At 48.5% G+C, this 57,671-nt stretch carries 62 protein-coding genes and 2 tRNA genes (2 of these 64 running past the window's edge); 36 read left to right on the top strand and 28 right to left on the bottom strand.

Features of this window, described 5'->3' with window-relative positions; all coding sequences use genetic code 11:
- The 15 genes from tca_RS04580 to tca_RS04510 form a co-directional block, all read left to right on the top strand.
- A protein-coding gene (locus tca_RS04580; protein ID WP_286708549.1) for a tRNA(Ile)(2)-agmatinylcytidine synthase crosses the window boundary here: on the top strand, positions 1-378 show its 3' end. The gene continues 957 nt to the left of window position 1, outside the view; 378 of the gene's 1,335 nt are visible here — the last part of the coding sequence; the start codon falls outside the window, past its left edge; it ends in the stop codon at positions 376-378.
- 41 nt (positions 379-419) lie between these two features.
- A complete protein-coding gene (locus tca_RS04575) occupies positions 420-1,721 on the top strand; it encodes an MmgE/PrpD family protein (protein ID WP_286709224.1) in 1,302 nt (433 codons plus the stop codon).
- Between the two features lie 103 nt (positions 1,722-1,824).
- Complete coding sequence (locus tag tca_RS04570) at positions 1,825-2,724, top strand: peptidase (protein WP_286709223.1); 900 nt, start codon at positions 1,825-1,827, stop codon at positions 2,722-2,724.
- Between the two features lies 1 nt (position 2,725).
- The gene (locus tca_RS04565; RefSeq protein WP_286709222.1) at positions 2,726-3,568 is read left to right on the top strand and encodes a fumarate hydratase; all 843 of its coding nucleotides are present in this window, start codon (positions 2,726-2,728) and stop codon (positions 3,566-3,568) included.
- Between the two features lie 9 nt (positions 3,569-3,577).
- Positions 3,578-4,420: a citryl-CoA lyase gene (locus tag tca_RS04560; protein ID WP_286709221.1), complete on the top strand. Its 843-nt coding sequence runs from the start codon at positions 3,578-3,580 to the stop codon at positions 4,418-4,420.
- 221 nt (positions 4,421-4,641) lie between these two features.
- Positions 4,642-4,956, top strand: a complete 315-nt coding sequence (gene ahaH / locus tca_RS04555) for an ATP synthase archaeal subunit H (protein WP_048060933.1) — start codon at positions 4,642-4,644, stop codon at positions 4,954-4,956.
- A gap of 10 nt (positions 4,957-4,966) precedes the next feature.
- On the top strand, positions 4,967-6,934 hold the full coding sequence (locus tca_RS04550; RefSeq protein WP_286709220.1) for a V-type ATP synthase subunit I: 1,968 nt from the start codon (positions 4,967-4,969) through the stop codon (positions 6,932-6,934).
- A 5-nt stretch (positions 6,935-6,939) separates the two neighbouring features.
- Positions 6,940-7,428, top strand: coding sequence for an ATP synthase subunit K (locus tca_RS04545; RefSeq protein WP_013296144.1), 489 nt, complete (start codon positions 6,940-6,942; stop codon positions 7,426-7,428).
- 4 nt (positions 7,429-7,432) lie between these two features.
- Positions 7,433-8,053 (top strand): V-type proton ATPase subunit E, encoded by a 621-nt coding sequence (locus tca_RS04540; RefSeq protein WP_010876589.1) that lies wholly within the window; start codon positions 7,433-7,435, stop codon positions 8,051-8,053.
- Positions 8,054-8,070: 17 nt separating this feature from the next.
- Positions 8,071-9,228 carry a V-type ATP synthase subunit C gene (locus tag tca_RS04535; RefSeq protein WP_286709219.1) on the top strand — a complete coding sequence of 386 codons (1,158 nt, stop codon included), beginning with the start codon at positions 8,071-8,073 and terminating at the stop codon, positions 9,226-9,228.
- The gene (locus tag tca_RS04530) at positions 9,225-9,545 is read left to right on the top strand and encodes a V-type ATP synthase subunit F (RefSeq protein ID WP_286709218.1); all 321 of its coding nucleotides are present in this window, start codon (positions 9,225-9,227) and stop codon (positions 9,543-9,545) included. The genes tca_RS04535 and tca_RS04530 overlap by 4 nt, the downstream gene beginning before the upstream one ends.
- Complete coding sequence (locus tag tca_RS04525; protein ID WP_286709217.1) at positions 9,542-11,296, top strand: ATP synthase subunit A; 1,755 nt, start codon at positions 9,542-9,544, stop codon at positions 11,294-11,296. Before tca_RS04530 ends, tca_RS04525 begins: the two co-directional genes overlap by 4 nt.
- 2 nt (positions 11,297-11,298) lie before the next feature.
- Positions 11,299-12,690, top strand: a complete 1,392-nt coding sequence (locus tca_RS04520; RefSeq protein WP_013296141.1) for an ATP synthase subunit B — start codon at positions 11,299-11,301, stop codon at positions 12,688-12,690.
- 35 nt (positions 12,691-12,725) lie between these two features.
- A complete protein-coding gene (locus tag tca_RS04515) occupies positions 12,726-13,367 on the top strand; it encodes a V-type ATP synthase subunit D (protein WP_010876584.1) in 642 nt (213 codons plus the stop codon).
- Positions 13,367-13,750 (top strand): DUF22 domain-containing protein, encoded by a 384-nt coding sequence (locus tca_RS04510; RefSeq protein WP_048060931.1) that lies wholly within the window; start codon positions 13,367-13,369, stop codon positions 13,748-13,750. The genes tca_RS04515 and tca_RS04510 overlap by 1 nt, the downstream gene beginning before the upstream one ends.
- 146 nt (positions 13,751-13,896) lie before the next feature.
- Here tca_RS04510 and tca_RS04505 read toward each other — a convergent pair whose 3' ends face one another.
- The gene (locus tca_RS04505) at positions 13,897-14,319 is read right to left on the bottom strand and encodes a hypothetical protein (protein WP_048175589.1); all 423 of its coding nucleotides are present in this window, start codon (positions 14,317-14,319) and stop codon (positions 13,897-13,899) included.
- 11 nt (positions 14,320-14,330) lie between these two features.
- On the bottom strand, positions 14,331-14,663 hold the full coding sequence (locus tca_RS04500) for a hypothetical protein (protein ID WP_048175588.1): 333 nt from the start codon (positions 14,661-14,663) through the stop codon (positions 14,331-14,333).
- A 63-nt stretch (positions 14,664-14,726) separates the two neighbouring features.
- Here tca_RS04500 and tca_RS04495 point away from each other — a divergent pair, with 63 nt between their 5' ends.
- On the top strand, positions 14,727-15,134 hold the full coding sequence (locus tag tca_RS04495) for a DUF61 family protein (RefSeq protein ID WP_048175587.1): 408 nt from the start codon (positions 14,727-14,729) through the stop codon (positions 15,132-15,134).
- 13 nt (positions 15,135-15,147) lie between these two features.
- Positions 15,148-15,297 carry a hypothetical protein gene (locus tca_RS04490; protein ID WP_170130272.1) on the top strand — a complete coding sequence of 50 codons (150 nt, stop codon included), beginning with the start codon at positions 15,148-15,150 and terminating at the stop codon, positions 15,295-15,297.
- A gap of 285 nt (positions 15,298-15,582) precedes the next feature.
- On the opposite strand, the gene tca_RS04485 is transcribed toward tca_RS04490, so the two are convergent.
- The 5 genes from tca_RS04485 to ppcA all read right to left on the bottom strand — a co-directional run bounded on the left by tca_RS04485 (position 15,583) and on the right by ppcA (position 19,570).
- Positions 15,583-16,683 carry an ATP-grasp domain-containing protein gene (locus tca_RS04485; RefSeq protein ID WP_286709216.1) on the bottom strand — a complete coding sequence of 367 codons (1,101 nt, stop codon included), beginning with the start codon at positions 16,681-16,683 and terminating at the stop codon, positions 15,583-15,585.
- 25 nt (positions 16,684-16,708) lie between these two features.
- A tRNA-Gln gene (locus tag tca_RS04480) sits at positions 16,709-16,780 on the bottom strand.
- Between the two features lie 67 nt (positions 16,781-16,847).
- Positions 16,848-16,919, bottom strand: a tRNA-Gln gene (locus tca_RS04475).
- 124 nt (positions 16,920-17,043) lie between these two features.
- Positions 17,044-17,868 (bottom strand): heliorhodopsin HeR, encoded by an 825-nt coding sequence (gene heR, locus tca_RS04470; RefSeq protein WP_013296133.1) that lies wholly within the window; start codon positions 17,866-17,868, stop codon positions 17,044-17,046.
- A 250-nt stretch (positions 17,869-18,118) separates the two neighbouring features.
- The gene (gene ppcA / locus tca_RS04465; RefSeq protein WP_048060929.1) at positions 18,119-19,570 is read right to left on the bottom strand and encodes a phosphoenolpyruvate carboxylase; all 1,452 of its coding nucleotides are present in this window, start codon (positions 19,568-19,570) and stop codon (positions 18,119-18,121) included.
- Between the two features lie 230 nt (positions 19,571-19,800).
- Between ppcA and tca_RS04460 the strand changes: the two genes are divergently transcribed.
- Genes tca_RS04460 through tca_RS04445 form a run of 4 tightly spaced genes read left to right on the top strand, consistent with a single transcriptional unit; the run spans position 19,801 to position 26,421 of the window.
- Positions 19,801-21,573 (top strand): N-6 DNA methylase, encoded by a 1,773-nt coding sequence (locus tag tca_RS04460; RefSeq protein WP_286709215.1) that lies wholly within the window; start codon positions 19,801-19,803, stop codon positions 21,571-21,573.
- Complete coding sequence (locus tca_RS04455; protein ID WP_010876574.1) at positions 21,570-22,793, top strand: restriction endonuclease subunit S; 1,224 nt, start codon at positions 21,570-21,572, stop codon at positions 22,791-22,793. The genes tca_RS04460 and tca_RS04455 overlap by 4 nt, the downstream gene beginning before the upstream one ends.
- Positions 22,794-22,808: 15 nt before the next feature.
- Positions 22,809-25,850, top strand: a complete 3,042-nt coding sequence (locus tag tca_RS04450) for an HsdR family type I site-specific deoxyribonuclease (RefSeq protein WP_010876573.1) — start codon at positions 22,809-22,811, stop codon at positions 25,848-25,850.
- Positions 25,851-25,854: 4 nt separating this feature from the next.
- Positions 25,855-26,421, top strand: a complete 567-nt coding sequence (locus tca_RS04445; protein ID WP_286709214.1) for a M48 family metallopeptidase — start codon at positions 25,855-25,857, stop codon at positions 26,419-26,421.
- Here the strand turns inward: tca_RS04445 and tca_RS04440 are convergent.
- Positions 26,418-26,753 (bottom strand): Mth938-like domain-containing protein, encoded by a 336-nt coding sequence (locus tca_RS04440; RefSeq protein WP_286709213.1) that lies wholly within the window; start codon positions 26,751-26,753, stop codon positions 26,418-26,420. The genes tca_RS04445 and tca_RS04440 overlap by 4 nt on opposite strands.
- Positions 26,754-26,768: 15 nt before the next feature.
- Positions 26,769-27,068: a TIGR04076 family protein gene (locus tca_RS04435; protein ID WP_286709212.1), complete on the bottom strand. Its 300-nt coding sequence runs from the start codon at positions 27,066-27,068 to the stop codon at positions 26,769-26,771.
- A gap of 66 nt (positions 27,069-27,134) precedes the next feature.
- Here tca_RS04435 and tca_RS04430 point away from each other — a divergent pair, with 66 nt between their 5' ends.
- Both tca_RS04430 and tca_RS04425 read left to right on the top strand, forming a co-directional pair.
- On the top strand, positions 27,135-27,530 hold the full coding sequence (locus tca_RS04430) for a metal-dependent transcriptional regulator (RefSeq protein ID WP_286709211.1): 396 nt from the start codon (positions 27,135-27,137) through the stop codon (positions 27,528-27,530).
- Positions 27,531-27,563: 33 nt separating this feature from the next.
- Entirely contained in the window at positions 27,564-27,854 is a 291-nt protein-coding gene (locus tca_RS04425) for a carboxymuconolactone decarboxylase family protein (RefSeq protein ID WP_013296127.1), read from the top strand.
- A gap of 11 nt (positions 27,855-27,865) precedes the next feature.
- Here the strand turns inward: tca_RS04425 and tca_RS04420 are convergent, their stop codons facing one another.
- The 5 genes from tca_RS04420 to tca_RS04400 all read right to left on the bottom strand — a co-directional run bounded on the left by tca_RS04420 (position 27,866) and on the right by tca_RS04400 (position 31,151).
- Complete coding sequence (locus tag tca_RS04420) at positions 27,866-28,309, bottom strand: hypothetical protein (RefSeq protein WP_286709210.1); 444 nt, start codon at positions 28,307-28,309, stop codon at positions 27,866-27,868.
- Between the two features lie 2 nt (positions 28,310-28,311).
- Complete coding sequence (locus tca_RS04415) at positions 28,312-29,043, bottom strand: nitroreductase family protein (protein ID WP_286709209.1); 732 nt, start codon at positions 29,041-29,043, stop codon at positions 28,312-28,314.
- 75 nt (positions 29,044-29,118) lie between these two features.
- Positions 29,119-29,850, bottom strand: coding sequence for a DUF6544 family protein (locus tag tca_RS04410; RefSeq protein WP_286709208.1), 732 nt, complete (start codon positions 29,848-29,850; stop codon positions 29,119-29,121).
- Between the two features lie 4 nt (positions 29,851-29,854).
- Positions 29,855-30,352, bottom strand: a complete 498-nt coding sequence (locus tca_RS04405; protein ID WP_286709207.1) for a MarR family transcriptional regulator — start codon at positions 30,350-30,352, stop codon at positions 29,855-29,857.
- Complete coding sequence (locus tca_RS04400) at positions 30,324-31,151, bottom strand: hypothetical protein (RefSeq protein ID WP_286709206.1); 828 nt, start codon at positions 31,149-31,151, stop codon at positions 30,324-30,326. Before tca_RS04400 ends, tca_RS04405 begins: the two co-directional genes overlap by 29 nt.
- A gap of 157 nt (positions 31,152-31,308) precedes the next feature.
- On the opposite strand from tca_RS04400, the gene tca_RS04395 reads away from it, so the two are divergent.
- From tca_RS04395 to tca_RS04355, 9 genes are all read left to right on the top strand, one after another.
- Positions 31,309-32,004, top strand: coding sequence for an endonuclease/exonuclease/phosphatase family protein (locus tca_RS04395; RefSeq protein ID WP_013296121.1), 696 nt, complete (start codon positions 31,309-31,311; stop codon positions 32,002-32,004).
- Positions 32,005-32,159: 155 nt separating this feature from the next.
- Entirely contained in the window at positions 32,160-32,555 is a 396-nt protein-coding gene (locus tca_RS04390; RefSeq protein ID WP_048901217.1) for a hypothetical protein, read from the top strand.
- Positions 32,556-32,723: 168 nt separating this feature from the next.
- Complete coding sequence (locus tag tca_RS04385) at positions 32,724-32,927, top strand: ATP-binding protein (RefSeq protein ID WP_048175579.1); 204 nt, start codon at positions 32,724-32,726, stop codon at positions 32,925-32,927.
- Positions 32,917-33,915, top strand: a complete 999-nt coding sequence (gene fwdF / locus tca_RS04380) for a tungsten-dependent formylmethanofuran dehydrogenase subunit FwdF (RefSeq protein ID WP_013296119.1) — start codon at positions 32,917-32,919, stop codon at positions 33,913-33,915. Before tca_RS04385 ends, fwdF begins: the two co-directional genes overlap by 11 nt.
- A 32-nt stretch (positions 33,916-33,947) precedes the next feature.
- The gene (locus tca_RS04375) at positions 33,948-34,658 is read left to right on the top strand and encodes a Rossmann-like domain-containing protein (RefSeq protein WP_010876558.1); all 711 of its coding nucleotides are present in this window, start codon (positions 33,948-33,950) and stop codon (positions 34,656-34,658) included.
- Between the two features lie 2 nt (positions 34,659-34,660).
- Entirely contained in the window at positions 34,661-35,443 is a 783-nt protein-coding gene (gene modA / locus tca_RS04370) for a molybdate ABC transporter substrate-binding protein (protein WP_286709205.1), read from the top strand.
- A 21-nt stretch (positions 35,444-35,464) separates the two neighbouring features.
- Complete coding sequence (locus tag tca_RS04365) at positions 35,465-36,172, top strand: Rossmann-like domain-containing protein (protein ID WP_286709204.1); 708 nt, start codon at positions 35,465-35,467, stop codon at positions 36,170-36,172.
- The gene (locus tca_RS04360; RefSeq protein ID WP_286709229.1) at positions 36,169-36,963 is read left to right on the top strand and encodes an ABC transporter permease; all 795 of its coding nucleotides are present in this window, start codon (positions 36,169-36,171) and stop codon (positions 36,961-36,963) included. Before tca_RS04365 ends, tca_RS04360 begins: the two co-directional genes overlap by 4 nt.
- Positions 36,941-38,014, top strand: a complete 1,074-nt coding sequence (locus tag tca_RS04355; RefSeq protein WP_269889816.1) for an ATP-binding cassette domain-containing protein — start codon at positions 36,941-36,943, stop codon at positions 38,012-38,014. The genes tca_RS04360 and tca_RS04355 overlap by 23 nt, the downstream gene beginning before the upstream one ends.
- Before the next feature lie 7 nt (positions 38,015-38,021).
- On the opposite strand, the gene tca_RS04350 is transcribed toward tca_RS04355, so the two are convergent.
- The 5 genes from tca_RS04350 to tca_RS04330 form a co-directional block, all read right to left on the bottom strand.
- A complete protein-coding gene (locus tca_RS04350; protein WP_010876552.1) occupies positions 38,022-39,332 on the bottom strand; it encodes a formylmethanofuran dehydrogenase subunit B in 1,311 nt (436 codons plus the stop codon).
- A complete protein-coding gene (locus tca_RS04345) occupies positions 39,329-40,531 on the bottom strand; it encodes a formylmethanofuran dehydrogenase subunit C (protein WP_010876551.1) in 1,203 nt (400 codons plus the stop codon). Before tca_RS04345 ends, tca_RS04350 begins: the two co-directional genes overlap by 4 nt.
- A gap of 17 nt (positions 40,532-40,548) precedes the next feature.
- Positions 40,549-41,091 (bottom strand): FmdE family protein, encoded by a 543-nt coding sequence (locus tag tca_RS04340; RefSeq protein WP_010876550.1) that lies wholly within the window; start codon positions 41,089-41,091, stop codon positions 40,549-40,551.
- Positions 41,092-41,168: 77 nt separating this feature from the next.
- Positions 41,169-41,585 carry a DNA-binding protein Tfx gene (gene tfx / locus tca_RS04335; protein ID WP_083750449.1) on the bottom strand — a complete coding sequence of 139 codons (417 nt, stop codon included), beginning with the start codon at positions 41,583-41,585 and terminating at the stop codon, positions 41,169-41,171.
- Between the two features lie 29 nt (positions 41,586-41,614).
- A complete protein-coding gene (locus tca_RS04330) occupies positions 41,615-42,238 on the bottom strand; it encodes an RIO1 family regulatory kinase/ATPase (protein ID WP_269899800.1) in 624 nt (207 codons plus the stop codon).
- A gap of 131 nt (positions 42,239-42,369) precedes the next feature.
- Between tca_RS04330 and tca_RS04325 the strand changes: the two genes are divergently transcribed.
- Together tca_RS04325 and tca_RS04320 are read left to right on the top strand one after the other, a co-directional pair.
- Entirely contained in the window at positions 42,370-44,952 is a 2,583-nt protein-coding gene (locus tag tca_RS04325; protein ID WP_048175577.1) for a hypothetical protein, read from the top strand.
- 713 nt (positions 44,953-45,665) lie between these two features.
- Positions 45,666-47,141 carry a ribonuclease J gene (locus tca_RS04320; RefSeq protein ID WP_286709203.1) on the top strand — a complete coding sequence of 492 codons (1,476 nt, stop codon included), beginning with the start codon at positions 45,666-45,668 and terminating at the stop codon, positions 47,139-47,141.
- A gap of 63 nt (positions 47,142-47,204) precedes the next feature.
- Here the strand turns inward: tca_RS04320 and tca_RS04315 are convergent, their stop codons facing one another.
- The 9 genes from tca_RS04315 to tca_RS04275 all read right to left on the bottom strand — a co-directional run bounded on the left by tca_RS04315 (position 47,205) and on the right by tca_RS04275 (position 55,702).
- A complete protein-coding gene (locus tca_RS04315; protein ID WP_286709202.1) occupies positions 47,205-49,271 on the bottom strand; it encodes a right-handed parallel beta-helix repeat-containing protein in 2,067 nt (688 codons plus the stop codon).
- Positions 49,272-49,506: 235 nt separating this feature from the next.
- Entirely contained in the window at positions 49,507-50,157 is a 651-nt protein-coding gene (locus tca_RS04310; RefSeq protein WP_010876543.1) for a chitobiase/beta-hexosaminidase C-terminal domain-containing protein, read from the bottom strand.
- Positions 50,158-50,285: 128 nt separating this feature from the next.
- Positions 50,286-50,816, bottom strand: a complete 531-nt coding sequence (locus tag tca_RS04305) for a THUMP domain-containing protein (protein WP_048060923.1) — start codon at positions 50,814-50,816, stop codon at positions 50,286-50,288.
- A gap of 90 nt (positions 50,817-50,906) precedes the next feature.
- Entirely contained in the window at positions 50,907-51,104 is a 198-nt protein-coding gene (locus tca_RS04300; RefSeq protein WP_010876541.1) for a hypothetical protein, read from the bottom strand.
- Between the two features lie 10 nt (positions 51,105-51,114).
- Positions 51,115-52,218, bottom strand: coding sequence for an aldo/keto reductase (locus tca_RS04295; protein WP_269889815.1), 1,104 nt, complete (start codon positions 52,216-52,218; stop codon positions 51,115-51,117).
- A gap of 20 nt (positions 52,219-52,238) precedes the next feature.
- On the bottom strand, positions 52,239-52,661 hold the full coding sequence (locus tag tca_RS04290) for a DUF1284 domain-containing protein (protein WP_010876539.1): 423 nt from the start codon (positions 52,659-52,661) through the stop codon (positions 52,239-52,241).
- Positions 52,615-53,277 carry a biotin transporter BioY gene (locus tag tca_RS04285; RefSeq protein WP_269889814.1) on the bottom strand — a complete coding sequence of 221 codons (663 nt, stop codon included), beginning with the start codon at positions 53,275-53,277 and terminating at the stop codon, positions 52,615-52,617. The genes tca_RS04290 and tca_RS04285 overlap by 47 nt, the downstream gene beginning before the upstream one ends.
- 142 nt (positions 53,278-53,419) lie before the next feature.
- Positions 53,420-54,757 (bottom strand): deoxyribodipyrimidine photo-lyase, encoded by a 1,338-nt coding sequence (locus tca_RS04280; protein WP_010876537.1) that lies wholly within the window; start codon positions 54,755-54,757, stop codon positions 53,420-53,422.
- Positions 54,758-54,766: 9 nt separating this feature from the next.
- Positions 54,767-55,702 (bottom strand): DUF523 and DUF1722 domain-containing protein, encoded by a 936-nt coding sequence (locus tag tca_RS04275; protein WP_269889813.1) that lies wholly within the window; start codon positions 55,700-55,702, stop codon positions 54,767-54,769.
- 126 nt (positions 55,703-55,828) lie between these two features.
- On the opposite strand from tca_RS04275, the gene tca_RS04270 reads away from it, so the two are divergent.
- Entirely contained in the window at positions 55,829-57,217 is a 1,389-nt protein-coding gene (locus tag tca_RS04270) for a sensor histidine kinase (RefSeq protein WP_286709201.1), read from the top strand.
- A protein-coding gene (locus tca_RS04265; protein WP_286709200.1) for a histidine kinase dimerization/phosphoacceptor domain -containing protein crosses the window boundary here: on the top strand, positions 57,217-57,671 show its beginning. The gene runs 601 nt beyond the window's last position; the window shows 455 of its 1,056 coding nt (coding positions 1-455); its start codon is at positions 57,217-57,219; its stop codon lies beyond the right edge, outside the window. The genes tca_RS04270 and tca_RS04265 overlap by 1 nt, the downstream gene beginning before the upstream one ends.

Raw genomic sequence — 57,671 nt, 5'->3', positions numbered from 1 at the left:
GGAGATGTGCTCACGGTCTACGGGGGTATTGGTGCCCAGGGGACCATGAACATCGAGAAGATCCACCTCGAAAGGCTTGCAGAGCTTTACGTTGAGGAAAACCCCATCTGTACCTGCGGTAAGCGCATGAAGTCTGCCGGGAGGAACAAGGGTTTCAAGTGTCCATCATGTGGAAGGAGGCTTAGAAGCTCCAGGAAGGTCAGGAGGGCCCTTGAAAGGTCAGTTGTTGAGGGATACTATGAGGTGCCAACCTGTGCCAGAAGGCACCTCTCAAAGCAGCTCGTGAGGATGGGAATCAGCTCCCCGCCCTCCGAAGCCATTGAGAGCAGCAGCACCCGGCAATCAGACCCCCTTAATAAAAAATGGGAAGATTTATAACAATCACTGTTATATTTAAAGGCAACATAGTAGGATCAATGATGACCAGAAGACTTGCGGAGTTTGTATCATCACTCTCATACAGTGACATACCCCCAGATGCCACTGAAATGGCCAGACTATGCTTCCTGGACTTCCTTGGAGTTGCACTGAGGGGCTCCTCTGAGATGAGCGGGCTGATGGCACTGGGGGCCATGGGTAAGGGCTCAGGCGGGGCCACCATCATCGGCCATGGCAGGGGCGGCACCGAAAGGGCAGCCCTCCTCAACGGCATATTCGCCCATAACCTCGACCTTGACGATGGACACCGGGGGGCCCAGATGCACCCTGGTTCATGTGTGATCCCGGCAGCCCTTGCAGCTGCCGAGGCAACCGGGGCCACCTTCAGGGACTTCATAACAGCCATGGTCGCCGGATACGAGGCAGCAATCTTCATGGGCATCCTGGCCAATCCAGGACACAGGGAGCTTGGATTCCATACGACAGGGACCTGCGGAACATTCGGAGCTGCAGCGGCAGCCTCAAGGATCATCTGTTCCGATGTGGATGTCGTCGTCAATGCCCTGGGGATTGCAGGCACCCAGGCAGCAGGGCTCCTGGAATCTGACCATGCCGGGACAATGGCAAAGCACCTCCACGCGGGCAGGGCAGCCCAGTCTGGCCTGATATCCGCCAGGCTCGCTTCCCATGGATTTACAGGTGCAGAATCAGTGATCGAGGGAGATGAGGGATTCCTGCGTGCAATGTGCCGTTCAGATGGCTACAGGGTTGAAGCACCCGAAGTCGGAGCTTTCCATATAAGGAACGTTTACCTCAAGAGGTACCCTGTCTGCAGGCACCTCCACTCCACCCTGGATGCTGCAGCCGAGATAATCAGGGAGAATGATTTCAGGGCATCGGAGATAGAGGAGGTCATAGTCTCAACCTACAGGATCGCAGCAGAGCATGACAGCTACTCCCCGGCTACCGTGGAGGCTGTGCGGCAGAGCCTCCCGGTCTCACTGGCCATACTGCTTGAGGGGGGAGGGCTGAGGGTTGAAGACCTTGAGGGTGGATTTTCCCCAGAGATGGCCTCCCGGATAAGGATTGAGGTGGACCCTGCTATGGAGGAGCTCCGGAACATGAGACCTTCAAGGGTGACGGTGAGGCTCAGAAACGGTGATGTCCTTACAGCCTACAGGGAGCTCCCCCGGGGTGAACCGGAGGAACCCTACACCTGGGATGATATTGTTGAGAAGTTCAGGGAACTGAACCCTGGATATGAAACAGAGAGGCTTGAGGTTATAAAAGAGGCGGATCAGGAACCTGTTGCTGAGGTGATGCTGGAGCTGTCTGGCAGGTGATCCGTTGCGTGGAATTGTGATGTGATGGTGGGATCTGCCCGGTGATGCTGGAGCTGATTGACCGGAAATCCCGCAATCGTAAAGTTAAACTGGAGGTGAAAAATTGGAAGAAACCCGCAGATACCTTGATAAGATTGGAATAGGGGCCCCCAGGGGCGAATCAGAGAAGAGATTCAGTGATGGAGGCCAGTACAGATTTGAGGTCCCGGGCATACAGAGGCCCGGTGCCATGGCAGCCCTCATAGATGCAATGGAGCAGCAGGATGTCAGGGTCCACAGGGTGACACAGACCCGTGGCATAATGCTCCTCACAGACACCGAGATTGAGGAGATGGCAGGGATGGCCCGGGACGCAGACATTGAACTCTTCCTCAGCGTAGGCCCACGGGCCACCTATGATACCAGTGCCTCAGCAAGGACCCCCGAGGGTGCAAGGATAGGCTACAGGCTCAGGGGATATGATAACCTTGTCTACGCAGTTGAGGACGTTAAGAGGGCAGCCGAACTCGGCGTCAGGGGTATAGTGGTCTATGATGAGGGCCTCCTATGGGTTCTTGGAAGGATGCGCGGGGACGGTGAACTTCCAGCTGACCTCCACCTTAAGGTCTCAGCCCACTGCGGTCACGGGAATCCTGCCTCAGCACGCCTGCTCCAGGATATCGGTGCAGACTCCCTGAACCCTGTGAGGGACCTCCAGATACCAATGCTGGCATCACTCAGGGAGGCCATCGACATTTCAATTGATGTTCACACAGAGAACCCCAAGTCCTCAGGTGGATTCATAAGGCACTATGAGGTCCCTGATATCATAAGGTACGCAGCACCTGTCTACCTCAAGACCGGGGGCTCCGTGGCAGGGCATCATGGCTGGGAAACCACCGAGGCCCAGGCGCGTGAGAGGATAAGGCAGGTTGTCCTTGTGAGGGACATGATAGAGCGCTACTATCCTGAGGCCATCCTGTCTGAGGGCGGTGACCTCGCTGTACCCGTGGGGGGAGGATAGCTTGGATCTCGCCGGGAGAGTCAGGGATGCCATCATTCAGGCATCCACAACCTACTCCCCCGACGTCCTCAGGGCCTACGAGAGGGCCCTTGAGGTGGAGGAGGATGAGAGATCCGCATGGATACTTGAACTTCTAATTGAAAATGCCCGCATAGCAGAAAAGGAGAGAAGACCCCTCTGCGATGATACAGGGATACCCCACCTGATAGTGGAGGTGGGGGAGGACGCCAGCCTCCCTCCAGGATTCTTCAACCATCTGAAGAGGGGTGTTGAGGAGGGCCTCAGGGAACTCCCGGGACGCCCAATGGCTGTAAGGGGTGATGAGGTGGAGAGGATAGAGCAGAGCAGGGGACTGTACAGTGACCCGGCGAAACTTCCACCGGCACCCTTCACGGTGGATTCGGCGCCCGGTGAGGGGGTCAGGATCCATGTCCTCATGCTGGGAGGGGGTCCCGAGATAAGGGCGAGGACAAGGAGGATCTTCCACAGGCACAGTTATAGAAAAGTATTTGAGGAAGTTATAACATGGATGAAAACAGAGGTCCCGATGCTGGGGTGCACACCATGCATACCGGCTATAGGTATCGGGAGAACTCATTTTGAGGCCACTGGCCTTATGCTCAGGGCCATGGCAACAGGAAATCTTGATGAACAGTCCTGGATTGAGGAGCACATCACGGAATCCCTTAACAGTACCGGGACAGGGCCCCTTGGTCTTGGGGGATCCACGACAGCCCTGGGGGCCATGATTAAGGTGGGACCCCAGAGGGCCAGCGGCGTGAGGATAGTCTCAATGAGGCTTGCATGCTGTGTGGAACCCAGAAGGGCAACAATAGATCTCTGAGGTGGATGAATGGCTATAGGAAAGGAATCACTTGAGCAGGTATTCAGGGCGGGTTCCCCCAGGTGGAGGACTTCCATTACGCGTGTTGAGCCTAACCGTATTGTTACGAGGGGTTATTCTCAGGAGGATCTTATTGGTGGTGTTTCCTTTTCTGAGATGGTTTATCTTCTGATCAGGGGTGAGCTTCCCCCTCAGAATGTTGCGCGTATGCTTGAGGCTGTCCTGGTGTCCTTCTGTGATCATGGTGTTACTCCGCCGAGTACCCAGGCTGCCCGTATGATTGCCTCGGCGGGTTCTCCGGTTCATGCCTGTATTGCCGGGGGTCTTCTTGCCTTTGGTAAGAATCATGCGGGTGCCATTGAGCGTTCCATGAAGCTCTTCCAGGAGACCGTATCATCCTGCGAGTCTGAGGATGAGATCCCTGATGCTGCCCTGAGGCTGGTGGATGATCATCTCCAGGCCAACAGGAGGATCCCCGGCTTCGGGCACCGCTACCACAACGCCGACCCCCGGGCCGTCAGGTTACTGGAACTTGCAGAGGATCACGGCTGCGTGGGACCCCACACCAGCCTTGCACTGGAGGTCCAGGAGATACTCCTGGAACGCAAGGGAGTCCGGATGAACGTTGACGGGGCCAACGCCGGCATATTATCAGACATGGGATTCGACTGGAGGACCGGAGCAGGAGTATTCATGATAGGACGCCTCCCAGGACTCATATCCCACGTCTACGAGGAAAAGGTCCGGGAACCAGCCTTCAGAAAATTCTTCGAAATCGAAGAAATACAGTACGACGGCGAAGAGGAGAGGGACCTCTCAGCTGGAGCCGACCTGGAGCCCATGCCAGAGTAGAATTCACCCATCAACATCCATATGATTGCCGATCACCCTTAAAGACTTAAATATTGTCTTAATTCAAATTAAATTTCATAAAATGACTCAATTAACATCAGGAGGGATTCAAAAGGCTTGGTTAACTGAATGGGATTAGTTGAATATCATAAACTTTTGAATAAAATAGTAAAAGATAAATATACCGCGAAATAGACCTTTGCATTAATAGGGTGATTCATATGACAACGATATCTGAAGCTATCACTACCATAAAGAAGGCTGAGAATGATGCTGACAGGTTAATACAGGAGGCCAGAGAAAAATCATCCCAGTTACTCGACGACGCCAGGAACAGATCCGCAGAGCTCCTTGAGAAGGCAGAGCGAGAGGCCAGTGAGAAGGGCGATGAGATCATAGCCGAGGCAGAGGAAAGAGCCAGGAAGGAAGCCATTGAAATCTCAGGGAAGGCAAAGCGTGAAGTGGAGACAATGAAATCAGCGGCAATGGGGAAGGTCCCGGAGGCTGCCAGTATTATTGTGAAAAGTATCTTGTAGTGTGAGTGACATGTTTCTACCGGCAAGGATGCGAAAACTTAAGATCATAACCCTGGATCAGTACTCGGATTCGGTGGTTCGTTCCTTGCATGAGGAGGGTGTAACCCAGATCGATGATATCTCAGAGCGCATCCAGCAGGATGCAGAGTGGCGCCAGATACTGAAACCATCAAGGGCAACACCATACACAGGAAGGGTGTCATCTCTCCTCATGAAAACCAGCGGTATCCTGGACTTCCTTGGCTCAGTCGCAGCCGAGGAGAAGGGTCTCAGGGATACCATAAGGGAGTTCATAAACCCCCCGATATTCGAGAAGCGGGAGGTTGAGGAACTGGACACAGAATCCCTCATCGAAAGGGCTGAGGAGACCCTGGGGATGGTCGAGTCAGAGACCAGGGTTATGGAGGAAAAATTGAATGAGCTTGATTCAGAAAGGTCCGCTGTTGAATCAAGCCTCTCTGTTGCAGAGAAACTGAAGGATTTTGATATTGATTTTTCTGATCTCCAGGATTCAGAGTACATAACAGGAATCGCAGGAAGGATAACAGCCGAGAACCTCCCTGAACTCAGGGAGAAACTCGCAGATATCACAGATGAACTGGTCATATCAGACAAAGAGGGAGAGAACAAGGCTGAGAGGGTCCTGATCATTGTAACACTGAAGAAACATGCAGACAGCATAGCTTCAGTCCTCAGAAGGATGGAATTCGAGAGATTTGAGATCAGCGAACTCCAGGGTAGACCATCAGAGATCATATCCTCCTCAAAGACACGCCTTGAGGAGATCAGCAGGGAAAGGAAGGAGATCATCTCAAAATTAAGGGATATAAACGCTGAATGGGAGGACGAACTCCTGGTCCTCAGGGAACAGCTTGAAATAGAGAAGGAGAGGAATGAGGTATTCTCACTCTTCGGCGAAACCAGGAAGACGGTGATGCTGGAGGCATGGGTCCCCCTCAAGGAAGCTGACAGGGTCATCGCCGTGGTTGAGGAGTCATCTGAGGGCCACTGCGTGACGGACCTGGAGGACCCGGATCCTGAGGAGGTACCGGTGCTCCTGGACAACCCGAGGTTTGCAAAGCCCTACGAGACCTTCGTGGAGATGTACTCTCCCCTGAAGTACAACGAGATCGACCCCACAATTTTCATGGCCTTTGTGTTCCCGTTCTTCTTCGGGTTCTGCCTGACAGATGCAGGTTACGGTATAATCGACGCCCTGATAGGCTTCATACTCTACAGGGGCCTGGGTAAGGTCAACAACTTCATGAGGAACTTCGGTATCATCATGATGTCCTGTGGTGTGTGGGCATTCATCCTCGGGATGGTCACCAACGGGTTCATAGGGGATTTCTTCCCACGGTTCTTTAACATAACCCTGCCAACGGTTATACCGGCAATAGACGCCTTTGTGAACCCCCAGAACATACTGATAATGGCACTCACCGTGGGTGTTCTCCACATAAACTTTGGTCTGATACTCGGTGCAAGGAACAACATAAGGCTCGGGAACATGAGGGAGGCCCTTGGATCCCAGATCGTCTGGCTGATCCTTGAACTGGGTATAATCCTCTACCTGGTTGGGGGCATGATTTTCGGGGCTCCTCTGATAATCCTGGCATTTGCAATGCTTCTATATTACAATGGCCTCTTCGGCCTCATGGATGTATCAGGGTTCCTCGGTACCCTCCTGTCATATGCAAGGCTGCTTGCACTCTGTCTCTCAACGGGTGGTATAGCCATGACCGTGAACATCCTCACAGGTCTCAGCTATGAGATGATACCCGTCATCGGAGTGGTACTCGCCCCGATAATATTCGTCTTCGGGCACATCGCCAACAACGCCTTCCAGAGCCTTGGTGCCTTTATAAACTCACTTCGTCTACACTATGTTGAATTCTTCGCCCAGTTCTACATGGGCGGAAAAAACAAATTCAATGCATTTCGTGCTGAAAGAAACTTTACTAAGATAAGGAGGTAAATAGAATGGTTGAAATAGCATTAGGAACTGCTTTAGCAGCAATAGGTGCTGGAGTTGCAGTAGGATTCGCAGGTCTTGGATCAGGATTAGGTCAGGGTATAGCAGCCGCAGGAAGTGTGGGTGCAGTCGCAGAGGACTCCGACATGTTCGCGAGGGGTATTATATTCTCAGCCCTCCCTGAAACACAGGCCATCTATGGTTTCCTGATCGCCATACTTCTCCTGGTGTTCTCAGGACTCCTTGGAGGAGGAAAGGGACTGGATGTTACAGCAGGACTTGTTGCCGTGGGTGCAGGTGCAGCCATAGGATTCGCAGGTCTCGGTTCAGGTATGGGTCAGGGTATAACATCAGCATCATCAGTCGGTGCAGTTGTCGAGGACCCTGACATGTTCGCGAGGGGTATTATATTCTCAGCCCTCTCAGAGACACAGGCCATCTATGGTTTCCTGATCGCCATACTTCTCATGGTCTTCGGCGGAATACTAGGAGGCTAATTAGATGAGCTCCGGAGCCGAAAAAATTGTCTCCAGTATAATGTCAGAGGCTCAGGCAAAGGCGGACGCCATAATCAGGGAAGCTGAAGATGAAGCTGCAGGTATAGTGGATGAAGGTGAAAAAAGGGCCAGGATGGCCAGTGAACGCATACTCGAATCAGCCAGAAAACAGGCTGACATGAGGTACCAGCAGATAATCTCAGAGGCCAAGATGAACGCAAGGCGTGCAGAACTGGAGGCAAGGGAAGAGGTAATACAGGAGGCCTTCAAAAAGGCGGAAGAGGAACTTAAAAACCTGGCATCCACCTCCCAGGAGGAATACGTCAGCGCCCTCAGGGGCATGATAAAGGAGGCCGCCGTTGAGATAGGCGGCGGTGACCTGGTTGTCAGCATGAGGGAGGACGACAGGTCCCTTGACCTCGGACTCGATAAAATCGCGGCTGAAGTGGAAGCAGAAACAGGCAAAAAAACAACCCTGAAGGTTGGAGACAGCATCAGAACCATTGGAGGAGCAGTGGTAAGGACAGAGGATGGTCTGATAGAGGTTAACAACACAATAGAGGCCAGGATGTCCCGTTTCAGGAAGGCTCTACGTTCAGAGGTGGCCAGGGTTCTTTTCGAATAAAAAAGGGGAGATAACAGATGGCTGACAGCATCACAACAATTGTAACAGCGCTTGGATTCCCTTCAATAGAATCTTTTATAGGCGTACTCCTCCTCGGAGGAGCCATTATAGGTGCTATTGTGGTAATAGCAACTATAAGGCCTATATTAGATTTATTCCCCTTTGCATACCCTAACGCCAGAGTCAGGGCACGAATAGGACGCCTCCTAAACGAGAAACAGCTAGCAGAGATTCTTGAAACCGAGTCCATGGAGGAGTTCAAGAACTACCTCCGTGGGCTCCCCGACTACGCCAAATACATTGACAGGTTCCCCATTGAGAAGGCCCTTGAGAGTCAGCTCGCAGAGACCTATGAGATGGTATCCCAGATAGCACCAGCATCCATAAGGGACCCCTTCAGGGCAAACCTGAAGAGATGGGATGTGAGGAACATCAAGAGCCTCATAACAGCAAAGGCCGCTGGCCTGAGTGCCGAGGAGACAGTGAACCTCCTTGTCCCGGGAGGTGAAATCTATGAGATCATCGAGGGCCTTGCAGACGCTTCAAGTGTTCAGGAGGTTGTAACAGGCCTTGAGGCTACAGAGTACGCCGGCGTACTGGAGGATGCCCTATCCGACTACGAGGAGACAGGCATGCTCCTCCCAATTGAGGCGGCCCTTGACAGGAAGTTCCTGGAGGGACTCATAAGGACAGTTGGAAGTCCATCAGACGACAACACAAAGATACTCCACACATACTTTGGGACCATGGTCGACATATCCAACCTTAAAATTATACTCCGTGCAAAGGCAGATGGTCTCAGCTACGATGACATAAGCCCCTACATAGTGCCCCAAGGTTACCAGATCAGGGAATGGAAGCTCAAGGACCTCATGGAATCAGAGGATGTCAGTGGAGTTGTAAGTGGCCTTGAGGGTACAGACTACGGTCAGATGCTATCAGAGGCCCTCTCAGAGTACACATCAACGGGTTCAGTGGCTGTATTCGAACGCGTCCTTGAGGACAATCTCAACAGGATGGCAAGGAACTTCGCACTCAAGAAGCCCTTCGGTGTCGGGCCAATGATAGGATTCCTCAGCAGAAAGGAGGTTGAGGTGAAAAACCTCAAGGTCATAGCAAGGAGCAAGAGGGAGCCAGGCTTCCCTGAAGCAATGGTTAAGGAGATGTTAGCATGAGTTCAAATATTGCAGTGGTTGGTGACAGGGACACTGTAACAGGGTTCAGACTCGGAGGCGTCAGGGAAGGCTACGTGGTTGAAACACCTGACGAGGCAGAGGAAACCATAAGGAACCTTATAAGTGATGGCTTCTCCATAATAATCGTTACAGAAAAGATTGGTGATGAACTGAGGGAATTTATAGAGGAAACCACAAGTTCAAGCGCATTGCCAATGATAATAGAGATACCAGACAAGACAGGGCCCTCAGAACGTGAAACAGATCCACTGAGGGACCTTATTAAAAGAGTTATTGGGGTTGAGATGGTAAAATGACACAGGAAGGAAGGATTATAAAAATAGCGGGTCCTGTTATCATCGCCGAGGGGATGAGAGGATCCCAGATGTATGAAATGGTTAAGGTGGGTGAAGACAAGCTCATAGGAGAGATCATTGAACTTGAGGGTGACACAGCAACAATCCAGGTCTACGAGGAAACCGCAGGCATAAAGCCTGGAGAGACCGTTGAAAGAACAGGCGGTCCACTATCAGTGGAACTGGGACCTGGAATACTGGGTTCAATCTTCGACGGTATCCAGAGACCCCTCGAGAACATCAAGGCACTCACCGGAGACTACATAGAGAGGGGAGTGGACGTACCATCCCTCCCAAAGGATAAGAAATGGAACTTCAAACCCACAGCCCGGGAGGGCCAGATGGTTAAGGGAGGGGACATAATCGGTGAGGTTGAGGAGACATCCTCAATAACCCACAGGATAATGATCCCACCAAACGTTGAAGGTAAACTCACAATGATAGCCCCCCAGGGCGAATACACCGTGCTTGATGATATAGCTGAGGTTGAAACCGAGAGTGGAACAGAAAAGATCCAGATGCTCCAGAAGTGGCCTGTCAGGAAGGGCCGACCCTACAAGAAGAAACTCGACCCTGACGTCCCCCTCATAACAGGTCAGAGGGCGCAGGACACATTCTTCTCAGTCGCCAAGGGCGGTACAGCAGCCATACCAGGACCCTTCGGTTCAGGTAAAACGGTTACCCAGCAGCAGCTCGCAAAGTGGGCCGACGCAGACATAATCGTCTATGTTGGATGCGGTGAGAGGGGTAATGAGATGACCGAGGTCCTCAAGGAATTCCCTGAACTCGAGGACCCCAAGACAGGTAACCCCCTCATGGACAGGACCGTTCTCATAGCAAACACCTCAAACATGCCTGTGGCTGCAAGGGAAGCCTGTGTGTACACAGGTATAACCATAGCCGAGTACTTCAGGGACATGGGCTACGACGTCGCCCTCATGGCAGACTCAACCTCAAGGTGGGCCGAGGCAATGAGGGAGATCTCAGGAAGGCTGGAAGAGATGCCCGGTGAAGAGGGATACCCTGCATACCTCGCATCAAGGCTCGCACAGTTCTATGAGCGTGCAGGAAGGGTCACAACCATCGGATCAGAGGATAAGATAGCCTCAGTATCAGTTGTGGGTGCGGTTTCACCACCAGGTGGGGACCTCTCAGAGCCCGTCACACAGAACACCCTCAGGATATGTAAGGTGTTCTGGGCCCTAGACGCATCACTGGCAGACAAGCGTCACTTCCCTTCCATTGACTGGCTACAGAGCTACTCACTCTACATTGACAGTGTCCAGGAATGGTGGGCCAGCAACGTGGACCCTGAATGGAGAGGATTGAGGGACGAGGCAATGGCCCTCCTCCAAAAGGAGGCAGAGCTCCAGGAGATCGTCCAGCTCGTCGGACCCGACGCACTTCCAGACAGGGAGAGGATAACACTGGAGACAACCAGGATGATAAGGGAGGACTTCCTCCAGCAGAACGCCTACCATGAGGTGGACACCTACTGCTCACCATCAAAGCAGTTCGAGATGCTCAGGACAATCATAATGTTCCACAGGAACGCAACAGCGGCCCTTGAGAAGGGCGCACCTGCAGCTGACATAATATCCCTCCCTGTTAAGGAGGATATCGGGCGTATGAAGTACATACCTGAAGAGGAATTCCCTGCAAGGATCAAGGAGATCCAGGAAAGGATCGTCAAGGAATGTAGTGAGGTGTGAAGATGAACGTCAACATCAAAACCCGTGAATACACCACCGTCACAGAGGTCTCAGGTCCTCTAATGATCGTTGAGGGTGTTGAAGGGGTTGCCTACAGTGAGATAGTGGAGATTGAAACACCCACAGGTGAGAAGAGAAGGGGACAGGTACTGGAAGTCAGGGAGGACCTTGCAGTCGTACAGGTCTTTGAGGGTACCAGTGACCTCAACACAGAGACAACAAAGATAAGGTTCACAGGCGAAACAGCGAAGATCGGCGTATCCCTGGACATGATGGGCCGAATATTCGACGGTACAGGTAAACCCATAGACGGTGGCCCTGAGATCATACCCGAGAAGGAGCTCGACATCAACGGTAGCCCCATGAACCCTGCTGCAAGGGAGTTCCCTGCCGAGTTCATACAGACCGGTATATCAACCATTGACGGGATGAACACCCTGGTGAGGGGCCAGAAGCTGCCGATATTCTCAGGGTCAGGGCTTCCACACAACGAACTGGCAGCCCAGATCGCAAGGCAGGCCAAGGTGCTTGCAGAGGAGAGTGAATTCGCGGTTATCTTCGCGGCCATGGGTATCACCCACGAAGAGGCAAACTACTTCATGAGGGACTTCGAGAGGACAGGGGCCCTCGAGCGTGTTACGGTCTTCATGAACCTGGCAGACGACCCTGCCATTGAGCGTATCATCACCCCCAGGATGGCCCTCACAACAGCAGAGTACTTTGCCTTCGAGCACGACATGCACGTCCTGGTCATACTCACCGACCTCACAAACTACTGCGAGGCCCTAAGGGAGATCTCAGCTGCAAGGGAGGAGGTCCCAGGACGAAGGGGTTACCCAGGGTACATGTACACCGACCTTGCAAGCCTCTATGAGAGGGCAGGGCGTATAGTCGGCAAGGAGGGGTCAATCACACAGATGCCCATACTGGTGATGCCACAGGACGACATCACACACCCGATACCTGACCTGACAGGTTACATAACCGAGGGCCAGATAGTGCTGAGCCGTGACCTCCACCGTAAGGGTATATACCCACCTGTGGACGTGCTCCCATCACTATCCCGGCTCATGAGTGGTGGTATCGGTGAGGGAAGGACACGTGAGGACCACAGCGGTGTCTCAGACCAGCTATACAGTGCCTACGCCGAGGGACGTGACCTCAGGGACCTCATGGCAGTTGTGGGTGAGGAGGCACTCACAGAGAGGGACCGCAAGTTCCTCAAATTCGCTGATGAATTTGAGAAACGCTTCATCACACAGGCACGTGACGAGGACCGCTCCATAGAGGAGACCCTCAACCTCGGATGGGAACTGCTATCACTCCTCCCGAGGTCCGAACTCAAGAGGGTCCGCGAGGAGCACATACCCAAGTACCTCCCGGGTGCCGAATAACCACCCCCAACATCCTTTTCCAGGAGAGTTAGGCAATGGCACAGGAAATGATCGAGGGGATCAACCCCACAAGGATGGAGCTCCTGAAACTCAAGCAGCGCGAGAAACTCGCTGTCAAGGGTTACAGTCTCCTCAAGGAGAAGAGGAACGCCCTTATCATGGAGTTCTTCAACATCCTTGAGAGGGTTAAGGGTTCCCGTGAAAAGGTGGAGGAGCACCTCAAGGAGGCCTTCTCTGACCTCACAGAGGCCCAGGTACTCATGGGCGACACTGCAGTTGAGAGGGCTGCAATGTCTGTGAGGGAGTCCGTGGAGGTCGACATAGACTCAAGGAGTATAATGGGTGTCGTTGTACCGGTGGTCGATGCCCGGGCAACCCAGAGGACCGTGGTTGAACGTGGATACGGCCTTGTGGACACATCAGTAAAACTCGATGAGGCAGCCAGAAAATTCGAGGAGTCCCTGGCACTCATAATAGAACTCGGTGAGATCGAGAAGACCATAAGGCTTCTCGCCGGTGAGATAGAATCAACCAAGCGAAGGGTTAACGCCCTCGAACACATCATAATCCCGAGGCTCAAGAACACCGTCAAGTACATTGAGATGAGGCTCGAGGAGATGGAGAGGGAGAACTTTGTCAGGTTGAAGATGATCAAAAAATCCATGGAGATGGAGTGATGGTTAGGATACTCACAAGGCTCGGCCAGGTCCGCGAGGCCGAGGAGAAATACAGGAGGGAACTCGTGGACTTCAGGATGGGTGAGGTCTACGGGAACCTCAGGGCCATCATTGCAGACGAGGACGTTGAGGTCAGGGCCGGCGAGGCAAAGCCGGTTAAGATCAAGGAGGTCAGTATACCGGCAAACCACATAGTCTTCATGTGTGCCTACGCCACGAACCCCCTGGGTCATCCGATAGCTGCAGGGGAGGAGACACCCCTACCCATAAGCATGGACCGTAAGGCAGACCATGCAACCTTCGTAGCTGCTGCAGACGGGAAAATCAGCAGGAACGACCTCCTGGGTGTCCTCATAATTCTACCGGTTGAATTAACCCACTAATATTTATTTTTAAATTTCCCGCAGCTGGTTCTGCATGGAGTTGTTGCTAGCTGGGATGATCTCATTGTATTCGATGTTTGTTTCTCCTTTGCTTTACCGGCTCTCATCGTATTCAATGTTTCTGAGGCCTTCTCTCAAGTATACCCTTATCCAAGGAAGCCTTTCATTTCTTCATAGAGTTCAATCATGAGCTCCTCAATGTAATCAATGAGTTCCTCTGTATACTCCAGGAGGTGCCGGTAGGTTTTCACCAGTGATTCACGGTTCCTCTTCAGCTGCTTCATGGCCCTGGCCTGGGCAGTGGCGGGGTTACCTGAAATGATCCTTCTGAGTCTTGATGAGCCATCCCTCAGCTCCTCAACATCATTCCTTACCTCGGCCATCCGCTCAAGGTAATATCTCTCAACGCCCCTGATATCCCTCTTCAGGTTCTTTCTGATCTCAAGGAGCTGGTCCCTTCTATCCTTCAATTCCGCCAGGGACCTCCTTGTGGAGGCTACAGTGGAGGTGTCAAGATCCTGGAAGTCTGCAAGTTTAGTGAGAATCCTGTGATACTCCTCAGGATCCATCAGTATCACCCCTACTGGAGATATATCCTTAACTCTATGAGATTATCCGTCACGCAGGTCTCCGTCCTTATCTCCTCATGCTCCTTTTCCATTTCACGTACACGGTAAAATATGTTGGTGAGGGCCCCTGTCCTGAAAACCCCTGTCCTGTTCTCAGGCTTGGAGGATATGAGGATGACTGAGACCATATCATCTTCTATCCTCACATTGTAGTTGACGCCGTTTATGTATATCCCGTCCGAGAGCCTTAAAAGGAGCTTTATATACTTTATGGGGAGTCCGCTGTCGCTTATTATCTCCTTTATCTTATCATTTTCCCTGCACTGCTCGATATCAATATCCAAGGTCCACCCTCCATTCGGTTAAGATATTAATCTTTTATAGGATATAAAACATAGCCTAATAGGATGAGGGGTGACAGATCAGACAGGCTGGTGAAGAAGGAGATCTTCAACCTCAACCGTCATCTCCCCTCAAGGAGGAAGACCCTCGAGGAGCTCCTCAGGGAGGAGAAGCCCCATGTCATAGGGGCTGATGGCACCAGGCACAGGTTCAAATGGGCTGAACTTGAGGACCTCAGGGGGATGCTGACTGAGGATGAGGCAAGGAGGCTGAGGCTCCCCATATACATTGAGATAGAATCTGAGACCTCCGGTGCAAGGATAGCCGGTGATATTGAGGTTAGGGTGGTCTCGGAGGTCCTTGATAGGGATGATGAGGGTGATGAGATCTACATCTACAGACCCGAGATGAGGGTGCTGAGGGCGAGGTTTCCAACGGTTACACAGTACATGTTCCTGGTGAGGGACCTTTAAGGAGGTTGATGGAGTGAGCAAGGATCCGCTTAAGGAGTACCTTAAGGACCCTGATAGGAGGGCCAAACTTTTCCTTTTAATGACAGGCGGCATGATTCTGAGCACGGTGCTCATAACGATAGGTACCATAATACTGATACTTCTCCTGCTTGGCATAATCTGATGCCCCCTGTCCCGGGTGATTCATGTCATGTTCTGAGGGATATCCATGCACCGGCTGGTGAAGATGAGGGACACCAGATCCAGTCCCTGAGATGATCATATCAAATGAAAAATGGGCACTGGAGAGTACATGGATACTGAAAAACAAGGAGTATAAGTAGCCCTGCAAATTTCATGGCTTACTGATCCAGAGCTGTCTTTAAATCCACTTTTTCTTAACCCCGGAGGATATGCAGTTTTGCCTTCTTAAAGGTAGGATTCTTTCTTAACATGGAGTTGAAGGTTCTCAGCGTCTGAGGTAATTGAGTTCTTTCCTGACCCTGGAGCAGATGATTGATGCAAGGTTCTCAGCGGCCTCCATGGAGTTATGGGATGCCAGGACGGTTACCAGGGGTTCACCCTCCTCAATGATGGCCCCCGGGAGCGGGAGGTCATGGACCCCCCTGGTTTTTATCTCACCCACACGGCACCTGGCCGGGGCATAGATTATCCGCTTGACAGCATACCTGCGGGGCTCCGGTTTTTCTATGAGCTCACCCCTGCACGCCCTGATATGGGCATCCACCATGTTGATCCCCAGGGATGCCTCAGCACACTCAAAGGTCCCCTGTATTCTAGGGTTAACCTCTATAACGTACAGCTCGGAGTCCCTCATGATGAGGTCGACGCCGTTGGATCCGCGGAGGGAGAGGTCAAGTATGAGGTCACTGGCAAGCTCCTCAATCTCCCCTGAGGGCCCGGGTGTAATGTTTCCGGCGTAGATGAACTGTCCCTCAAATCCAGGCACGCCCCTGTCTATGATCTGCCTGCTCGTCAGAACCGTGATGGCATCCTCTCCGGTTGAAAGAACAGAGGCACTCACAGGTACGCCCTCAATGTACTCCTGGAGGATGAACTCCCCATCCATTTCATGGTGATCTGTGACACCAAAGCCTCCAGCGCCGGAAACCGGCTTTGCGATGTATTTCTTCTCCCCTGCAGCTACAATCTCCATCGCCTCGGCCGGGTCACTGATGAGGTGTGTCTCGGGTGTGGGGTATGAGTTCCTGATCCTCCTGTAGAGGCGGTACTTGTCCTCCACGTGATCAACCCTGGAGTTACCGAGGACCTTCCTCCCTGGAATGGGGGGTGCGCCTGTGAGGGGGATTATACCATCAGCCCTTTCTATGAAATCTGAGGCTGCTTCAAGGAGCTTCTCCTGAGTGAAGTTCTCATGGAATCTCCCGCAGCTTTCACCGCTACGCTCCCTCAGTATGCACCTTCTTTCGGTGTAGTGCTTGAAGTCTGCTGTGCAGTAGTAACCTGCAGAGTAGACCCTGTACCCTAACCTGAAGGCTGATTCAACCACCGGTCGGGTGTTGACGCCTATTACAAGTATTTCCTCCATTTTGGACACAGAATCAGTGGTTTGATAGTCCCGAGCGGAGTCGAACCGCTGTCGCCGGGTCCAAAGCCCAGCAGGATTACCACTACCCCACGGGACTATAACAGTTATTAGGTGGTGATGTTCTTCATAAATAGGTTTCGATAAAAGGGGGTGTTATGGGGGGATAGTCCCGAGCGGAGTCGAACCGCTATCGATGGATCCAGAGTCCATCAGGATTGCCATTACCCCACGGGACTATGCTTAAAAAGAGCTTATATCGGCAAGATAAGGTTACATGGAACCCCTATAAATACTTTGCGGTTCTTAAAGTGTGGTGGCTGACCCCCAGATGCCTCCAGAAAAAGGGGTTAAAAAATAGAACTAGAAGGGTGAGAACACCCCTATGAACACCAGCCAGGCCAGCAGGGTCTTTGCAACCAGGCTCAGTATGATGTAGACCCTCTCACCGTAGAGGTAGTCCCTCCATTTACCGACACCCCTGTACTGCAGCAGCATGTTGACGGAGAATGTGTTGAACATCACAAAGTAGATGAGCAGTGTGAGGTAGACGAAGTCCGGTGGCTGTGTCTCGGCGGAGCCCAGGGCGGCGATGAAGTAGGCTGCAATGACCACCCATGGGGTGAAGCCGGAGATGCACCCCAGGAGGTAGGGTGACCAGTCGATCTTCTCGGTGTACTGGTTGATCTTCTCCATCAGGTAGCCGAACATTATCATCGATGCGTTGAGGACGAAGATCATCACAAGTGACCAGAGGTCCCAGACCCCCACGAAGGTGGCCAGTATCACTATCATTATTGAACTTGAGAGAGCATACTCGTACCAGCGGTAGGGGTTCATACCCCTCTTCAGGTTCTCAACGTAACTCTCATTCCTGAGGAAGGCTATTGTGAAGTGGGCCACCGCAGATATCAGGAGGAAGGATGCAAGGATCACCCCGAGGTAGCTCACGGTGAATGCCACCTCAGGGCTGGGAAGGACCTGGAATGACGGCGGATTCAGTGAGAGTATCTTGAACTTCAGGTAGAACGTGTAGATGTCCCTGTCCCAGGTGAGCAGGTAACCCAGCGCAACCATCAGAAGCCCCTGGATCAGGTGCAGGGACCCGGCCGCTATGTTCAGCTTCCTCAGCCCCTCAAAACTTATAGGGGACTTCTCAATCATTTTAATTCTTTCAATGTTGTCCATAAAACACCCCCACATTATTGTTATGTCAGTGAAGCTATTTTAATGTATCAACAGGTCAGTAAGGAAGGGTGGGGATGGTGATGCCAGAATTCTATATCAGCGGGTCCGTCAGGAACAGTGGGTAGACTGATGCCAGAACCCGTGGGAAGGCCGGGTGGTCTTACAGTGGATGTGTATGGATGCTTTCAGAATTGAAAAAATAGTTTATGGGGGGCAGCTCTCTGCTCAGCACAAAAAATGGTGGAGGGTTTCAGCCGAGGAACTTCCTCTGGCTTGCAGCCTCAAGGATGAGCTCCTGGAGGTTGGCTGTCCTGTTGATTCTGAGGGCCCTTATGATCTCCTCTGTGGTCTTCATGTGTCCCTCATCATACTCAGGTTCAAGGTACTCCTCAAAGGATGATTTAACCTCAGGGCTGAGGAATGGTGATTCAGGGTTGGCGTACCTTGCAGCGTCATGGAGGTCCCTTCCAAGACCCGGGTAGACCTCCTCAATGAATTCAAGGTCACCTGATGATAGCGCGTTGAACCCGAGCAGCTCCGGGGGAACCCCCAGCGAGTAGAGGGCCGCTGTGAAGGTTATTGCCCTTGGGAGTGAAACGTTTCCCATGCTCCTGGAGTATCCGAAGAGTCCGATGTGGAGCTTCCTCTTCCTCCTGCCGGGCACGTACCTCGCAACCCTGTTTATGATGTCCACGAGGTCCATGACCTGCCTCCTGTACTCCCTGCAGTAGGCTGAAATTATCTCCAGGACACTTTCACGCTCGATTTCAGCTGCCCTGCCCGGTTTAACAGACCTGAGTTTCTTTATGCCCCTGATGACATCTGATGGTTCATGGTCGTACTTGAAGGATGACTGGACAGTGAAGGTGTAGGCGCCACGGTACTCCCAGGTAACGTCCTCCACATTATCGGGGCGGAGGTTACCCCTGAAGGGAGCTGAGCCCATACCTATTATGGGGTAGAGTTTAACTCCTGACTCTTCCTCAAGGTCCCGGAAGTCTGAGAGGGCTATCCTGTTGAGGAGTGTGGCTGATATCATACCGTAGTTCATGGCGGGGTCTGACCTTGCAAGGAAGACCCTCTGCTCCTGGATATCCTTACCATCAAGGTACTCGCCTGTGATCTTGGCGGCGTTCAGCATCCCCTCATGGTCCTCGAAGAGGGGGATAACGTTGATCTCGTCGGGCCGGAATTCACCTATCCACTCCTTGACGGTCACACCATCTGCGAGCTGCAGCCTCTCCTTACCCTTCACAAAGTCCAGGTAGTAGCTGTGGATCCGGTTGAGGCAGCTGCTTGATGAGGTCATGGGTAGGATGACCTCGAAGACCGGGGCTGCGTCCATCCCGTAGAAGAGGCTTGCGGTGTCATAGGATCTGGGTATGCTCTCAAGGGTCTCAAGGAGTATCTTTGCCTCGGCCCTCTCAACTGTGGGGTTGGGCACCCTGAGGGTGAGCCTCAGATCCTCACCCAGGACATGGTCCCTGAAGAAGGCCTGGTACTTTGTGAGGAGTTTCTTTACAACGTAGTTGTCCACTTCCTTGCCCTCGCAGTCCCACATCTGTTCGTCACATCCCAGGTGTGAGAAGACGTAGTATGCCTCCCTTATCTCGTCTTCACCACCCAGTTCAGGTTCTTCTGCAAAGAACGGCGGGTTAACGTTGTCTGGATGCTGTGTACTCATGCATCTTGGAACCTTCATGTTTAACACTCCGGGGTGATATTTCTGTGGACTGGAATATAAGGATGATGATGAGGATAATGAACCTGGACCTTGAAATGACATGCTATGTAATGGGTTTACAGCGCCATACCGCACAAAGATATTTATATTAAAAGGTATAAATTATACAAGTGGTAAGTCAATTAGCTTGTATAATCTGGACCGGGATCATTGCAGGCAGGACTGCCACCTTAACTGAAGGTGATAATATGAAACTACCAAAATGGCTTGAAGAAAAATATGACCTCCTCTGGGATAAATTTGAGGACCGGGAATTCAGGAGCACCGAGGCCCTTGAAATACTTGGAAAGGAACATCTAATTGATGAAAAGTCCCTTTCAGCTGCAATATCCGAGATGAGGAAGAAGGGATGGATAGAGACAAGAAAGGATCCCGATGATGAGAGAAGAAGGATCTACATGCTCAGACCCAAATCAGAGATCATACAGGATTACCTCACCCTCAAGGACGATAAACTTGGCCGTGCAGACATAGAGAGGATACTCAAGGGGGCAGCAGACCTCATAAGGACAAGGGTCGACTACAAGTTCATCCTGGTCCTCCTGTTCATGAAACAGATGAGTGACAAGTGGATGATGGAATACCAGAAGGCATATGAGGATGCCATAAAGGAGTATGGCCTCAGTGAGGAGGAGGCGAGGCTTGAGGCACGTAACAGTGCATACCATGACCTTGACATAAAGGAGGAGTACCTCTGGGACAACATAAGGAAGGACGTTGAGAACCTGCCCATAAAATTTGCAGGGGCCCTCAAGAACCTCGCAGAACTCAACCCCGCCTTCAAGGACGTGGTGGACGCCTTTGACTTCGTGGAGTTCACACAGAGCCAGGAGAACCGGGAGATACTCAGGCAGCTCGTTGAACTATTCAGTGAGAAGAAACTCACAAACGTTGACCCCGACATCCTTGGAGACGCCTATGAATGGATACTGAGATACTTCGCCCCAACCAAGGCCAAGGAGGGCGAGGTCTACACACCCAGGGAGGTTATAAGGCTACTGGTCGAGATACTCGACCCAAAACCCGGCGAAAGCGTCTACGACCCGGCATCAGCGTCCAATGGCATGCTCATAATATCCCACAAGTACGTTAAGGAGACCTATGGTGAGGCCGAAAGGCTCTTCCTCTACGGACAGGAGGTCAACAGGAAGACAATGGCCTTAGGATCAATGAACATGTACATACATGACATAAAGGACCACCACATAGCCCATGGTGACACACTCCTCTACCCCAAATTCAAGGAATCAGACGGGATCATGAGGTTCGACGTAGTGATAGCCAACCCACCATGGAACCAGGATGGTTACGGTGAGGACACCCTCAAGAAGGGAGATTACTGGAGGGAGAGATTCAGGTACGGATTTGTGAACAAGCAGTCCGCTGACTGGGCATGGATACAGCACATGATAGCCTCTGCCAAGGATGACGGGAGGATAGGTGTGGTTATAGATAATGGTTGCCTCTTCAGGGGTGGCCGTGAGAAGAGTATAAGGTCAGCTGTACTGGAGGACGACCTCATAGAGGCGGTTATACTTCTCCCTGAAAAATTATTCTACAATACAGGTGCCCCGGGGGCAATAATAATCCTCAACAAGGATAAGGATGAGGAAAGGAGGGGTAAGGTCCTCTTCATCAATGCAGGTGAGGAGTATGAGAAGCACCCTGAGGTCAGGAAGCTGAACATCCTATCTGATGGGAACATTGAGAGGATACTTGAGGCCTACAGGGAGTTCCAGGATGATGATGGATTCTCAAGGGTTGTTGACCTTGATGAGATCCGTGAGAATGATTATAATCTGAACGTGCCCCTCTACGCATTCCCTGAGGAGGAGCTCGAGGATATTGATGTGGCGGGTGAGTGGATGCGCCTCTCAGAGATCGAGGAGGAACTCGCTGAAGTTGATGAGAGGATAAGGGGTTACCTGGATGAACTTGGGTATATGGGGGTGAAAATGTGAATACTGTGGAATTCAAGGATTCTCCTGTTGGCAGGATTCCTGTGGATTGGGGTGTTTCCAGAGTTTCGGAAGTTTTTGATGTTTTTACTGGAACTACACCATCAACTAAAATAGATGAGTTCTGGGATGATGGTGATGTTGTTTGGGTTACACCTGCTGATATGAGTAATCTTAACGGGATTATGATAGCAGACAGCGAAAGAAAGGTTACTGTGAAGGCGCTGAAAAGAACAAATCTTAATCTTATCCCTAAACTTTCCATTCTCATCTCAACAAGAGCACCAGTTGGATACGTTGCATTGAATACGGTTGAATGTGTGTTTAATCAAGGATGCAAAGCACTAGTCCCTAAATCACATGTTGACACGAGATATTTTGCATATTATCTATTAATAAATAAAAAACGCCTGCAAGACCTCAGCGGAGGCAGCACGTTCAAAGAACTCAATAAAAAAACTTTGGAAAAAATTTATTTACCGGTACCCCCTCTTGAGGAGCAGAAAAGGATTTCAGAGATACTCCAGGATGTTGATGGTGCGATAGAGAAGGTTAATAAGGAGATAGGGGTTACAGAGAAACTTAAGAGGGGTCTCATGCAGAGGCTTCTGATGGAGGGCATCAACCACACGGAATTCAAGGATTCTCATGTTGGCAGGATTCCTGTGGATTGGGATGTTGTTAACTTGGAGGATGTTGTTGAGATTCATGATAATAAAAGAATACCTCTTAGTGAAAAAGAAAGAATTAAGATGAAAGGTGATTATCCATATTGTGGAGCGAACGGCATAATTGATTATATCAATGATTATATTTTTAATGGGGAATTTGTACTTTTAGCTGAGGATGGAGGTGATTATTCATCCTTTGGGAGCTCTGCATATATAATGAATGGTAAGTTTTGGGTTAATAATCATGCACATGTTATCGAAGCGTTACCTTCTAAGATAACTAATAGATTTTTACTCCATATTCTTATTTATTTAGATTTAACTCATTATGTCGTTGGATCCACAAGAAAGAAGTTAAACCAGGGAATAATGAGGAAAATAAAAATTCCCCTCCCTCCTCTTGAGGAGCAGAAAAGGATTTCAGAGATACTCCAGGATGTGGACAGAAGGCTCGAGCTCCTCACGGAGAGGAAGGTTAAACTTGAAAACATAAAGAGGGGGCTCATGAACGACCTCCTGACAGGTAAAAGGAGGGTCAGAATAACATCATAGGGGGGGGGATAGAACATGAAATTAAATGAGGAGGCCCTTGAAGACTACTTCATGAAGGAACTGAGGGGAATGGGCTGGAATGATATACCGGCCGCCGAACTTGGGAGGGATGACCCTGAAAACCCCCTCATAGAATCTGAGCTGATAGACTCCATAAGAAGGATCAACCAGTATATAGAGGATGATGATATACAGCAGGTCATCCAAGAGCTCCGGGGTAAAGCAGCAAGCATTGAGGGATGCAAATCGATACTTGAATACCTTAAAAATGGCGTTTACATAAAATCTGCCACAACAGGGGAACCCAGGAAGGTCAAAATCCTTGACCACGATACCCCAAGCCACAACTCATTCACAGCATCAAGGCAGGTCGTATTCCGTCGTGGTGACCAGACCATAAGGACAGACATAATGCTCTTCATCAACGGCATCCCCCTCGTGAACATAGAACTCAAAAACCCCGTGGGGATGTCAGAGACATGGGCGGACGCCTACCGGCAGATAAAGGACTATGAGAAGACAGTGCCGGAACTCTACAAGTACGTACAGATGGGTGTCGCTGCTGAAGACTTTGCAAGGTACTTCCCGATAGTTCCCTGGCTTGATGAGGTCCCCACCTTCGAGTGGAGGGAGACGGATGGTAAACTCCCTCAAAAATCCAGAAAACAGGGCCATGAGCACCACACAGGACTCCCGGCCGCAGATATACTCCCACTCCTCAGACCAGAAAGGGTGCTCGACTTCATCAGGAACTACATCTACATAAGGACAGAGTTCGGATCAACAACCAAGGTCATAGCAAGGCACATGCAGTACCATGCAGCTGAGAGGATAGTTGAAAGGGTCCTTAGGAACATCAGGGGAGAAGATAAAAGGAACAGGGGCCTCATATGGCACTGGCAGGGATCAGGCAAAACCCTGACAATGATATTCGCGGCCAGTAAACTCTACAGGATGAAGGAACTGGAGAACCCAACAGTATTCTTCATAGTGGACCGCAGAGAACTTGAGGAACAGTTATACGCAGAACTCGCGGCACTGGAAATCCACCAGCCTGAAAGAATAGAATCCATAGCAGAATTAAAGAGAACAATAGCCAGCGATGACTACCGGGGAAAGAGGGGCCTATTCATAACACTCATACAGAAATTCACAGACAAACTTGATGATATAACAGCCGAACTCAGGGAACATGGAGGAGAAACCATAATGGACAGGAAGAACGTCATAGTCTTCATTGATGAGGCCCACAGGAGTCAGTATGGCCTCCTGGCAGCCCAGATGAAGGACATGCTGAGATCAGCGTTCTTCTTCGGCTTCACAGGAACACCCATATCAAAGAGGGAACGCGACACCTATGATAGGTTCGCATACCCCCCCGAAGAGAAATACATCCACCAGTACTTCATAACAGACTCCATAAGGGACGGCTTCACCGTGAAGATAACCTATCAGCCGAGACTCGCAGGTGACGTCCACCTTGACAGGAAGCACCTGGAGGCATTCATCGGTGTGGAATTCGAGGAACTGCCAGAATCCATAAGGAAGGACGTTGAGGAATCTGTTAAAAGGAAACTGGACACCATAAAAACCATCCTCGAGAACCCTCGCAGGATAGAGCTAATAGCAGAGGACATCGCGAAACACTTCAAAGAGAACATCGATGGAAGATTCAAGGCCATGGTTGTGGCTCCAAGCAGAAGGGCATGCGTCCTCTACAAGAGGGAACTCGACAGGCACCTCCCACCAGAGTACTCTGAGATCGTAATGACCTACACTCCACGGGACGAGGAGATAATAAGGGCCTATGATGAGGAACTCATGGATAAATACCATGGCAGGAACCACCATGAGATTAAAAACCTGGTACTGGAAAGGTTCAGGGACCCTGATAGGAACCCCCGGATACTCATAGTGACGGATATGCTCCTCACAGGATTCGACGCACCCATACTCCAGACCATGTACCTCGACAAGCCACTGAAGGAACACAGACTGCTGCAGGCAGTTGCAAGAACAAACAGACCCTACAGGGACGTCAAGGAGGCAGGCCTCATAATAGATTACATTGGAGTCATGGGGGCGGAACTGAGGCGCGCATTTGAGCTCTACAGTAAGGAGGAGTATGAGGGCGCAGTATACGATATGGAATCCATGAAGAGGGAATACGAGGAGCTACTCAGGGAGACCCTCAGGATCTTCAGCGACCTTGAATGGGATGGGATGGATATTGAGGTCCTCTCCGACGCGGTTGAACTCATAACCTCTGATGAAGAACTCGAAAAGAAATTCACAGAGAATTACCGTGAACTCAGAAGGCTCTTCGAGCTGCTCTCTGACCAGCCCTTCATAAGGCATGGCCTCAAGGATTACAGGTGGCTCACGGTCATCTACACATACTATCAGAGAGTCGTATCAAGGAAACCATCAGTTGAAGCCGAAACTGAAAGGTATTACCAGAAAACCCTCAAATACATCCACAGGACCACAGAGTTCAGGGAAATAGAAAGTAAACTCCCGGTAATAGAATTTGACTCCGATTACTTTGAAAACCTCAGGAAGGTCAGGGATATAAGGGATAAGGCTGCCTTAACAGTCTACACACTCAACTCATATGTCCTCAGGAATGGCACAAGGAACCCCATCTATGAATCGGTGGCTGAAAAGGTTGAACGCCTCCTGGAACAGTGGAGGGAGAAAACCATGGACTACGAGGAACTCTACAGGGAGGGCGCTGCCATCATAAGAGAGATCTGGAAGGAGGAGCGCAGAATGAAGGAGCTCGGTCTTGACGAGAAGGAGTTCGCGGTCCTGATGACCCTCAGGGGTAGAGGTATACCAGAGGATAAACTGAAGGAATATGCTGTTGCCCTTACAGAGGAGGTTGATGGGAACATATTCCCTGGATGGACGTCCCAGGAGAGCGTTAAGAGGAATGTTATGAGAATCATAAGGGTTTTCCTCCTGAGGAACCTCCCGAAGGATGCGCCCAAAAGAAGGCAGATCGCCGATGAAGCACAGGAAGATCTTATGAAAATATTTGAGAGGTATCAGTGATAAAATGGACAGATTCATGGCCGGGGACCTGGAGGTCAGATGTGAGGTCATATACAGGAGGGTTAAGAACCCGAGGATTGAGCTGAGATTCGACAGCCTGCGCCTGATACTCCCCGCAGATTTCACCGGGGACCCCATTGAGGTTCTATCATCCAGGAGTGACTGGATCCAGAGGAAGATCCATGAGTTCCATGAGATGCTTGAGAGGGCATCTGAGCTGGAACTGGAGTACCGGCGGGATAAGGAACTGAGATCACTGGTCAGTGGATTCCTGGACCATTACTCTGATGTCCTGGGCGTCGAATATGGGAGGGTCCGTTTCAGGAGGATGAGGTCCCGCTGGGGTAGCTGCAGCTCCAGGGGCAATCTGAGCTTCAACACCCTCCTCTCCCACCTCCCGGACAGGATGGTGGAGTACGTGGTGCTCCATGAACTGGCCCACCTCCGGGAGATGAATCACAGCCAGAGGTTCTGGGGTATCCTTGAATCTGAGATCCCTGACTACTCTGAAAGGAGGAGGATGCTGAGGTACTACTGGGCCCGGCTTTACATGGAGGGCCTTGTCGATTAGCAGGTCACATGTATTATGGCCGCAACCCTCCTACCGGCACTCCTCTCCTCATTGTACCTCTTTATGGCCTCACAGGTGGGGAGAACTGTTGCATCTGATCTGAACCCGGTTTCAAGGGCTCCATGGACCCCTGAGCCTATGATTATGGATTCAGGTTTTTCTTCCAGGAGTTCCTCAAGTTCCTCCTCTGCCATGACATGGGATGTCCCGTATTTCCTCCTTGATATCTCCTTCCTCCTTGGTGTCACACTCCCATCAACGTGCACCACGATGTCTGATCTGTATTCACGTCCCCTGTAGGTTACGGAGCCGAATTTGCAGTCTGAGAACATGGTTTCCCTTCCAGCTTATCTGAGTCTCCTAACCTGGAATATGACTGTGCTGCCCTCTGTGTAGGGTTCGCCAGGGTCCACGCACTGCATGTAGGCGTGCTCCTCGTCGCCGTCCACTGTGAGTCCAAGTTCCACCGGACACCAGTTCCTCTCAAGGATTGTGGTGTAGTGCAGGATCGTGGATAGGGCGTGTGTGCAGAGGGCGTCTGTCCTTTCAAGGTCTATCTCAGGGTCGTCAACTGTTATCCGGTCCCCCTCCCGGTGCACCGGGCACTTACCCCTTATCTCATGCACGCGTATCTCAAGCACATCCATCACCTTTCATGAATATAAATGACAAAACTTAAATAGGTTTTGAATATATATTCAATTGGTGTCTTTATGGAACTTACAAGGAGCATGGAAAACTACCTCGAGACATTATACAGGTTAAGTAGTCACGGGATCGTTAAAACCTCTGACCTGTCATCAAGGATGAACGTCAGACCATCCAGTGTAACCCAGATGCTCAAGAGACTCCATGAAATGGGCCTTGTCATCTACCACCCATACCTGGGGGCTGAACTCACAGATGAGGGAAGGGAGATTGCAGAGATGGTTCTAAGGAGGCACATGATCCTGGAGTGCTTCTTCCACAACGTCCTTGGAATGGACCTCGACTCATCCTATGAGGAGGCCTCCCGCATGAAGCACGAGCTCTTCAGGGAAACAGAGCTGGCACTCATGAGGTACCTGAGGAACCCGGCAAGGTGCCCCCACGGCATACCCATACCCTGAAGGTATTTAAGGGATGATGTCAGCTTAAGGAACATGAAGACAGGAGCAGACAGATTTCTTGGGGAACTACCTGAAGTTGCAGAATCATTCAAAAACTTCAGGGAAGCAGTTAGATCTGAGGGTAAACTCACAGAGAGGGAGAAACTTCTCATATCAGTGGCATGTTCGGTTGCAGTCAGGTGTGATGCATGCACACGGAGACACGCAGAAGAGGCCCTTGAGGCAGGTATAACAGAGGGGGAACTGGCAGAGGCCGCGGCGGTGGCGGCACTGATAAGGGCCGGCTCTGCAATGAACACGGCCTCAGCCATATTCAGGGACTGATTCCCTTAATTCTATTCCAGGTCAATCTTCAGGACGAACTTCAGCACAAATTTGAGGCCATGAAGGAATACAGCAACAGCAAGGACGACCATTGCAACAAGGAGGGCGAACCTGACAGAGTAGAACACATAGATGTTCCTGAAGGTGAAGGGGAATACACTGTAAAGGGATGAGACCATAAGGTACCCCAGTGCACTCAGGATGATCTGCATGAACGTCCAGAACCACTGCCTCCTGTAGATGAGGAAACAGGCATTCGCAGCCAGATTGGCTCCTATCACAGCATTGAATAATGGTATAAGGTCCCTGAAGGAATCTGCAATGAAGGAGATATCCCAGTTCATCACACTGTTTATGATGTAGAGGAGGACGAGGTTGGCTACAATGCCAGCCACGAACTCAGAGTTTTTAAATTCCTTATCCCCCAGGAATTCCACCAGAGCTTTATTCTCCATTTTCAGTCCCCATAGATGAATGTACCGGTGTAGGTGTAGTTTTTAAGTTCATCCACCCCGTCGAGGATTCTGAATTCAGACCGGTACCCGTGGTATTCAAGTGAGATCCTGAGGTGTGCAAGGGCTATCCCCATATCTATGGGGTTCCACCTCCCCGCAAGGCGCCTCTTGAGGGGGCTCTGCACCTGGCAGTAGGCATGGATCTTTCCATCTCCACCGGTGAAGTACCATGGCTGGTTGTTGACAGCTGAGGGTGCAAGTCTCACGGCCTCGAGGACGTCATCCATCCCCTCTATGTCCGTTATCTTACTGAGGGGCTTCCTCCTGAACTCGGAGTGCTCCCTGTGGACGGGTTCAGCTGCAGCACCAAAGGTCAGGAGTATGACAAAATCAAGTTCAGACTTCACATGAGCCCTCAGCCGTGGGATCCCCTGCCAGCAGCTCCCGAGACCCATGCCTGAGATTCTGAGGTCCATCTGCTGGAGCAGGAATCCTACATTCACCTTCCCCACATAGCCATCTGAGAAGGCTGCTATATAGTGGGGGGCCGGCTGCTGCATCCGGGTCTTCACATCATCCCTCTCCAGGAGCATGAATTCGGTATCAACATCCTCCAGCAGGGGTTCAAGTTTCTCAAGGTGGTCCTCAATTTCCCTGAGTTCATCCTCTGATGCGGGGCCCATGTACTTTCTCGTGGACTTTCTTCTGAAAATGAATGGATAGAGTTCTTTCATAACAGTATCTCCTATGTTTCATAATATATTTAAAATGCCCTGAATTTTCTTTAATCCATGGAGTGATCCGGTCAATTAAAGCGTCCTTATGTTGAACTTTGCGTCTCTGATCCTCCCATGGAAGTACTTCAGGTCACCCTCCGGGAGGTGCCATGTTGCTGTGCACTCCGCGGGATAGATAAAACCCCCGGTATCCCTGTATGATAGCACCTCAACACTCCAGGGGTGCTGCTCCATGTTGAACTCTGCACAGTACCTGTCCTCTGTATAGAATTTCAGGAACCTTCCATGCTCATCGAAGGTGAACAGACCACTGGCAGTGATGCCATGGTCCCTGATTCTACCCTCAACCCTTTCATCATCCAGCTGTGACCATTCCGTACACTCTGCAAGGAAGAGGGAAGGGAGAAATGGGGCCTCTGAGAGTAGAGTTACAAGGGCCGACACGTCCATCGGAGCTCCACGCTCCTCTGCGACCTTCAGAAATTTCAGGGCCCTGATGGTCATCTCTCCATGGCCTCCGGAATATATGTCAAGGCCCTCAAGGGGTATTCCTAAAAAACGGCCCTTTATGTAAACGCTCCTGAAGGGTGCTGGAGTGTTGATCTGGGTCATGTCCACATTCATCCAGCGGGGTCCTCTCCTTATTTTTGAGTCAGCCCACCTGATGAGGAGGTTTTGAGGGTCATGGGGGAGACCGGAGGATTCAAGGTATCCTGCAAGTAAACCTGGCAGTTCCCTCTCATTCAGACTATAAACCTTTCTGAGTTCTTCTCTAACTTCCATTTCAAATCTTTTTCTTAGCATATGCTCATCTCTTACGGTATTCCATATATCGCTGCTTTGAGGCTTCCTCAAGCTTTGAAAATACGTTAAACAGGCTTTTGACCTCTTCATCGTCAAGTGAATCGAAGAGGGATTTCAGGGTGGCGGCGTCTCTCTCATCCCTACCAGCCCAGAACTCATGGAACCTCCCTGTTGGTTCGAGGCGCAGGATCCTCCTGTTTTCAGGGTCCTGTTTTATTTTCAGGAGTCCCTTATCCTCAAGGCGAACTGCAAGTTGCTTGACGTTCTGGTGGGTGGTGCTCATGGCATCAGCCATCTCCTGCATTGAGGGGGGCCTTTCAAAGACGTTTCCAAGGATCACAAGGAAGAGCCACTGCTTTGCTGTTATGCCACCTTCGCGGAACTCGCGGCTCACTATGTAGCTCCAGCGCTGCTCGATGAGGAAGAGGGCTACCAGTATGTACCTCTCCATGGACTCCCTTGTCTCCCGGTGCTCATCCAGTATTGCCTGCATATCCTTCATCCAGTGTCAACCTCCCTGATGTGATTGCCATTCCCCGGTAGAAAATCCCGGTGACGGCAAGGCCTGTGAAGGTGAGGACCATAAAGAAGGCAGTCTGCCCCCAGCTGAAGGGGACCCCTTTCATGGCCATGAAGGCCACCATTGAGAGTATGGCTGTTCCCAGTAATGATACCTTGACAAGGAATACCGGTGCAAGGATGTAGCCCCACACTTCTCTCTTCAGGAGGAAGTATGATGTGAGGAGGGCCGCTGGAACCACGACGCCGAGGTCGAGTGCCTGTATGACGAGGGTTGTGTAGCCCTCAAGGGCCCCCGGGGCCATGCCGGTTATCAGGGAATCTGTGATCATCTTGATCCACATGGCTGCCAGCATTAATCCGGTGAGGGTGAGGTAGATGGCTGTGAAGCCTGATTTTTTATCATCAACCTTAACCCTGTAGGTGGTTGTAAACAGCTCTCCCATGAGGCCGTAGAGTGATAAGGCAAGTATGCCCACATACAAAAGGAAGAGACTGTTGTAGGATGCGAGGAAGGCCATGGAGGCATAGGTGTAGGTGAAGTAGAACATTCCACCCATCCACAGCAGCCTGCCCTTGGCCGAGGAACGGCTAAGGTATGCTGAAATGATTAGGAGGGGGCTCCCTGTGGTGAGTGTCACGAGGTCCTGGCCCATCATCTGTGCAGTTGCTGATAATGAGTCGTTGATGTATGTATTCTGGTCCAGGAGGCCAGATAGTGTTGCAAAGAGCCCCATAAGTGTTATGAGGGCTGTTAGTGTATGGATCTTATTTATTTTCATCTTCTCAAAAACTCCTCTGGTAATATATTACATATTTAGGTAATATATTACATTCTCCCTATATAAATGTTTCCGGTTGTGTTTAAGTTAATGGGCATCACAATTTTCTATAGGATAACTTAAGGTTCTGACATGGAACCTGAACGGGGGTGATTGAATGGAACTTAAGGTTCTGACATGGAACCTGAACCGGGCATCCTACAGGCGGAGGAAACTCTGGAGTTATATGGGGGAACTGGAATTTGATGCAGGATTTTTCCAGGAGGTCTACATGATACCCAATGAGGTAAGGTGGAATTACCATACCTTCCGCGGGGAGATGAACACATTACTTCTTCATAAGGATCTCATGCTGGATTCCATGAAAAGGAACTACCTTGAAATCTCAGACAACCACTGTATAGAAGATTTTTATGTTTCCTGCAGAATAGAAATCGGAGGAAATAGTCTTTCCCTCTTTAGCATATACAATTACATTGGGCCAGCAGATAGTGACTTTTCTGAGTTCCTTGACCTCCTGTATAACTACATTGAGGAGGGAGAGGACCTGATCATAATTGGCGGTGATTTCAACATCAATAAAAACTTCAGCCCATCCCTGAGGAGGTTAGCACTCCTTGCAGAGGAGATGACCGGAAGACTCTCTGAACTTGGATTCAGGGATGTTCTCAGGGAGGAGGAAGATCCATTCACATTCATGACACCTAACGGGGGGAAATACCAGATTGATTACCTCTTTGTCCCGGAAGGAGTGAAGATCCTTGACGTCTGGCACCCTCCGGCAGGTGAAATTATAGAGACCAGGCCAAGGTTATCTGATCATATACCCCTCAGGGTAACCCTGGAGATCTAGCACCCTGTGATTAATTTATTAAATATAATTTTACATAACCGGTGCATTGAATGGCACTAAATGGCCTCTTCAGTTGATTGATCGATTCCGATTTTTTGAACATTTAAAGGGCTTTCCAGATTAACCTTTATTATGCGTGTATTAATGAGTGAGTCATGCAGTACATGAACCCGGACCTTCTCTCAAGGGTCAGGGAGAAGCTTTACGCTGCCACGAAGAGCTCAGCATTCGCACTATCCCCCGATGGAGGATCCACACCGACAGCACCATCAAATCCAGGACAGCCACAGGCACCGGGTACATCAGCAGACAAGGGGGAGCCACATCACGAGGAATCACAGGGTTCAGATGTTTCAACATCAGCACCTGGAGTGGAGGCAGCAACTCATTCCTCAGCGGGCGAAAACCAGGGTAAGGCCTATGAGGTCAGCAGCGCCTCAGGTTCAGCTAACCCGGAGACCGGGCTACCTGTCTATGCCATAGTTGGTATAGTGGCGATAGTGGGCCTTCTAGGTCTGGGGTACTTCTTTGGACCTGGAAGAACAGATTAATTTTAATTTTTTATTTTTCAGGAAATATGTGAGGATATCCATTATAACTGCGGGGGTCTTCAGCTGCCATGTAAAACAGTACTGTTTTCATGAGGTCCATTAAGAAAGATTTATATATGGACTTTTGGAATATACGATATGCAAAAAATTACATTTCGAGGTTGGTCTATGATAGTCATCAATAGGGAGAAATGTAGCGGTGTTGAAAACTGCGCGGGAAAAGGCCTCTGCATTCTCATCTGTGAAAAGGATGCAATAATTGAGGACAACGGATTTCCCCTTGTGATAAATGATAAATGTGATAATTGTAGGCTTTGCATCTCTAACTGCCCAAACGGCGCTATTTCTGAGGTAGATACTGATGTTGGTTAATGAAAGGATGGGTTCTGAAAGGAGGACACTGAATTACAATCCGGATCTATGCACGGGTTGTGGGTTATGTTCAGAGACATGCCCTGTGGACGCTATAGATATAGCTCCTCTTCTCCCAATAGCGAGGGGTTTAATCAAAATGAACAGAGTGTCCTTCAACAAGGAGAAGTGTGTTCTATGTGGGTTATGTGCTTCAGTATGCATCTTCGGAGCCATAGATCTCCAGAAGGATGGTAAAAGCATAAGGGGCGCCGATGAATATCCGTTCTGGGACTTTAAACTTGAAATTGATGACGAAAAATGCTTTTTATGCGGTAATTGCGCCGATGCATGTCCAAGGAATGCACTCTTAACCATCAGGGATCTTCCTGAACGTAAATCCCTTGTAAAAGGGGAGATAAATGTATCAATGGAAAAATGCATCTATTGTGGTGAATGTGCAGCTATGTGTCCTGTATCAGCCATTGAAATAAGCTGGAGAGACCCGGATTCATCAAATATGGCGATAGCCGATGGAATCCGGGTGGATGAGGATAAATGTCTCTACTGCGGCATATGCAAAAGGATATGTCCTGTTGGCGCCATCCGTATGAGCTGTCTGACATGCATGTATAAGGAGGAACTGAAGGCCACTGTTGAGGGTGCTGTCATAACAATTGATGAAAAATGTGCTCACTGTGGTTGGTGTATGGAAATATGCCCGGCAAATGCGATCACCGTTAAAAAACCCATCAGAGGAACCATAGGCCAGGCAGATGAGCGATGCAGGGGTGAGTCATGCCACGCGTGTGTGGATGTTTGTCCCTGTAATGCAATCAGTATAATAAATGGTACTGCCCGGATCGATGAGAAATTCTGCGTATTCTGCGGAGCATGCTCCAGTGTCTGTCCCGATGGACTCCTCTCTATTGAAAGGTCTGAACTAAGGATCAGGAATCTAAAGTCAGTGGCATGGGAACACATCATAAAGACGGCACTCCAGAAATAAATGCCCGAAATTGCCATTATACTGGTGCTATTATGATACTTGATGATATACTGGATGAGATTGAGAACATGCCTGAAATCAGAGTAAGGGATGTGGCCATAGGCAGATCATGGACGGCTGTTTGGAGCAGCTCCTGCGGTATAGCCAGTAATAATGGATTCATCAGAGATTTTGAAATTCCAGAGATGACTCATGAATTACTTGAACTTTCAAGGTCATGGGACCCATTTTATTCCAGCCTGGGAATTGCTACTGTTAACTCAGTGATCGAGGGAGGTGGTAAACGATGCAATGCATTTGATATACTGATGGAGGAATGCCGAAATCGAAAAATCGCTATGGTGGGTGAATTCCCACGCCGCTACACTGACAGGATAAGGACGGTTTCGGACGAGTTCTATATTCTGGAGATCAATCCATTTAAGGTCAATCCTAAAAGGGGTGTTTTTCCTGAAACAGCGGCTGAACAGATTATCCCCCGGGTTGATGTACTTGCAGTGACTGGCAGCACACTGGTCAATCACAGCACAGAACGTTACCTTGCACTGGCAGAACTTGATGCTTTTGTGGCTATCATAGGACCCACAACGCCAATGACAGATGTTTTTTTTGAATACGGGGTTGATATGATTGCAGGGGTTGAAATAACTGATCCTGTTAATATTCTAAAGAAAATAAGGTTCAATGAGGGCATGTTACATGAAAAAGATGGAGGAATAATCTACAGGGTAATGGAGGCCTGATCATGGATAAGAAGATAATGGCGTTTGTAATAGGGTTGCTGATCCTTTCAGCGGTTACAGGAGCGTATCTTATCACAGGAAATTCAAAGACTATGAAGGGATCAGAGATCACAGTCCTTGCAGGGGCAGGGCTCATGAAACCAATGAATGAGATAATAACTAATTTTGAGAAAAAGACAGGAAAAAAGGTTAATGTTCAGTATGGGGGTTCAGGAGAACTTCTTGCAACACTGATGACATCAAAAAAGGGCGATGTACTCATAACAGGCGAATATACGACAATGGACAAGGCAAAAGAAAAGGGTTACATAATCAATGATACCATTGTGAATGTGACCTCGCATAAACCGGTCATAGCCGTTAAAAGGGGAAATCCGAAGAACATAACCTCCCTTAAAGATCTGGGTAAAGAGAACGTGAGAGTTGCGATAGGAGATCCCAAGGCATGCGCGATAGGCAAAGTCGCCCAGAAAATGTTTGATAAAGAGGGCGTAAATATAAATGAAAATTTAGTTGCAAAGACTCCAACAGTTAATCAGCTCTTAACATACATCCTTTCAGGACAGGTAGATGCAGTTATAATATGGGAGGACATGTTGACATGGAACAACAGTAAATCAAAGCTGGAAATGATTGAAATCGAGGGAGCAAAGAACCAGACAATACCCGCAGCGGTCACTTCAATTTCAGGAAACGTTGAAACATCAAAAGAATTCGTTGAATACATTAAATCAGATGAGGCAAGGGTTATATGGGAAAAATGGGGGTTCAGAGTCATTTCCTGATTTAAACCAGGATCTGATACCATGATACATGAGTTTATCAGGGATAAGATGAACTATCTGATACATTCGTCAGCCATGGAGTCCACATATGTCGAGATCTCTGTGAAGAACCCTCTCCTTGATACATCAACCATCAAGGATTATCCTCTTGTTGAGGGGAGAGAGGTCATGCTCAGAGCGACTCTTGAAGATGGTACTGTAGGGGAGTGCTTCACAGCTACTCCCACTCATTTCAGAGGAACCCTCGGGGAACTTTTAGTAAAAGGGGAACAATCGTGTTTGATAGCTACTTTCAATGCACTCATGAGGAAGAAGGGTTTCATTGATAGGACAGTTCACTGCACTGGAAACACTCCTGAAAGGTGTGCTGAATTACTTTCAGATTACCTTGAATTGCTGGGATATGACAGAGTTGCTTTGCTTGGGTTTCAACCGGCGTTTGTAAGGAAACTTCACGAGACATTTGGAGACAGATTGCGGGTTACAGATCTGAATCCTGGAAATAAGGGTAAAAAATATGGTGTAGATGTATTTGATGCAAAAAAATGCAATAAGAAGATAATTCAGAATTCTGATGTTTTAGTGGTAACCGGTTCTACTGTAGCTAACGGTACATTTGAAGATATCATGGCCATGGCATCAGATAAAAGAGTAATATTTTATGGAACAACGATAGCAGGGTTAGCAGCACTGATGGGGGTTGAACGGTTTTGTCCATTGAGCGAGTGAGTATTTTCAGAGGTACTTGCAGATTCTTTGCGGTCATCTTTGTGGCCGCATTTTTTATAATATGTATTTCACTCTGGACAGTATCCTCTCCGCAATCCATCCTGGATTCATTCAGAAGTGCTGATATGATCCACTCAGTGAAATTATCTCTTTTAACATCCACTATAACAACACTGATTGTGATGTTATCTGCGCTGCTCATTGCTTATTCACTATCAGAGGACTCCTTCAGAGGGAAATCCATTGTTAAAACAGTGCTGGATATTCCTATAGCATTCCCTGAAATTCTTATAGGTATAATGCTTCTCATATTTCTTGGAAACACCCCTCTAAATTATATGATGGATGGACTCGGTATTCAGATAGTCTTCACGGATCTTGGAGTCATCTGTGCACAGTTCTTTGTCTCTTTACCGTATACGGTCAGAATATGTTACTCAACATTCTGTAACATCGATAGGAGACTCAAATTTGTTTCCCGTTCCCTTGGATATACAGAATTTGAGACGTTCAGAAATATCATGATCCCTTTATCCAGGGATGGAATATTAGCTGCAACAATAATTACCTTTTCAAGGTGCATAGGCTGCTTTGGAGCGGTACTGATAGTTGCCGGAGGTACCTATCAGAAAACAGATACTCTCCCTATATCTCTGTATCTTAATTTATCCTATGGAAACGTGGAGATGGCTGTGGCATCCGGTATCTTCCTTATGATAATTTCATTCATAACAATATTTTTCCTTGAAAAAATGGGGGCTTATGGGAATGAGTTTTCTGGATATAGATAATTTAGAAATCGACCTTGGCGAATTTGTAGTCAGGGTAGATGAACTCCACCTTTCGAGGGGAGATTATCTTGTTATAATCGGCCCGACTGGTAGTGGTAAGTCTATCTTTCTTGAGACCATCATGGGATTCTTTGAACCGATTTCGGGGACGATATCTCTTGATGGGGCGGATCTAACCACCCTCCCACCTGAGGAACGTGATGTTAGCATAGTATATCAGGACCACTGTCTCTTCCCTCACATGACCGTGGAGGAGAATATAGCCTACGGCCTTCGTAAGCAGACAGAGATGAAGGAAAATATTCACAGACAAGTCCATGAAATCGCAGCTATGATGGGTATAGATCACGTACTGAATAGATACCCTGGAACCCTCAGTGGAGGTGAGCTCCAGAGGGCATCGATAGCAAGGGCAATCATAGTGAATCCCCGATTGCTATTGATGGATGAACCATTCAGTGCCCTTGACCAGAGAACAAAGATATCCCTAAGAAAACTTATCGCAGATATCAGGGATAATTTTGAAACCACTGTGATCCATGTTACACATGACCTTGATGATATATGGTGGCTTTCAAATAAGGTGGCGGTGATGAATCATGGAAAAATCATTCAGATGGGTAAAAAGGAGGAAGTCATCAATAAACCATCGCCCTACTTTGTTGCAGATTTTCTGGGTGCTAATATACTTGAAGGGACTGTTGAAGGCCAGGTGAATGGGCTCACCTCTGTAAATGTTAATTCAAATATCTTCAGGACAGTTGACTGCGGGGAGGGGTCTGTGATACTTTCCATCAGACCAGAAAATATAATGATAGCAGCTGATCCGTTTATGGCATCTGCACAGAATATCTTCAAGGGTACAGTTGAAGACATTATAGAAACTTCAAGGATTGTTTATGTAAACTTGAGGATAGGGGATATAGTTCTGACCTCGGCTGTAACTCCAGGCGCAGTCACTGAGCTTGGTATAAGAACGGGCGAAGAGTTTCAAGTTCTGATTAAAGCCACGAATGTCCGTATCATAGGAGAAAAAAATAAAAATGGTTAGCAGATATTTATTCGCCTTTAATTGATTTAACCCTCTCAAGGATCTGTCTAAGAGTATGTTCGTTGCTCTCTGTTTCAGGGAATGGTGATGTTGTGAATGCCTTATGGTGGATGGGAACATTGTCAAAGCGGTAGAAGGTGCCGCTGGACTCCATAGCATCAATAACTCCAGGGATCACAACATCGGATACAAGTGTTGTTGGACATGGGGCAATATCTATGCATATTACAGGAATCTCTTTCATATACTCAACGCATTCTTTGGGGAGGTGAGCTCCAAGATCTGAACATATAACGAGGACTGCATCGGATTCTTTTCTCTGGAGAAGATCGACTATAGTTGTTTCTCCGGGGTTGTAGCGTGGATAACCCCTTGTAAAATCAACACCAAAGGGGAAACCATATTCCCATGAAGCCACCTGATTAAATCCTGCGACATTACAATGACCTCTTATGGCTCCTATTGTAAATTTGGTGTGTTCATTAAGTGCAGCTACCAGTTTGAGAACCATCTCAACGTTTCTATGCTTACCTTCTGATGATGCAAGTCCAAGACCCCCATAGATGGCTCCAAACTGCGCATTCAGCATTATGTCTGCGACTTCCTTTATGGTTTCAACTGATATCCCGGTTATACTCTCAATACTCCTGTGCGGTTCATTGCCCCTTATAACTGTAAGCAGTGCTGAAAAGAGTTCATAATCTGAGTTTGGTTTCAGCTGCAGATGGATATCGGAGGCTTTAGTTGTTGCTGTTTCACGGGGATCCACGGAGATGACAGTCCTATCTTTTTTACCACGTTCTCTGAAAAATCCGCGCATGAATATGCTGTAACGTGACATGTGGCGAGGCATGGAGTCCATAACATTTGTACCCCAATAAATGATGACGTCAGCTCTATTCTTTATCTCACCTGCCGTAGCAGCGCTCTGTCCAGCTTCCTGGATTCCCATTAATGTGGGGCCATGACATATGGTTGCATTTGAATCCACCATGGCATTTAGATACTCACCAAGTTCAAGACCTGCAGCCATGGCTTCAGTTGACATCTCACTACCCATGAATAGGGTTGGTCTTTTTGACTCTGTAAGTATCTCTGCTGCAGCGTCAAGGGCTTCATCCCATTCTGCGGATCTGAAACCACTTTCAGTTTTAATCTGGGGTCTAAGTATTCTGTGGGAGCTGACCATCTCCTGAAACTTTGCATTCCCCATCCTGCAAGCATTCCTTGTTTTTATTGTTTTCCCATCATAGAGAACCTCTATGTCATCACAAGACCCTCCGCAGACGGGACATGTCACATTTTTATAGACGCTCATTTTCCCACCCCGTATTCCTCTACAAGTTCCTCGGCACTCAGGATCCTTTCACCTTGTGAAGCCTTTCTAAGATAAACCGGCACTCCTTTATACATTGGGGAACCGGTTGACTCGGTATACGGTGGCGTTAGCACATTGGCCCATATACCTCTGGGTATGAATATTGTTCCCATCTGGATTCCAGGGTCCTCAACAGCTCTCAGAACAACTTCATTTCCATGTGAGGATACGACAACATTTTCGGGTTCACCTAGGAGCTTATAGTCTTCAGGACTAATACAGCAGCGTGCACATTCATCTATATAATCATCTGTGAGTTTATTGCCTCCCTTTATTATCTGACCTTCACGTATTGTACTTCCACTGTTGTAGATTACTTTAATTCCCTTTTTTGTGATGACTCTCCCTTCATCGGTCTCATTCTCTAGAATGTGAAGGTTCTTATTATAATTGATGTATAGATTACCCTCCGGATTTTTTTCGGATAGATCTCCTTTGAATAGGATCATAAGGGATCCATCTTCTTTGAATGTTGAGATCTCCTTGAATCCCGGGAGGAGAGAGGAGATTCGGCCATGAATTTTGATGATACCTGATACCATCTCTGCCCCGGGGGCCCTTCCAGCATCCCCGCGTACTGTTATTTCACCCCCATTCATTCGGATGCCGCAGAAATTACCTGCATCTCCACCTATATAAATTTCTCCGGCCATCATACCACCCCCAATATTGTTCCCTGCATTACCCTGTATAATGATTTTACCTCCTTTCATGCCACGCCACTCTCCCCTATATGCGCAGCCAACATAATCCCCCGCGTTTCCATTAATTTTTATGGTGCCACCATGCATTTCCATGCCGATCCATGAAGAAACATTTCCATTTACCTCTATTTCACCGCCTTTCATTTCACAGCCAAGCTGGAGTCCAACATCGCCGTTTATGATGATTTTTCCGGATTTCATCCCTGAACCGATATACTTCACCCTGCTGACATCACCATCGATCCGTATTAACTGATCTGCATGGGGTGTCTCCGCTATCTCAAAAAATTCGCCTAGGGGTCTTTTGATGTTCCCTTCGTATACCTGAAGGGAACGAATTTCATCAAGATCCAGCCCTTCAAACAGATCGGGTCTTATGGTATCTGCTTCCAGAGGTATCTGGAAATCTGATTTTGGTACCAACACAAATCCCATATTTTTTCACCTCATGTTTATCTTTTCAGACAAGCTGGACAGAGATCCAGCTCGTTTCTTTTTATGAAAGGTTCGTTGCAAAGATTACAGATTTCAATTATCTTCTTTTCTTTTTCCGGGACGATCACATCAACAAAATACCAGGAATATAGATTCTCACCGGCTCTTATGAGTTCTGGATTCACTTCTTCTGCGGATACCTTGCGGGTGTTCATGTACCATTCATGTATGATCGGGTAATTGACGGTCTTTTCAGGATCCAGTATTATTCTAAGAGCCTGGACTGTTTCTCCAGGCATACCCTTTCTGTTGATGATGACAGCCATTTTTCCAGTGTCCAGGATATTCAGTCTCCCATTTCCTATTGTTGATTTGCATATGGCCTGGAATGCGTCGGGTAAACAGTTTGTCGTTTCACATGTAACATAAATTTCTTCATCGACTTCAAAATCAAGGACCTTCCGGGCTATTAGTAACATATGAGCTCCTATGACACTGCCCGGGCTTGCGAACCCACTGAAATTTTTTATTAAATCAAGGTATTCTCTGACCTGCCCCACCTTTGATCACCACACGATATGCATATATCTGCATCTCGTTGTATATGGAAGGTACTATAAAAATTTTTTTATAGATTCTAGGAATTTAGATCGACGATAATTTCTCCGTCCCTTGTCACTCCTATCTCAAAATCGCTTTTAACAACCCTGTGAACGATCCTGTGGCTGGCCTTTTCCCTTATCAGAAATGCGAGTGTAATTGAGTCATGTATTACATGTATGCCCTCTTTATTTGATTCTTCCAATAATCTCTTTATAATTTCATCAAGGGTATCCCCGCGTCTGCAAAGTATTCTTACAGGTGATTTTAGGGATTTAACAAAATCTAGAGTGTTCCGGGATTTCTCTATGTTCTCCATGGCCTTTCTTTCTATTGCTGACACGTTCTGTCTTGTGGTCTTCAATTCCCTTGCAATCTTCTTCTGGGACCATCCCCTCTCCCTCATTTCAAGAACGGTTTTCTGTCTTTCGGTTAGGAAAGTTTTTTTACTCAGAATTATCCCTCCTGGCTCGATTATTCAAATTATAACCATTTAGGAGTATGACGTTCCCTTCTTATCAGGGCCCGTTTCTTCTCGATTTCCATGTATTCAGCCACAATTTTTGGATTTACAACAGTTTTTGAGTGATCTTCATAGGCACTCAGAAACCTTTTTATAAGGTGTTTTTTGTCATTCATGGACATCTGTGAGTTACTATCCATTATGAAGAAGCATAGTTTTCCAAGATCATCATAGGGATTCCCATAGTGTATATATTCAAAATCAACCCCAAAAATTTCTTTTTCTGTGAATATGAAGTTTTTAAGATTGCAGTCACCTTTTAAAAGGGTCTTTGACTGTTTTTTTATACTGTGGATTTCTGAGAACCACTTTCCAAGGCTTTCTGTCCATGTTGTGTCTGCCCTAGATATCAGGTCTCCAATGGTTTTTCCTTCGATGAACTCCTCAATCAAGATATTCTTGGATACACCAAGTATTCTAGGCACTCTGACTCCTTTATCCCTCAGTAGTTTCACATTTTCTGATTCGAGGTAAGATTTTTCGCTGGTTTTGTGTACTTTGACGATGAAACTTTCTGTACCTGATTGGATTAAGTATACATGGTTTCTCTTACTTTCAAGTCTTTTAAATCCATGAATCATCATATCTGCATTTCACACCCAGTTATTCTTTTAAAACTGATCTTTCTCCTCGGCAGAGTACTGCAGTTCTGTGGATTCACATACCTATTTATACACGAATTACATAAAAATGTAACTCGATATTTATGATTTAAATGGAGGTGAAAATTGAAATGAAAAACAAACTTCTGACTCTAGTGATCCCAGTGCTAACAGTGTTTCTTTTTACCGGTATCAGCTCAGCGACACCACTGGAAGATATTACACACCACATCTCAAATGACGCGGAGACTTCCCTGAACATATCAAACGCAGATGATATGATCCTTATAACAAATGCCGGTTCAGCAAGGTATTCCAACACCACAACAGAAGACGCGATACAGACCGTGATGGAAACAGTTCCTATAAAATATTCAAAGATTTTTCAGATGAACCAGCCGGACCATGACCCAACCTTCACATTTGCCGTGAAAAACAGCAAGGGATATTATGCAAGGAAATACACAGTTCTTCAGTCAGGGGAAGTGCTAAAAACACCCGTAGTATACATAGGTCTTGACATGACTGAAAACCAGTTCCAGCAGGCAAAGGCGAATCTGGGTTATGATGTGCTGAGCCTGCTGAGTGCATGGAATGCTGGCGCACCCAGTGATCTTTTAAAGGTGGCTGCGTGGACTGGAAACGTTAGCCCTGGTCTTATAGGGGCATACTCCGCTTCAAAACAGTTCATGGCCAACTATCCACTAACTTCAAATGCAACATCATATCATGTGATAGTCTCCACTGGGGGTGGTGATGATGACTTGCCAATGTTTTTCATGGATTCAACGCCTTTGAAGTGGGTTACAGTAGGTTCAGACACATTTTATAACTTCAAATCAGCATACACGGATGATTCCCATGAGAACATTTACATAAGATGGGATTCTCTCTCAAGGACAGGTGTGATGTTTTACTGGACCCTCTCAGATATGACATATAATGGTGGGGAGACACTTCAGGGACTTATAAAGAATGCTCAGTGTATAGGAATGCTCGCAACTAATCCATCAGCACTCTACAAGTTACTTAAAGCAACAAACATCGACTATCAGACCTTTAAAACACTATGGGATACTGGAATTGACAGCGAATACATTTCATCCATCCCGGTAACTCCAATTGAGTGGATAAGCACAGTCAGTGTCATCCCACGTGAGGAGTACAGTGCAATGTATGCCAGTGGTATTAATGCTGTCATGGTAGCCAATAGAGCCCTTCAAGCTGCTGGTTTTGAACCGCTTGACAGTGATGATCTTCTAATAACATCTGCAGGTTACTCAGAGACACAGGGAATCTCTGCTGGCGCCATTGATGGTATAATATCAGCAACAGGCATAAAATTTAAAAACATATACTCCCTCAAAAGAGGTACGCAGACACCTCTCTGGTACGTGTTCGTTAAAAAACCAGACGAAACGACAGGTCCACTCCACGCGGTTTTTGTTGATGGTAATGGAGCCATAAGACCGGTCACATATGGAGGGACACAGTTCAATGTGTTTGATATCAGCGCTGTAAACCTTGCCGGTGCTACGGGAACCGAAGGCTATCAGAAATCCCTCGCAGTCGCGTCAACCTATGGATACAGCATTCCCCAGTACGCACAGCAGGACTACTATATTGTGAGTCTGGCGAACCAATGGGCTTATGCTATGCCCTACGAGTTCGCTCTGGCTGCCACCGGGGGTGGATGTCCAGGGTCCGGTCTGGCACAGGGATACGTGCTTGCCAACATAATCCGATCATGGCTTCCTCTATCAGATGGGCAGTACTATGCATACATCGGTGTGCCTGCTCACTGTAAGGAACAGGTGCTCATGGAGGTCCTGGGACTCTCAGCAGCGAGAGGTAACTATTTCACGACAGGAACCAGAACAGCATCAGATGCCAGTGCAGTTGGTATTGCCATAAGGTGGGATCCTGTTAAGAACACGGGAAAGGCCATACTTGTATCCTACAATAAAGATGCAGTCAACGCCATACAGCCAGCATCTAACAGTTACTACAAAACAATGTACTGGGCTCTCTGGTACATTACACAGGCATTCCCTGGTAAAGAACTCTATGGTACAGTGACGTCTGCTTATTCCATTGCAAAATCAGTAACTCTGACATCAGGAGAGTTCAAGTCATTAATTGCTGCCAGTGATCCAGTGAGCTATATTAAGGACTTTGAAGATGTTACAGCACCATCTTTAAATGTGCGAGTAGATGACTCCACACTGTACATGGATATCAATGAGGAAGGGACGATCTTCTATTCCTTTGATGGCAGAACATGGAATGTTTACAGTGCACCTGTCAAACTGGGTAAGCATGTAAAGACAGTCTATTACTATGCTGTTGATCTTGCAGGAAATGCCCATCAGGTAGGCAGTATAAGTGTTCCAGAAAACCAGGCTCAGAACACACCAGAAGTTTCCTATGGATCAGTGACAGCAGGAAAAGCTTCAGTGATTTCGTGGATCATGAAAAGAATAAGATCTGATGACTCCAGTGCTGTGGTCGAAGAGGTTACCGGTCAGGGAACATCATCACCAGTAAATCCAGCGGAGCATCCCGGCAGTGCATCATCAAGCTGGTTTATACCTGTGTATGCGGCAATTATTCTGGCTGTCGGGGGTCTGGGCATGTACCTCTTTAGGAGAAGGGCCAGCAGATCCAACGAGGCAACATGGCAACCGGGCAAATAATCCATCACCTATTTCTTTTTTTATGAACTGAATGATGCAGATGTCAGTTTTAATTTTCAGGGTCTTATGTCCGTGTGGACCTACAGCTACCTTCGTAATAGGTCACTATTACGAATATAAAAATTAATTCACAGGATGATGTGCAGTGATTGATCCTCTCTTCCTTAAAAAAGGGGCCAATGCAGAAAACTGGCCTGCAGCTATTATGGGACCCTGGCAGCATTCATTCTGATCGCAGCAGGTCCAGTTACTCTGAGAAAATAGGTCCAGCTCACACTCCAGATGCTAAGAGTTTCAGCTCCGGTGGGGTCATCGAGGCTGTTAACCGCCAGCCCATGAAGTCGCCCGCAGGTCAAGCAGGGGCCTTCTGATGAGACCTTTTATAGATGAAAGGCTTTACAGCATATTCGAGCATAAAAAAAATCGAAGTTCAGTCAGTGGCGCCCTCATAGCCATGATCTATAAAACCATTTAAATGTAAACCCAATGAGCAAAATATTTATAAAATATGCTTAATATTAATTAATATTATTGAACCATCAGGGTTTAATCTGGACTCGCCTCTGCCGTCTCTCTGATGGTATGGGGTAGGGTACTCATAAAGGTGATTGAATGGATGATGATTGCTGTGGTGGAGTCGCTGGGTGCATGCTCTGCATGGTGGGCTTATTGATTCTCCTGGCACTCCTCACATACTGACCCCGGGTGATTATATGGACTTCAGGTTCTATGGTGGAGTTGATGAGATAGGCGGTAACAGGATAGAGGTATCCTGCAATGGCGATGGTATATTCCTTGACTTTGGCAAAAGATTCAATATTGAAAACCTGTACTTTGATGAATTCCTGCAGCCCAGGAGCTTCAGCGGGATCGCAGATCTCATTGAACTCGAGGCCCTCCCATGGATACCCGGACTTTACCGTGAGGACCAGGTAAGGTACCTCGGAATGAGATTCGAGGATGAGCCTGCAGTATCAGGCATACTTCTGAGTCACCCCCACCTGGACCATGCAGGATGTCTCAAGTACATCCGCCACGATATACCCTTCTACATGACAGAGGAGAGTTTCCTCATCCTGAAGGCCATAGAGGATACATCCACATTGAGTTCAGATCTCCTTCACTACAAACCCAAATTCCACTTCAAAGAAAAGAAAAGAAAAACTGGAAACACCTCACACATGAGAGACAAGAATATCAAAATAGAAAGACCCATAAAATTGCTTGAACCCTATAAAGCTGAGGATCTGGGCGAATTTGAAATCACACAGGCACCTGTTGATCATTCAGTGCCAGGATCATGCGCCTATCTGATAGAATCCGAGGAGGCCATCGTATACACAGGCGATATCAGGTTCAGGGGCCGGAGAGATCAGGAATCCCGTAAATTCGTTAAGAAGGCAAGGAAGTTCTCCCCCACCGTTATGATAACAGAGGGGACGCGGATAGATCAGGATAACAGCACCTTTGAGGAGGACATTGAGAGGAGGACCTCAGACATAGCTGTTAATCACAGGGGACTTGTGATCATCAATTACCCCATAAGGGACCTGGACCGTTTCCTGACATTCTACAGAGCCGCCGAGAACTCGGATAGGACCCTCGCAGTCAGCTTGAAACAGGCCTACATCATTAAACTCTTCGAGGGTCTGGGTTACCCCTGGCTAAGGGACCTGGCGGTCTACATACCACGGCGGAACTGGGGACTGATAGCTGAGGACGCCTTCGTATGCTTTGATGGGGAATGGATACCTGCAGCTGACCTTCCAGAGGAATACATGGAACAGGACTACAGGGGATGGGAGCGGGCGTTCCTTGAACTTGACAACACCATAACCTGCAGGGACCTCCGGGAGGAACCTGAGGAGTACCTCTTCCAGTGCGATTACTTTGAATTCAAGGAGTTCATAGACATAAAACCGGAGGGGGCAGCCTACATCAAATCCAAGACGGAACCCTTCAATGAGGAGATGGAGATTGATGCAGAGCGTGAGAGTAACTGGCTCAGGCACTTCGGCATATACCAGTACAGAAGGTTCCATTCGTCTGGCCATGCAGGGCGCTCAGACCTGCTGGGGATGATACGGGATATTGAGCCAGAGTCAATATACCCGATACACACAAGGAACCGGGAAGAATTTTTGATCTTTGAGGATGAGGGTATACGGGTCCTTGACCCTCCACAATGAAAAGGGTGATCGGGAAAATTAGTCTCAGGACTTGACAGTTTTCTTATATGAAAAATAGGGGGGTTAGCCCCTTCTTATATTTCTCTTTCTGTTACCGGCTGCACTGTTCTTTGCAAGCGTCGTTTTTTTACCTGAAGAGTATATTCCGTAGTAGGAGTTATATGATGCCCTGTTGTAGGCTATAACTGCTCTGTAGGATGATGAGCTTATGCCTGAGCCCCTGTTCCTGTTTGCTGTATTGTAGTATATCTTTGCATAGCTTCCCCTTGCAGTTATACCGTCTCCACCGTTTGACTGTACCGTGTTCCTGTAGATGGTTGCTGATGAACCGGCTGCATAGACACCGTAGCCCCTGTTACTGCTGATGCTGGATGAGTATATGACTGAATTCGCGCCACCAGCATAGATTCCATAACGGTTACCATACACCGTGCACTGCTCTATCGTTGCAGTTCCCTTTGCATTCACACCGCAGTTCCTGTTGGCTGATGTTCTGCTCAGGATCATCCTGAAGCTGGCTATTCCGTACACCCCATCGGTGTTCCTCATGGATGTGCAGTTGTATATGATGGCATTCTTACCGTAGATGGCTATCCCGCTGGCGGTGTTGTCTGTCGCATTCACGGACCTTACAATGGCATCGGGACCATTCACTCTGACTCCGTTCTGGCGGTTGGATGTCGTATTCCCCTCGACAATGTAGCTCCTGCCTCCGGAAATCCATAAACCATTTCCCCGGTTGTTGACTGCTTCAAAGTAGGCTATGGTCGTGTTGTACCCTGAGGAGTATATCCCGTTTCCACGGTTGAGGTTCACAGTGACGTCCAGTATCCTTGCATTTATTCCTGTTGAGTTTATACCGCTGAGGGTGTTGTTGGTGGCGTTTTTAACGTATGATAGATATAGATTCTTTCCTGAAGAATGGATACCGTTCATTCCGTTCTTTTTAACCTCAACGAACCATATATATGCATTATCACCCCTGGATGAGACACCGTTCTGTGAATTTGAGGTCACATCAAGGATGATCTGCATACTTGCCGATGGTCCGGTTGAGAGTATGCCGTTCTCACCATTGTAGGATGCGCTGGTTATATAGAAGAAGCTTGCATTTTTTCCTGAGGAGTATATGCCGTTCCTGGCGTTGAAACTGGAATCAAGGTATCTGAATGATGTGTTATCCCCTGTGGAGTATATCCCGTTTTCACCGTTGTAATAGGTGTAGGAACTGCTGACTGTACAGCCAGATCCTGTTATTTTTATGCCGTTCTTCGTGTTGTTCTGGACATAGCAGCCCTGTACCGTGGAGCCATTCCCTGCAACATATATCCCGTCATCGCCTGAGTACTTGACGGTGTTTGAGTTTATGGTTGCATTTTTTCCTGAGGAGTATATGCCGGTCCCGTTGTTCCTGAGAACCGTGTTGTTTGTTATCACCGAGTTATTGCCGGAGGATCTTATACCGTCTCCTGAGTTAAATGATATGCTGTTTCTGATTATTGAGGCTCCAGATGCATCTGAGGTTACCCCATCACCCCCTGAGAGGTATATGGTGTTCCCCTCTGCAAGACATCCATCCCCATGGATGAGGATTCCGCTTCCATTGCTGTTTGTTATATTGTTACCCTGGATCTGGGCATTCCTGCCATTCACAACAATTCCATGGGATGCGGAACCGTTTATGTAGCTGCTGGTAATTGTTACATTGTCCCCTGATACCATCACGGCTGAAGCAGGGTTGAGTATCCTTGAATCATTGACCCGCGAGGAATTGCCTGTGATATTCAGGGTGCCTGTGATGTTTGTGCTGCTGAGGTTACATCCGTTTCCGCGGAGGTTCACTGTCCCGTTGACACTGAAACCTGTTATGCTGGAAGGTGCAATGGCGTCAATAACACCATTCAGCTGGACCGTGCCTGATGCAACCAGGGAGATGGTCCTGTTGATCACCATGTTCACCGTATCATAGATGCCCTCTAGGAAGGTGAAGGTATCACCGTCCTCAAGGGTGTATTCGGTCCCGTTTAGGGTGAAGGTTCCCTGCACCCCGCCGGGTGTGAATACCTGAAGGTAGGTTGTGTTATCAACGATGTAGTCTGCACCGTAACTGGATCCGCTGAGCAGTGTCATTCCAAAAAAGAGAATGAAGCCCCATTTCATTGAGTCTTTAATAATCAGACCTCCTCAACTTGTAGTACATTTACATCAATAAATAATATCCAGTATATAAAATTTTCCACAAGATAATAAAACAAAATATTTATATACTAAATTAAAATTTAGATGAGTTTTTATAAACTAAATCTTAAAGAATTTCTGAAGCATCAGACCTGCTAAAAATCGAAAGGGTAAAAAAAGTAAAAGATTATGCGGCTGGCTGGAGTTCCTGGTATTTCTGTTTTATCTGTTTGTAGGTCCAGTAGTATCTCCACTTGTATCTCCATTTACCGCCTCTTCTGTACCATTTTTTGACCCTGATCTTTGAGGTTTTGATCTTGTTTACCAGTTTTGCTGGTGTGTTTTTTATTATGCCCATCTGTGTTGTGTTGGTGCTGTTTTTGAGGTATTTCATGATTGTGTTTCCGGTTAGGGCGAGGGGGGTGGTGTATGGTGTTATGTTGCCGTTGTTGAGCTGGTAGTAGGTTCCGTTGGGTATCTGTATCAGTGGTGTTTCGTTGAATATGAGGTGGGGGTATGTTCTGTTTGTGATGTTTCCGGTTAGGGTGTGGTGTATTATACCGTACTTTACGGTGCCGTTTTTCACTATCATGTATTTGATGTTGAGTGTTCTGTTCAGGACTATGGGAGCGGTGTATCTTGTACTGTTAAGTGTTGGTATGCCGCCGTTAATGGTGTAGTAGACACCATTTGAGGGTGCGGATGTGACGATGAAGTCACCTGATCCTCCTGTTGGTAATTCACCGGTCGTTATATCGTCTGTTGCTGCTGCCTGACCCATCCCGAGGAGGATGGCGGCAACAAACAGGAACAGGAAGACCCCTTTCTGTATTTCCATATAATTCCTCCAGTTTATCTATTAGTATGTTGCTGTAAAAATTCTAAATCAGGGAGTTTTCTATGTATTTGAGTATCTATATATGTTGCGTAAAAATTTCTAAATCAGGAGTTGTATTTGGGGGACTATCATTCCTTCTTAATCACCTGATGGGGCCTGAGAACACTGACACCTGTAGAATCACCCACCACCTCAATCTGAATGATCCAGTCAGGTTCATCTGATTCTGTGATGGGGAAACGTTCCATAAGAGCCTCTGAAACAGCTTCAACAAGCTCTCCGGCTGACCTGATATACCTTCTACCCCTCAGATCACAGATCACCCTGAAGGTTTCACCTGCCTCAACCTTTTCTGATACCAGCGCTATTACCTTCTCGAGGATACTGTCAAGTCTTGTCCTCACAACAGCCTCCACAGGGACAACCTTTGATATGACAGTCGTTGGAGAATTTTTGATAATATTAACCGCTTCAAGGGGATCCATATTAAGATCAAACATCATAACATTTGGAAAATCAGATTCAATGACTCTAAGTTCCCCTTCATACCTGGATAGCGCCATTTCAGTCTCTTCAAGACCAACTATCTCCTCGCCTGCAGTTTCACCCTTCTGGCCGCGCAGTGTAACAAGGAGGTTGAAATTTTCAGGAACCTTCAAAGAAATCACCCCCTTCAATTACTATGTTATATGATACATAAGTCATTATGGTTGGTGTGATCTGGAGGACCCTCAACTCACATCTGTTTATCAGGACTCAAGGTCATATATCAGGAAGCCCAGTATGAATCCAAATATACCAAAGGCAACAAAACCCTCAAGGGCTGATCTCAGAACATCCCAGCTGATATCCAGCCTTCCGATCATTCCCCAGATAAACAGGACAGCAGAACCAAGAACAGCCAGCATAAATGAGATTTTAATGGAGTACTTCAACCTTTCAATCAAGCTGATTCACCTATCCAAGCTTCTCATGGAGCCTCCTGAGTTCAGAGGGTATGTCAATCATCTGGGGGCAGGGCATGCAGGAGCCACAGCCGGAACAGTTTGAGGCCCTCTCCGCCTCACCCATGATCTTACGGTACTCTGTTCTAACACCCCTCGTACTCATGAACCTGTAGATGTCATTCAGTAGTCTGAGGTTACGTGGTATGTCCACGCCCTCAGGGCAGGGCATGCAGTAGCCACACTCACTGCAGGGGACAGTCTTTCTCATACGGTAGGCCCTCTTAACCTCCCTTAAAATTGCATGGTCATCCTCTGTAAGTTCCTCAGGGGATGATGCGATTTTGATGTTCTCCTTCACTTCGGAGATGCTGCTCATTCCACTCAGAACAACATCAACAGCATCCATGTCCCAGAGGTACCTCAGGCACCACTCCACTGGTTTCCTGGGCCTCCCGGCCATCTCATATATCTCCATGACCTCAGGGGGGATGTTCCTTACCAGTGAACCCCCACGGAGGGGCTCCATTATAACGGTACCCGCGCCCTGGGACCTTGCATGGGCTATGGTGGCGGGGTTTGCCTGTTCATCGTCGACTATGTTGTGCTGGACCTGAACAAGGTCCCAGTCATAGGCGTCGAATATATCAAAGAAGACGTCTGCAGTGTCATGGAATGAGAAACCAGCATATATACCCTCATCCCTGAGTGAGTCCAGGAATTCAAGCACCCCCATGTCCTTCAGGGCCAGCCAGGAGTCCATTTTAAGGTTGTGGAGGAGGTATATATCCAGCTTACCCCTGAGCCTTTCCATCTGTTCATTCAGATAACTCTCCATGTCCCTCCTGTCCCTCACCAGCCAGGTGGGGAGCTTGGTTGCAACGTAAACATCAGGGTAATCGTTTTCTGAGAGGAAGTCCCCTATGAAAACCTCACTTTCACCACCATGGTAGGTGTAGCCGGTGTCAATGTAGTTTATACCATTGTCAAGGGCGAAGGCCATGATCCTATCTGCCGCAGGCCTATCAAGCCTACCGTCAACCTCTGGAAAGCGCATAACGCCTATACCCAGAACTGATGCCTCTATATCTGTCGACCCAAGTTTTCTTTGAATCATATGGTTTCATCTGCAAAGAACTACCTGTGGATGAGGCATAGATCCATCCAGGAGCATTCCCCGCATATCTCCATGATCTTGCCTGAAGTGATTAGAGCAAGCAGGGCGTCTTCGATGTCATGGAACGTCACCATGCAGCCGCTCTCCAGTTTAAGAAGTTCCAGGACTCTCCTGTCCATGGATCTGATCCTTTCTTCATCCCTGAGACACCGGAGACCATCCATGAAGGGACAGGCCCGGCATATGTCATCTGGAAAATCAACGATCATGAGGAAAGCTGAGGGGTTACCTTTTATTTCATGGATGATACGTGCAAGGTTTTCTGTGAACTCCTCACTGTAGCCGTACCCCTGAAAGCCCCTCATGCATAGGAGGTGATGGGCCCTGATGGTTAGATCAGGGCACCCTCCACCCTTCTGCCTTCTGGATGTCAATCTCTTCACCATAGGGCTCCTTGGGTGTTATGGCCCTTGTGAGGGCAGCAGCCCCGGTTATCTTCAGGATGTCCCCTGGTATGAATGGGAGCAGTCCCATTACCAGAAGTTCCCATGGTCCCGGCAGTGTGCCCTGGGTCTTCAGGCTCCAGAGGCCCAGCACAACAAGTCCGGGTATGTATATGAGGCCGAAGTTTGCTATCGTCATGAGGCCCAGCATGGGGGTGAACTTTCTGGCCCTTATGTGTCTGTCAACGAAGTGACCCAGAAGAAGGGCTGCGAGGATGAATCCCAGCAGGTAACCTCCGGTGGCCCCCAGGAGTACCTCAGGGCCGCCGCTCATATCTGCAAACCAGGGCACGCCGGCTGCACCGATGATCACATAGATTAGCTGGCTCAGCCCACCCCAGTACCTTCCAAGGATCACACCTGACATGAGGACTGCCAGTGTCTGGGCTGTGATTGGTACGGGTGTCCATGGCAGTGGAATGACAACCTGGGCCAGGAGGCCTGTTACACAGGCCATGAAAAAGGCCATCACCGTCTTGTTTATCCAGTTCTGATTGTGTCTCCATCTGAATAATGTGTAACGCATTCTGTAGTATCCCTCAAGGTTAATGTTCATATCCTAACCTCCCTGGAGTGAATGGTAATATAATTAGAGTCCCCTAGATAGTTGGTCACCTGAAGATAAAAAGTTTTGTATCCTTATGTGGACCCCAGGTGACTGGACCTGAGGATAAAGTTCTTCATCTGCTGTGTGGTCTCTACTCATCCATGAGGCCCCTGATTCTATCGACGTATTCATCTATCCTGAACTTCCTCTTAAGTCCGCGGTCATTCATGTACCTGACCTTACCGAAGATCTCCCTTTCAGCCCAGGCACGGTCATGTTTGCCGAAGCACCATGCAACTCCCGCGAATCCGTTGGGGTCCCTGCCATCAATTTCATACCTGTCATTGAGGTAAAGGGCAATGTCGTAGGCCCTTGCAGGGTGATCGGTCCATTCAAGTATCTTCTTACCCCAGTACATCCTCATATAGCCGTGCATCTTCCCTGTGATGACCATCTCCTGCTGCGCAGCGTTCCAGTAGGGATCATGGGTACTGGCGGATTCAAGTTCCCTGAGGCTGTACTCATACTCCCTGGGATCAGCCACATGGTCCATGAGGGTTCTTTGGGCCCATTCAGGGAGGCAACTGATGCTTGAGTAACTGTCACTGTAGTGGACAAAGTTCATGCTGAGCTCCCTCCTCACAATTAGCTCCTCCAGGAACTCGGGACATTCACCGGCCTCTGAAGCCCTCAGTGCAAGGTAGAGGGGGGATATCTGTCCAAAATGCAGGTAGGGGCTCATATTGGAGAGGCAGTTCTTCACAGGATCGTTCCGGTACCTCTCAAAGCATTCAAGTTTTTCCCTCAGAAACTCACTGAAGATGGAAAGGGCGGTGGATGTTCCGCCCCGGAATACTGACGGTTCAAGATCCTCAGGGGCCCTGAAGTCCCTCACAGCATCCTCAAATTCAGGTCCCGGTTCAAGGTCCAGGGAATCCATCTTCAGGGTCCTCATCCTCAGGGGGACCATGAATCTCTTCAGGTGCCTTTTTATCTTTGGTTTGAAGGTCCCTGCGGAGTACTCCTCCTTATCTGAGGCCGTTTCGACAGGTACTATGACGTTGGACTCAACCTGTGTGAGGGGGATGTGAAGTGCACCTGCAGCCTCATCCACCCATTCCTTCTGTATGTCAAGGTATCCCCTGTCTGTCACAGCTGCAGCGGCATCATCAGCATATTTGAGAAGAACGGATGGTGGAGAGTCCCTTTCAACCACAAGCTGAATCCCCCTTTCCCTGAGATTTGACCTCACATCCCTGAGACCCTCAATGAGGAAACGGTAATGGCGGGAATTGGCATTAGGGAAATCATCTGTAAGACCAAAAACCACTATAAGGGGCTTTTTGAGACTGTTGGCGGTTTCAATGGCGTATTCAAGGGCATGGTTCCAGTGGCTCCTCACAGATGCCTGCATCCAGTACACAACGTAACTGCCGCGAAGATCTGGCTCCTCACCGTTGAGGTTTCTTATCCTTTCAGCATGTATCATCCTGATCCCTCAGATGATGAGGGTTACCGGCACGAGCTCCCGTGGGTAGGGCTCGAATAGTGTCTGTTTCTCGAGGTAGATATCCCCGAACCTCACAACCCATGATCTGAGTATGCTTATTGGCACAAGGAGCGGCACCACACCCCTGCGGTACCATTCAACAGATTCAAGGAAGTATTTCTTTTCCTCGCCATTGAGTTCCGATGAAAAATGGCCGAAGGCATGCAGCAGGGCGTTGATCAGTCTTTCAGGTTTAAGGGGCTCTCGGATGATTTCATGGAATATTTCTGAGTATTCCTTAATTGCATCCTCATGGTCCGTCTGCTCTCCTATCACCCTTCCAAGGATGTTCTGTCCCTCTGGACTGATGGACATCAGGAGTAACTTGTTCTGGGTGTGGAACTCTATGAGGTCCTGCAGCCCCTCCACGGAGCGGAGGTCCCTTACAAGGTAGAGCTTGATGAGGAAGTCCTCCCTTATCTGCAGGTTCCGGAGCCTCCCCTCATCTTCAAGGGGGAGGTGGGGGAATCTCTCCATCACGGCCCTTCCAAAGAAACCCATTCCGTCACGTCCAGGGCGCCGACCCTCGCCACGGTAGACCTTCACGTTCCTTATGCCACATGAGGGCGATCTGTTCTTAAGTATGAAGCCGTCAACAGCATCCAGTGAACCCAGGAATGAGTCTATGAATGATCTCATGTCAGCTGTTATGTCCCTGCCGGTTTCTGGCTGCACAAGCCTGGGTTTACCATCCACCTCTGTTATGTGGATGGGCGGCCTTGGAACACCAAGTCCGATCTCAACCTCGGGGCAGACCGTTATGAAGTCTGCGTAGTCTTCGAACTGCCTCACAAAGGGACTTGATATCATTGACCCGTCGTAGCGGCAGTGGTCATGTTCAATGCAGCGGCTGAGCACAATGAGGGGCCTTCTGAATTTTCTCATAAACTATATTTAGGTCCAAATCATAGATAAGCCGTATTGGAACCCGGTGATTAAGTTCCATGGATATACTTGCTGTAAACAGTAATCAAGATATGTGACATGGTTCAAAAATGATCAGATGATAGGATGACATGCAGGATTCTTATACTTGAGGACGTCCCGCTGGACGTTGAGCTCATGGAGAGGGAGATAAGGCGGGCCGGAATTGAGTTCATATCAGAGACAGCTGATAATGAAGAGGACTTTATAAGGGCCATTGATGAGTTCAGACCCGACGTTATACTGGCAGACCACTCCCTGCCCTCCTTTGATGGCCTCTCAGCCCTTTCAATAGCCCGGGAGAGGTGCCCATGGGTACCCTTCATATTTGTGAGTGGCAAGATCGGCGAGGAATTTGCAGTTGAGGCCCTGAAGGCCGGGGCCACAGACTACGTCCTCAAGAGCAACTTTTCAAAGGTCCCCATTGCAATAAAGAGGGCCATAAGGGAGATTGAAAAGGAGCAGGAGCTTGAAAGGACACGGCAGTCCCTTATTGAGAGCAACTGGCAGCTGAGGGAGGCGCAGAAGATAGGGAGGATAGGAAGCTGGCAGTGGGACATTGACTCGGACACCCTATCATGCTCTGATGAGGCCCTGCGGATACTTGGAATCCCACGGGATGAATTCAGTGGTAGCATTCATGAGATGGTTTCAAGGATACACCCTGATGAACGCAGGACCTTCAATGAGTCAATCAGATCTTTGAGGCCATTCGAGGGGGAATACAGGATACTCAGGGATGATGGTTCCACTTCCTTCGTGCTGCTCAGGGCAGAGGTGCTGAGGGACTCTGAAGGGAATCCAAAGTCTCTGATAGGGATAAAACAGGATATAACAGAGGATAAACGTATCAGGGAGTCCCTTGAGGCTTCCATAAGGGAGAAGGAATTCCTCCTATCTGAGATACACCACAGGGTCAAGAACAACCTTCAGCTGATATCGAGTCTCCTGAGGCTTCAGTCAAGGTACATAGAGGATGAGAGGTCCCTTGAAATATTCATGGAATGTCAGAACAGGGTTAAGTCCATAGCCCTCGTCCATGAGAAGCTCTATGGATCAGGGGACATGATGGTGGTCAACCTTGCGGAATACATAGAGGAACTGCTTTCTGAACTCCGAAATATGTGCAGGGGGAGGGACACGGTATTCAGGACGGAACTTGATGAGGTCAAGGTGGGAATCAACACCGCGGTTTCCATTGGCCTCATTGTCAATGAACTCGTTACAAATGCCATAAATCATGGGATAGACTCCCATGGTGAGGTGAGGATCACGCTTTCGGTCTCAGATGGAAGGGGCGCACTTGTGGTTGCAGATAACGGCTGTGGGCTTCCTAAGGATTTTGAGGTTTCAGATTCGCCAGGTTTTGGTCTTAAACTCGTTAACTTCATGCTCAGGAGAGTCAATGGATCGGTAGTTGCAGAGAACCGTGATGGGGCTGTTTTCACGGTCACCTTTGATGCTGGTGGTGAATGATGAGGGGAAGGGTTGTTATAGTTGAGGATGAGGAACTGGTTGCCCAGGATATCCGGTACATACTGGAGGATGCAGGTTATGAGGTCGCTGCAATATTCCATTCAGCAGAGGATCTACTTGAGTCGCTGGAAAAACTGGAACCTGACTCCATAATAATGGACATCATGCTGGAGGGCGAACTGGATGGTATCGATGCTGCAAGGATAATAAAGGAGAAGATGGACATCCCGGTCCTATACCTCACAGCCTACAGCAGTGATGAGATTGTGAAGAGGGCACGGGAGACTGAGCCATATGCATACATCCTCAAACCATTCCATGAGAGAGATATAAAGGTGAACCTTGAAATGGCCCTCTACAAGCATGAGGCAAAGAAGAACAGGGTTAAACTTGTGAGGGAGAAGGCCATCAATGAGTACCTTAAAAGGTCCATCGAGGAGAAGGAACAGCTGCT

Origin of the sequence: Methanothermobacter sp. EMTCatA1 (assembly GCF_002356395.1) — an archaeon.
Classification (GTDB): domain Archaea; phylum Methanobacteriota; class Methanobacteria; order Methanobacteriales; family Methanothermobacteraceae; genus Methanothermobacter; species Methanothermobacter thermautotrophicus.
Note: the sequence above shows the minus strand (reverse complement) of the source record. Positions and strands in the feature narration are given on the sequence as shown.

Excerpts from the sequence above, each read along its gene's own strand:
- tca_RS04575 (WP_286709224.1), top strand. The coding sequence starts at position 420 with ATGACCAGAAGACTTGCGGAGTTTGTATCATCACTCTCATACAGTGAC.
- tca_RS04560 (WP_286709221.1), top strand. The coding sequence starts at position 3,578 with ATGGCTATAGGAAAGGAATCACTTGAGCAGGTATTCAGGGCGGGTTCC.
- ahaH (WP_048060933.1), top strand. The coding sequence starts at position 4,642 with ATGACAACGATATCTGAAGCTATCACTACCATAAAGAAGGCTGAGAAT.
- tca_RS04550 (WP_286709220.1), top strand. The coding sequence starts at position 4,967 with ATGTTTCTACCGGCAAGGATGCGAAAACTTAAGATCATAACCCTGGAT.
- tca_RS04545 (WP_013296144.1), top strand. The coding sequence starts at position 6,940 with ATGGTTGAAATAGCATTAGGAACTGCTTTAGCAGCAATAGGTGCTGGA.
- tca_RS04540 (WP_010876589.1), top strand. The coding sequence starts at position 7,433 with ATGAGCTCCGGAGCCGAAAAAATTGTCTCCAGTATAATGTCAGAGGCT.
- tca_RS04535 (WP_286709219.1), top strand. The coding sequence starts at position 8,071 with ATGGCTGACAGCATCACAACAATTGTAACAGCGCTTGGATTCCCTTCA.
- tca_RS04530 (WP_286709218.1), top strand. The coding sequence starts at position 9,225 with ATGAGTTCAAATATTGCAGTGGTTGGTGACAGGGACACTGTAACAGGG.
- tca_RS04525 (WP_286709217.1), top strand. The coding sequence starts at position 9,542 with ATGACACAGGAAGGAAGGATTATAAAAATAGCGGGTCCTGTTATCATC.
- tca_RS04520 (WP_013296141.1), top strand. The coding sequence starts at position 11,299 with ATGAACGTCAACATCAAAACCCGTGAATACACCACCGTCACAGAGGTC.
- tca_RS04515 (WP_010876584.1), top strand. The coding sequence starts at position 12,726 with ATGGCACAGGAAATGATCGAGGGGATCAACCCCACAAGGATGGAGCTC.
- tca_RS04510 (WP_048060931.1), top strand. The coding sequence starts at position 13,367 with ATGGTTAGGATACTCACAAGGCTCGGCCAGGTCCGCGAGGCCGAGGAG.
- tca_RS04505 (WP_048175589.1), bottom strand. The coding sequence starts at position 14,319 with ATGGATCCTGAGGAGTATCACAGGATTCTCACTAAACTTGCAGACTTC.
- tca_RS04495 (WP_048175587.1), top strand. The coding sequence starts at position 14,727 with ATGAGGGGTGACAGATCAGACAGGCTGGTGAAGAAGGAGATCTTCAAC.
- tca_RS04485 (WP_286709216.1), bottom strand. The coding sequence starts at position 16,683 with ATGGAGGAAATACTTGTAATAGGCGTCAACACCCGACCGGTGGTTGAA.
- heR (WP_013296133.1), bottom strand. The coding sequence starts at position 17,868 with ATGGACAACATTGAAAGAATTAAAATGATTGAGAAGTCCCCTATAAGT.
- ppcA (WP_048060929.1), bottom strand. The coding sequence starts at position 19,570 with ATGAAGGTTCCAAGATGCATGAGTACACAGCATCCAGACAACGTTAAC.
- tca_RS04460 (WP_286709215.1), top strand. The coding sequence starts at position 19,801 with ATGAAACTACCAAAATGGCTTGAAGAAAAATATGACCTCCTCTGGGAT.
- tca_RS04450 (WP_010876573.1), top strand. The coding sequence starts at position 22,809 with ATGAAATTAAATGAGGAGGCCCTTGAAGACTACTTCATGAAGGAACTG.
- tca_RS04445 (WP_286709214.1), top strand. The coding sequence starts at position 25,855 with ATGGACAGATTCATGGCCGGGGACCTGGAGGTCAGATGTGAGGTCATA.
- tca_RS04440 (WP_286709213.1), bottom strand. The coding sequence starts at position 26,753 with ATGTTCTCAGACTGCAAATTCGGCTCCGTAACCTACAGGGGACGTGAA.
- tca_RS04435 (WP_286709212.1), bottom strand. The coding sequence starts at position 27,068 with ATGGATGTGCTTGAGATACGCGTGCATGAGATAAGGGGTAAGTGCCCG.
- tca_RS04430 (WP_286709211.1), top strand. The coding sequence starts at position 27,135 with ATGGAACTTACAAGGAGCATGGAAAACTACCTCGAGACATTATACAGG.
- tca_RS04425 (WP_013296127.1), top strand. The coding sequence starts at position 27,564 with ATGAAGACAGGAGCAGACAGATTTCTTGGGGAACTACCTGAAGTTGCA.
- tca_RS04420 (WP_286709210.1), bottom strand. The coding sequence starts at position 28,309 with ATGGAGAATAAAGCTCTGGTGGAATTCCTGGGGGATAAGGAATTTAAA.
- tca_RS04415 (WP_286709209.1), bottom strand. The coding sequence starts at position 29,043 with ATGAAAGAACTCTATCCATTCATTTTCAGAAGAAAGTCCACGAGAAAG.
- tca_RS04410 (WP_286709208.1), bottom strand. The coding sequence starts at position 29,850 with ATGCTAAGAAAAAGATTTGAAATGGAAGTTAGAGAAGAACTCAGAAAG.
- tca_RS04405 (WP_286709207.1), bottom strand. The coding sequence starts at position 30,352 with ATGAAGGATATGCAGGCAATACTGGATGAGCACCGGGAGACAAGGGAG.
- tca_RS04400 (WP_286709206.1), bottom strand. The coding sequence starts at position 31,151 with ATGAAAATAAATAAGATCCATACACTAACAGCCCTCATAACACTTATG.
- tca_RS04395 (WP_013296121.1), top strand. The coding sequence starts at position 31,309 with ATGGAACTTAAGGTTCTGACATGGAACCTGAACCGGGCATCCTACAGG.
- tca_RS04390 (WP_048901217.1), top strand. The coding sequence starts at position 32,160 with ATGCAGTACATGAACCCGGACCTTCTCTCAAGGGTCAGGGAGAAGCTT.
- tca_RS04385 (WP_048175579.1), top strand. The coding sequence starts at position 32,724 with ATGATAGTCATCAATAGGGAGAAATGTAGCGGTGTTGAAAACTGCGCG.
- fwdF (WP_013296119.1), top strand. The coding sequence starts at position 32,917 with ATGTTGGTTAATGAAAGGATGGGTTCTGAAAGGAGGACACTGAATTAC.
- tca_RS04375 (WP_010876558.1), top strand. The coding sequence starts at position 33,948 with ATGATACTTGATGATATACTGGATGAGATTGAGAACATGCCTGAAATC.
- modA (WP_286709205.1), top strand. The coding sequence starts at position 34,661 with ATGGATAAGAAGATAATGGCGTTTGTAATAGGGTTGCTGATCCTTTCA.
- tca_RS04365 (WP_286709204.1), top strand. The coding sequence starts at position 35,465 with ATGATACATGAGTTTATCAGGGATAAGATGAACTATCTGATACATTCG.
- tca_RS04355 (WP_269889816.1), top strand. The coding sequence starts at position 36,941 with ATGAGTTTTCTGGATATAGATAATTTAGAAATCGACCTTGGCGAATTT.
- tca_RS04350 (WP_010876552.1), bottom strand. The coding sequence starts at position 39,332 with ATGAGCGTCTATAAAAATGTGACATGTCCCGTCTGCGGAGGGTCTTGT.
- tca_RS04345 (WP_010876551.1), bottom strand. The coding sequence starts at position 40,531 with ATGGGATTTGTGTTGGTACCAAAATCAGATTTCCAGATACCTCTGGAA.
- tca_RS04330 (WP_269899800.1), bottom strand. The coding sequence starts at position 42,238 with ATGATGATTCATGGATTTAAAAGACTTGAAAGTAAGAGAAACCATGTA.
- tca_RS04325 (WP_048175577.1), top strand. The coding sequence starts at position 42,370 with ATGGAGGTGAAAATTGAAATGAAAAACAAACTTCTGACTCTAGTGATC.
- tca_RS04320 (WP_286709203.1), top strand. The coding sequence starts at position 45,666 with ATGGACTTCAGGTTCTATGGTGGAGTTGATGAGATAGGCGGTAACAGG.
- tca_RS04315 (WP_286709202.1), bottom strand. The coding sequence starts at position 49,271 with ATGACACTGCTCAGCGGATCCAGTTACGGTGCAGACTACATCGTTGAT.
- tca_RS04310 (WP_010876543.1), bottom strand. The coding sequence starts at position 50,157 with ATGGAAATACAGAAAGGGGTCTTCCTGTTCCTGTTTGTTGCCGCCATC.
- tca_RS04295 (WP_269889815.1), bottom strand. The coding sequence starts at position 52,218 with ATGATTCAAAGAAAACTTGGGTCGACAGATATAGAGGCATCAGTTCTG.
- tca_RS04285 (WP_269889814.1), bottom strand. The coding sequence starts at position 53,277 with ATGAACATTAACCTTGAGGGATACTACAGAATGCGTTACACATTATTC.
- tca_RS04280 (WP_010876537.1), bottom strand. The coding sequence starts at position 54,757 with ATGATACATGCTGAAAGGATAAGAAACCTCAACGGTGAGGAGCCAGAT.
- tca_RS04275 (WP_269889813.1), bottom strand. The coding sequence starts at position 55,702 with ATGAGAAAATTCAGAAGGCCCCTCATTGTGCTCAGCCGCTGCATTGAA.
- tca_RS04270 (WP_286709201.1), top strand. The coding sequence starts at position 55,829 with ATGACATGCAGGATTCTTATACTTGAGGACGTCCCGCTGGACGTTGAG.